This is a genomic window from Streptomyces sp. CAU 1734, from assembly GCF_039888735.1.
In the GTDB taxonomy this organism is placed as follows: domain Bacteria; phylum Actinomycetota; class Actinomycetes; order Streptomycetales; family Streptomycetaceae; genus Streptomyces.
The window spans coordinates 432,947-488,278 of record NZ_JBDQQP010000004.1; the positions used below are offsets into that span (position 1 = coordinate 432,947).

General features: G+C 69.9%; 53 protein-coding genes, 4 tRNA genes and 1 pseudogene. 26 read left to right on the plus strand and 32 right to left on the minus strand.

Translation table 11 applies throughout. The features are described from left to right. Positions 1 to 49: 49 nt before the first annotated feature. On the minus strand, positions 50 to 382 hold the full coding sequence (locus AAFN69_RS10300) for a hypothetical protein (protein ID WP_347728034.1): 333 nt from the start codon (positions 380 to 382) through the stop codon (positions 50 to 52). 310 nt (positions 383 to 692) lie between these two features. Here AAFN69_RS10300 and AAFN69_RS10305 point away from each other — a divergent pair, with 310 nt between their 5' ends. From AAFN69_RS10305 to AAFN69_RS10370, 14 genes are all read left to right on the plus strand, one after another. Beyond that, positions 693 to 1,100 (plus strand): hypothetical protein, encoded by a 408-nt coding sequence (locus AAFN69_RS10305; RefSeq protein ID WP_347728035.1) that lies wholly within the window; start codon positions 693 to 695, stop codon positions 1,098 to 1,100. Between the two features lie 143 nt (positions 1,101 to 1,243). Beyond that, positions 1,244 to 1,843 (plus strand): phage tail protein, encoded by a 600-nt coding sequence (locus tag AAFN69_RS10310; RefSeq protein WP_347728036.1) that lies wholly within the window; start codon positions 1,244 to 1,246, stop codon positions 1,841 to 1,843. A gap of 92 nt (positions 1,844 to 1,935) precedes the next feature. Further along, positions 1,936 to 2,226, plus strand: a complete 291-nt coding sequence (locus AAFN69_RS10315; protein ID WP_347728037.1) for a hypothetical protein — start codon at positions 1,936 to 1,938, stop codon at positions 2,224 to 2,226. A 47-nt stretch (positions 2,227 to 2,273) separates the two neighbouring features. After that, complete coding sequence (locus AAFN69_RS10320; RefSeq protein ID WP_347728119.1) at positions 2,274 to 2,621, plus strand: hypothetical protein; 348 nt, start codon at positions 2,274 to 2,276, stop codon at positions 2,619 to 2,621. 60 nt (positions 2,622 to 2,681) lie between these two features. After that, positions 2,682 to 3,665, plus strand: coding sequence for a hypothetical protein (locus AAFN69_RS10325; protein WP_347728038.1), 984 nt, complete (start codon positions 2,682 to 2,684; stop codon positions 3,663 to 3,665). A 9-nt stretch (positions 3,666 to 3,674) separates the two neighbouring features. Then, positions 3,675 to 4,865 carry a phage tail protein gene (locus AAFN69_RS10330; protein ID WP_347728039.1) on the plus strand — a complete coding sequence of 397 codons (1,191 nt, stop codon included), beginning with the start codon at positions 3,675 to 3,677 and terminating at the stop codon, positions 4,863 to 4,865. Further along, positions 4,862 to 6,133, plus strand: a complete 1,272-nt coding sequence (locus tag AAFN69_RS10335) for a tape-measure protein (protein WP_347728040.1) — start codon at positions 4,862 to 4,864, stop codon at positions 6,131 to 6,133. Before AAFN69_RS10330 ends, AAFN69_RS10335 begins: the two co-directional genes overlap by 4 nt. Before the next feature lie 43 nt (positions 6,134 to 6,176). Beyond that, positions 6,177 to 7,094, plus strand: coding sequence for a phage tail protein (locus AAFN69_RS10340; protein WP_347728041.1), 918 nt, complete (start codon positions 6,177 to 6,179; stop codon positions 7,092 to 7,094). An 85-nt stretch (positions 7,095 to 7,179) separates the two neighbouring features. Next, the gene (locus AAFN69_RS10345) at positions 7,180 to 8,235 is read left to right on the plus strand and encodes a hypothetical protein (protein ID WP_347728042.1); all 1,056 of its coding nucleotides are present in this window, start codon (positions 7,180 to 7,182) and stop codon (positions 8,233 to 8,235) included. Then, positions 8,232 to 9,341 (plus strand): hypothetical protein, encoded by a 1,110-nt coding sequence (locus AAFN69_RS10350; protein ID WP_347728043.1) that lies wholly within the window; start codon positions 8,232 to 8,234, stop codon positions 9,339 to 9,341. The genes AAFN69_RS10345 and AAFN69_RS10350 overlap by 4 nt, the downstream gene beginning before the upstream one ends. Further along, a complete protein-coding gene (locus tag AAFN69_RS10355) occupies positions 9,341 to 9,571 on the plus strand; it encodes a hypothetical protein (protein WP_347728044.1) in 231 nt (76 codons plus the stop codon). Before AAFN69_RS10350 ends, AAFN69_RS10355 begins: the two co-directional genes overlap by 1 nt. A gap of 179 nt (positions 9,572 to 9,750) precedes the next feature. Further along, positions 9,751 to 10,644: a peptidoglycan-binding protein gene (locus tag AAFN69_RS10360; RefSeq protein WP_347728045.1), complete on the plus strand. Its 894-nt coding sequence runs from the start codon at positions 9,751 to 9,753 to the stop codon at positions 10,642 to 10,644. Positions 10,645 to 10,826: 182 nt separating this feature from the next. Further along, complete coding sequence (locus AAFN69_RS10365) at positions 10,827 to 11,039, plus strand: hypothetical protein (RefSeq protein ID WP_347728120.1); 213 nt, start codon at positions 10,827 to 10,829, stop codon at positions 11,037 to 11,039. Beyond that, positions 11,026 to 11,295: a hypothetical protein gene (locus AAFN69_RS10370; RefSeq protein WP_347728046.1), complete on the plus strand. Its 270-nt coding sequence runs from the start codon at positions 11,026 to 11,028 to the stop codon at positions 11,293 to 11,295. Before AAFN69_RS10365 ends, AAFN69_RS10370 begins: the two co-directional genes overlap by 14 nt. An 80-nt stretch (positions 11,296 to 11,375) precedes the next feature. Here AAFN69_RS10370 and AAFN69_RS10375 read toward each other — a convergent pair whose 3' ends face one another. From AAFN69_RS10375 to AAFN69_RS10420, 10 genes are all read right to left on the minus strand, one after another. Continuing rightward, positions 11,376 to 15,287 carry a DNA-directed RNA polymerase subunit beta' gene (locus tag AAFN69_RS10375; protein WP_347728047.1) on the minus strand — a complete coding sequence of 1,304 codons (3,912 nt, stop codon included), beginning with the start codon at positions 15,285 to 15,287 and terminating at the stop codon, positions 11,376 to 11,378. A gap of 97 nt (positions 15,288 to 15,384) precedes the next feature. Beyond that, positions 15,385 to 18,867, minus strand: a complete 3,483-nt coding sequence (gene rpoB / locus AAFN69_RS10380) for a DNA-directed RNA polymerase subunit beta (protein WP_347728048.1) — start codon at positions 18,865 to 18,867, stop codon at positions 15,385 to 15,387. A gap of 599 nt (positions 18,868 to 19,466) precedes the next feature. Beyond that, on the minus strand, positions 19,467 to 19,847 hold the full coding sequence (rplL, locus tag AAFN69_RS10385; protein WP_347728049.1) for a 50S ribosomal protein L7/L12: 381 nt from the start codon (positions 19,845 to 19,847) through the stop codon (positions 19,467 to 19,469). Positions 19,848 to 19,983: 136 nt separating this feature from the next. Next, positions 19,984 to 20,514: a 50S ribosomal protein L10 gene (gene rplJ, locus AAFN69_RS10390; protein WP_347728050.1), complete on the minus strand. Its 531-nt coding sequence runs from the start codon at positions 20,512 to 20,514 to the stop codon at positions 19,984 to 19,986. 428 nt (positions 20,515 to 20,942) lie between these two features. Further along, positions 20,943 to 21,887 (minus strand): hypothetical protein, encoded by a 945-nt coding sequence (locus AAFN69_RS10395; RefSeq protein ID WP_347728051.1) that lies wholly within the window; start codon positions 21,885 to 21,887, stop codon positions 20,943 to 20,945. Between the two features lie 132 nt (positions 21,888 to 22,019). Beyond that, positions 22,020 to 22,742, minus strand: coding sequence for a 50S ribosomal protein L1 (gene rplA, locus AAFN69_RS10400; RefSeq protein WP_347728052.1), 723 nt, complete (start codon positions 22,740 to 22,742; stop codon positions 22,020 to 22,022). Positions 22,743 to 22,846: 104 nt separating this feature from the next. After that, a complete protein-coding gene (gene rplK / locus AAFN69_RS10405) occupies positions 22,847 to 23,281 on the minus strand; it encodes a 50S ribosomal protein L11 (RefSeq protein ID WP_347728053.1) in 435 nt (144 codons plus the stop codon). A 185-nt stretch (positions 23,282 to 23,466) separates the two neighbouring features. Then, on the minus strand, positions 23,467 to 24,375 hold the full coding sequence (gene nusG, locus AAFN69_RS10410) for a transcription termination/antitermination protein NusG (protein ID WP_347728054.1): 909 nt from the start codon (positions 24,373 to 24,375) through the stop codon (positions 23,467 to 23,469). 74 nt (positions 24,376 to 24,449) lie between these two features. Continuing rightward, the gene (gene secE, locus AAFN69_RS10415) at positions 24,450 to 24,731 is read right to left on the minus strand and encodes a preprotein translocase subunit SecE (RefSeq protein ID WP_347728055.1); all 282 of its coding nucleotides are present in this window, start codon (positions 24,729 to 24,731) and stop codon (positions 24,450 to 24,452) included. Positions 24,732 to 24,838: 107 nt separating this feature from the next. Then, positions 24,839 to 24,911: transfer RNA gene (locus AAFN69_RS10420), tRNA-Trp, on the minus strand. A 307-nt stretch (positions 24,912 to 25,218) separates the two neighbouring features. Between AAFN69_RS10420 and AAFN69_RS10425 the strand changes: the two genes are divergently transcribed. Both AAFN69_RS10425 and AAFN69_RS10430 read left to right on the plus strand, forming a co-directional pair. Continuing rightward, positions 25,219 to 26,445, plus strand: a complete 1,227-nt coding sequence (locus AAFN69_RS10425) for a pyridoxal phosphate-dependent aminotransferase (RefSeq protein WP_347728056.1) — start codon at positions 25,219 to 25,221, stop codon at positions 26,443 to 26,445. 244 nt (positions 26,446 to 26,689) lie between these two features. Further along, a complete protein-coding gene (locus AAFN69_RS10430; RefSeq protein WP_347728057.1) occupies positions 26,690 to 27,715 on the plus strand; it encodes an adenosine deaminase in 1,026 nt (341 codons plus the stop codon). A gap of 16 nt (positions 27,716 to 27,731) precedes the next feature. Here the strand turns inward: AAFN69_RS10430 and AAFN69_RS10435 are convergent, their stop codons facing one another. The 8 genes from AAFN69_RS10435 to AAFN69_RS10470 all read right to left on the minus strand — a co-directional run bounded on the left by AAFN69_RS10435 (position 27,732) and on the right by AAFN69_RS10470 (position 32,864). Beyond that, positions 27,732 to 28,787, minus strand: a complete 1,056-nt coding sequence (locus AAFN69_RS10435; RefSeq protein ID WP_347728058.1) for a UDP-N-acetylmuramate dehydrogenase — start codon at positions 28,785 to 28,787, stop codon at positions 27,732 to 27,734. Between the two features lie 91 nt (positions 28,788 to 28,878). Beyond that, the gene (locus AAFN69_RS10440; protein WP_347728059.1) at positions 28,879 to 30,354 is read right to left on the minus strand and encodes an MFS transporter; all 1,476 of its coding nucleotides are present in this window, start codon (positions 30,352 to 30,354) and stop codon (positions 28,879 to 28,881) included. 140 nt (positions 30,355 to 30,494) lie between these two features. Next, positions 30,495 to 31,091, minus strand: a complete 597-nt coding sequence (locus AAFN69_RS10445; protein WP_347728060.1) for a helix-turn-helix domain-containing protein — start codon at positions 31,089 to 31,091, stop codon at positions 30,495 to 30,497. Positions 31,092 to 31,267: 176 nt separating this feature from the next. After that, positions 31,268 to 31,696 (minus strand): MaoC family dehydratase, encoded by a 429-nt coding sequence (locus AAFN69_RS10450; RefSeq protein WP_347728061.1) that lies wholly within the window; start codon positions 31,694 to 31,696, stop codon positions 31,268 to 31,270. Next, complete coding sequence (locus AAFN69_RS10455) at positions 31,696 to 32,148, minus strand: MaoC family dehydratase N-terminal domain-containing protein (protein ID WP_347728062.1); 453 nt, start codon at positions 32,146 to 32,148, stop codon at positions 31,696 to 31,698. The genes AAFN69_RS10450 and AAFN69_RS10455 overlap by 1 nt, the downstream gene beginning before the upstream one ends. A 263-nt stretch (positions 32,149 to 32,411) precedes the next feature. Further along, positions 32,412 to 32,576, minus strand: a complete 165-nt coding sequence (gene rpmG, locus AAFN69_RS10460; RefSeq protein ID WP_018834916.1) for a 50S ribosomal protein L33 — start codon at positions 32,574 to 32,576, stop codon at positions 32,412 to 32,414. 96 nt (positions 32,577 to 32,672) lie between these two features. Further along, positions 32,673 to 32,745, minus strand: a tRNA-Met gene (locus AAFN69_RS10465). Between the two features lie 46 nt (positions 32,746 to 32,791). Next, positions 32,792 to 32,864, minus strand: a tRNA-Thr gene (locus AAFN69_RS10470). Positions 32,865 to 33,124: 260 nt separating this feature from the next. On the opposite strand from AAFN69_RS10470, the gene AAFN69_RS10475 reads away from it, so the two are divergent. The 3 genes from AAFN69_RS10475 to AAFN69_RS10485 all read left to right on the plus strand — a co-directional run bounded on the left by AAFN69_RS10475 (position 33,125) and on the right by AAFN69_RS10485 (position 35,743). After that, positions 33,125 to 34,345 (plus strand): amidohydrolase family protein, encoded by a 1,221-nt coding sequence (locus tag AAFN69_RS10475; protein ID WP_347728063.1) that lies wholly within the window; start codon positions 33,125 to 33,127, stop codon positions 34,343 to 34,345. Positions 34,346 to 34,516: 171 nt separating this feature from the next. Continuing rightward, on the plus strand, positions 34,517 to 35,173 hold the full coding sequence (locus AAFN69_RS10480) for an SDR family oxidoreductase (RefSeq protein ID WP_347728064.1): 657 nt from the start codon (positions 34,517 to 34,519) through the stop codon (positions 35,171 to 35,173). A gap of 72 nt (positions 35,174 to 35,245) precedes the next feature. Further along, the gene (locus AAFN69_RS10485; RefSeq protein ID WP_347728065.1) at positions 35,246 to 35,743 is read left to right on the plus strand and encodes a GyrI-like domain-containing protein; all 498 of its coding nucleotides are present in this window, start codon (positions 35,246 to 35,248) and stop codon (positions 35,741 to 35,743) included. A 289-nt stretch (positions 35,744 to 36,032) separates the two neighbouring features. On the opposite strand, the gene AAFN69_RS10490 is transcribed toward AAFN69_RS10485, so the two are convergent. Beyond that, a tRNA-Tyr gene (locus AAFN69_RS10490) sits at positions 36,033 to 36,114 on the minus strand. Between the two features lie 192 nt (positions 36,115 to 36,306). On the opposite strand from AAFN69_RS10490, the gene AAFN69_RS10495 reads away from it, so the two are divergent. From AAFN69_RS10495 to AAFN69_RS10505, 3 genes are all read left to right on the plus strand, one after another. Beyond that, complete coding sequence (locus AAFN69_RS10495; RefSeq protein WP_347728066.1) at positions 36,307 to 36,795, plus strand: YajQ family cyclic di-GMP-binding protein; 489 nt, start codon at positions 36,307 to 36,309, stop codon at positions 36,793 to 36,795. 278 nt (positions 36,796 to 37,073) lie between these two features. Continuing rightward, entirely contained in the window at positions 37,074 to 37,595 is a 522-nt protein-coding gene (locus AAFN69_RS10500; protein ID WP_347728067.1) for a methylated-DNA--[protein]-cysteine S-methyltransferase, read from the plus strand. 128 nt (positions 37,596 to 37,723) lie between these two features. Continuing rightward, positions 37,724 to 38,368, plus strand: coding sequence for an alpha-ketoglutarate-dependent dioxygenase AlkB (locus tag AAFN69_RS10505; RefSeq protein ID WP_347728068.1), 645 nt, complete (start codon positions 37,724 to 37,726; stop codon positions 38,366 to 38,368). Positions 38,369 to 38,413: 45 nt separating this feature from the next. On the opposite strand, the gene AAFN69_RS10510 is transcribed toward AAFN69_RS10505, so the two are convergent. From AAFN69_RS10510 to AAFN69_RS10565, 12 genes and pseudogenes are all read right to left on the minus strand, one after another. Beyond that, the gene (locus tag AAFN69_RS10510) at positions 38,414 to 38,806 is read right to left on the minus strand and encodes a YccF domain-containing protein (protein WP_347728069.1); all 393 of its coding nucleotides are present in this window, start codon (positions 38,804 to 38,806) and stop codon (positions 38,414 to 38,416) included. Beyond that, positions 38,803 to 39,663 carry a zinc metalloprotease HtpX gene (htpX, locus tag AAFN69_RS10515; RefSeq protein ID WP_347728070.1) on the minus strand — a complete coding sequence of 287 codons (861 nt, stop codon included), beginning with the start codon at positions 39,661 to 39,663 and terminating at the stop codon, positions 38,803 to 38,805. Before htpX ends, AAFN69_RS10510 begins: the two co-directional genes overlap by 4 nt. A gap of 163 nt (positions 39,664 to 39,826) precedes the next feature. Beyond that, complete coding sequence (locus tag AAFN69_RS10520) at positions 39,827 to 41,398, minus strand: NADH-quinone oxidoreductase subunit N (protein WP_347728071.1); 1,572 nt, start codon at positions 41,396 to 41,398, stop codon at positions 39,827 to 39,829. Beyond that, the gene (locus AAFN69_RS10525) at positions 41,395 to 43,098 is read right to left on the minus strand and encodes an NADH-quinone oxidoreductase subunit M (protein ID WP_347728121.1); all 1,704 of its coding nucleotides are present in this window, start codon (positions 43,096 to 43,098) and stop codon (positions 41,395 to 41,397) included. Before AAFN69_RS10525 ends, AAFN69_RS10520 begins: the two co-directional genes overlap by 4 nt. Before the next feature lie 27 nt (positions 43,099 to 43,125). After that, positions 43,126 to 45,138, minus strand: coding sequence for an NADH-quinone oxidoreductase subunit L (locus tag AAFN69_RS10530; protein ID WP_347728072.1), 2,013 nt, complete (start codon positions 45,136 to 45,138; stop codon positions 43,126 to 43,128). Next, a complete protein-coding gene (gene nuoK, locus AAFN69_RS10535; RefSeq protein WP_347728073.1) occupies positions 45,135 to 45,515 on the minus strand; it encodes an NADH-quinone oxidoreductase subunit NuoK in 381 nt (126 codons plus the stop codon). Before nuoK ends, AAFN69_RS10530 begins: the two co-directional genes overlap by 4 nt. Beyond that, complete coding sequence (locus AAFN69_RS10540) at positions 45,515 to 46,135, minus strand: NADH-quinone oxidoreductase subunit J (RefSeq protein WP_347728074.1); 621 nt, start codon at positions 46,133 to 46,135, stop codon at positions 45,515 to 45,517. The genes nuoK and AAFN69_RS10540 overlap by 1 nt, the downstream gene beginning before the upstream one ends. 512 nt (positions 46,136 to 46,647) lie before the next feature. After that, positions 46,648 to 47,178 (minus strand): annotated as a pseudogene (locus AAFN69_RS10545) (NADH-quinone oxidoreductase subunit I); the annotation flags it as partial. A gap of 2 nt (positions 47,179 to 47,180) precedes the next feature. Further along, positions 47,181 to 48,146 carry a complex I subunit 1 family protein gene (locus tag AAFN69_RS10550; protein ID WP_347728075.1) on the minus strand — a complete coding sequence of 322 codons (966 nt, stop codon included), beginning with the start codon at positions 48,144 to 48,146 and terminating at the stop codon, positions 47,181 to 47,183. Beyond that, entirely contained in the window at positions 48,143 to 49,429 is a 1,287-nt protein-coding gene (locus AAFN69_RS10555; protein WP_347728076.1) for an NADH-quinone oxidoreductase subunit C, read from the minus strand. Before AAFN69_RS10555 ends, AAFN69_RS10550 begins: the two co-directional genes overlap by 4 nt. Continuing rightward, positions 49,426 to 50,079 (minus strand): NADH-quinone oxidoreductase subunit B family protein, encoded by a 654-nt coding sequence (locus AAFN69_RS10560; RefSeq protein ID WP_347728077.1) that lies wholly within the window; start codon positions 50,077 to 50,079, stop codon positions 49,426 to 49,428. The genes AAFN69_RS10555 and AAFN69_RS10560 overlap by 4 nt, the downstream gene beginning before the upstream one ends. Beyond that, positions 50,070 to 50,468 carry an NADH-quinone oxidoreductase subunit A gene (locus AAFN69_RS10565; protein ID WP_347728078.1) on the minus strand — a complete coding sequence of 133 codons (399 nt, stop codon included), beginning with the start codon at positions 50,466 to 50,468 and terminating at the stop codon, positions 50,070 to 50,072. Before AAFN69_RS10565 ends, AAFN69_RS10560 begins: the two co-directional genes overlap by 10 nt. Positions 50,469 to 50,689: 221 nt before the next feature. Between AAFN69_RS10565 and AAFN69_RS10570 the strand changes: the two genes are divergently transcribed. From AAFN69_RS10570 to AAFN69_RS10585, 4 genes are all read left to right on the plus strand, one after another. Further along, positions 50,690 to 51,895 carry a sensor domain-containing protein gene (locus AAFN69_RS10570; RefSeq protein WP_347728079.1) on the plus strand — a complete coding sequence of 402 codons (1,206 nt, stop codon included), beginning with the start codon at positions 50,690 to 50,692 and terminating at the stop codon, positions 51,893 to 51,895. A 333-nt stretch (positions 51,896 to 52,228) separates the two neighbouring features. After that, complete coding sequence (locus AAFN69_RS10575) at positions 52,229 to 53,557, plus strand: sensor domain-containing protein (protein WP_347728122.1); 1,329 nt, start codon at positions 52,229 to 52,231, stop codon at positions 53,555 to 53,557. A gap of 179 nt (positions 53,558 to 53,736) precedes the next feature. Further along, entirely contained in the window at positions 53,737 to 54,396 is a 660-nt protein-coding gene (locus AAFN69_RS10580) for a response regulator transcription factor (RefSeq protein WP_347728123.1), read from the plus strand. Positions 54,397 to 54,645: 249 nt separating this feature from the next. Further along, positions 54,646 to 55,332: 2-oxoacid:acceptor oxidoreductase family protein (locus tag AAFN69_RS10585; protein WP_347728080.1), on the plus strand; the 687-nt coding region annotated here is incomplete at its 3' end.

Below are 55,332 nucleotides of genomic sequence, written 5' to 3' on the forward strand. Positions count from 1 at the left end.
GGCCCCCCCCCGGGGGCCCCCCGCCTCTTCCGTCTGGGTGCACCCGGTCTCACGGTCCGGCCTCCCCCTCCCGCTGGGTCCGCACCGGCCGGACGGGCGGGGCGGGCACGGGCCCGCGCGGGAACCGGCCCGCCTCCGCCCCGATGCCGGTTCCCGTGCCAACGCCCGGGCCGGTCCGCGCGGCTTCCTGCCATCCGCTGCTGAAGCCCCGGATCTCCGCGTCCACGGTGATCCGGGCGCCGACCTTGCCCACCACGGCGGTGAGCGTCCGCGCCACCTCACCGGTCCAGCGCCCGGACTCCCCGGCCTCGGCGGCGACTTCCACGGCTGCCGCGACCACCTCGGCCAGCCGGTCCTGCGCACTGCCGGCACTGCCGATCATGCACACCGCCTTTCGAAAATCTGTTCGAAATCCCGAAATCCCGAGGGTAACGCCCGGGCGGGGCGGGGCGCGACCCGCCGGGGCCGAGGAAAAGTGCGAGCTCGCACGAACTGGTTGCGCGCTCGCACGATTTCAATCACAATGAGTGCAGCGGCGGAGCTGTGCCCGCATCCCTCCCGGGCCGGCTCCGCCGCCGGCGCGCCCGGGCCCCGAGGCCCCGGCCGCACCCGCATCGCCCCGGGCCGTTCCCGTGAGCGGCTCCCCGGTGCGCTTCCCCGAACAGTCCGGACGAACTGGAGTGATGTCCGTCATGAGCCAAGTCCCGAGCGCCTTCCCCGATGTGGAGGCCATCGTCGTGGAGCTCCTCACCAACCGGCCGGAGCTGACGGGCGCGACCGTGGACGAGTCACCGCCTGCCGGTTTCAACGGCACCCAGCGCGTGGTCCTGGTCAACCGCCGGGGCGGTGCCTGGATCGACGATCTCCATGTCGAGCGGCCCGTCATCGAGCTGGAGGTATACGGCCCCGACAAGACGGCGGCCCATGTGCTGGCCAACGCGGCCCGCTCCGTACTGCTCCGCTCCCGGGGCGCGGTGCACGGCACCTGGCTCGTCACCGATGTGAGCGAGGCGGACGGCCCGCGCTGGCTGCCCGACTACGTCCACCCGGCGGCCAACCGCTATGTCTGCGTACTCCATCTGACGATGCGTACGCGCTGAGCCCACCCGAGGCCCACCGCCGTACGCCCCACAGACAAGGCCCCGCCGGATCGCACCGGCGGGGCCTTCGCCGTACCCACGGCGGCCAACCCGCACCACCCCTCATGAGATCGATCCCGATCAACCCATCACAAGGAGTTCCCATGGCAGGCAACAACTCTTCCGAGATCCGCGTCGCCGGCACCGGCCGGGTCCTGGTCGGCGCGGTCGGCGCGGCGGCCCCCACCGCCTTCTCCGCCAACCCCGCGTCCGACTGGGGCGCCGCCTGGACGGACCTCGGCTACACCACCACCGACGGGGTGACCTTCGCCAAGAAGGACAAGCTCGACCCGGTGGAGACCTGGCAGGCCATCAGCCCGGCCCGGTTCGTCTACTCGGACCGCGACCTGACGCTGAAGTTCGCGATGCTCCAGTTCAACGAGGACACGCTGCCGTTCTTCATCGGCGGCTCGAAGTCGGACGTGAAGGCGGTCGGCGCCCCGGCGAGCGGGGTCTACAGCCTGGACATCCCGGACGGCCCGACCTTCGACGAGCGCGCGCTCGGCCTGGAGTTCACGGACGGCAAGGACATCACCTACCGCTTCATCATCCCGCGCGGCCAGGTGACCTCGGCCGATGACGTCAAGCTCGCCCGCAAGTCGGCGGCCTCGCTCGGCGTCACCTTCACCGCGCTCTCCCAGGGGGCGACCGCGCCGCTGGCCACCTTCCTGATGAAGGACCCGGCGTACGCCGTCACCCCGTGACACCCCGCCGGGCGGGGCGGTTCCCCGCCCCGCCCGGCGTCCCCCTCGCAGGAAATCCCCTCCCCTCACCTCACCTCATCGGAGGCACACCCATGGCGACTTTCGACGTCAACGCCGCCCGCGCCCAGCGCATGGAGGCCATCGGCCGGACCTGGTCCTTCACCCTGGACGAGGACACCTTCGAGCTCCCGACCGAGCTCACCCGCACCGTGGCCAAGGCGCTGCGGAAGCTGGACGACAACGACGTGGACGGGCTGCTGTCGCTGCTGCTGGGCGCCAAGCAGTTCACCCGCTTCGAGAAGCACGACATCACCATGCAGGACATCGCCGCGATTCTGGAGGCGTACGGCAAGGAGACCGGGCTCGGCCTGGGGGAAGACTGAGCCTCGTCGCGTTCGCCGAAGAACACGCCGAGGCCCTCGAAGCCGACCTGCTCCGCCATTACGGTGTCGACCTCCTGGACTGGCACCGCGGTGAGCTCTCCTCCCGCCGGCTCGCGATCCTGGTCAAGCACCTGCCGAGGGACAGCGCGGTCAACCGCGAACTCCACGGCGAGGAGGCGGAGTGGTCGGTGACCGACCATCTGCTTGCGGCGACGGTGGACCATCTGGCCGCCGCGAACTGGATGTTCGCCACGGTCAACTCGGAGGACGCCCCGACGGACCCGCCGGAGCCGGTCCCGAGGCCGGGCCGGGCGGTCACCGAGGACGAACTGCCCGGGGACGAGCCCTCGCGCCCCGGGCCTGACGAAATCACCCGTTTCTTCGGGCATGCCTGACCGGCATCCATTGACCGGCACCCATGACCGGAGCGACGGACCTCTCACTGCGAGGTGAACATGGCGCTTCCCCCGGACCCCGATGTCCCCAAGTCGGCCATCACCGGTGATCCACTGCCGTACAAGGAGGCCAGCGAGACCTACGCAGGGCTTTCGCGATCGATTCTCCGGGAGTCCGAGACGACGGTCGCCCTGGCGAAAACCTGGGCGGAGAAATCCGAGACACACGCCGACGTCTCCAAGACCTGGGCAAGGGAATCAGAAACACACGCGGACTTCTCGAAGACAATTGTCGGGGAGACCCACACGATCGCGAACATCTCGAAGACATTCGCCGGGGACACTCACACCGAAGCCGATATGACCACGACGCGCGTCGGGGCTGCCGGGACCCTGGCGGGTGCTCAAGGAACGGTGGTCGGCGCTTCGGGCACGGTGGCCGGAGCGAGCGGAACGGCAGCTTTCCTCACCGCAGGACTCACCGCCCTGGCTACCAGTTTCGCAGTCATGACCGTGGGAATTTCCCTCTTCAAGGTCGATGAACGCGGAATAACAATTCTCGGCGCCACCAGGAAATGGCCCTATGGCGACAGGGTTCAGAGGTTTTTCGATCGGCTCGACGAGAGGATGCAGAACTCGGCACAAAGACAAGAAAAGCAAAAGCAGGACGAGCGCAACGAACAAATATCCCACTACCAGGCCAATCGCGAAAAGCTGAACAATGGAGTGGATCACTACACGGCCAACCGACCCAGGATCTTCGAGCAGGTCAACCACTATGCGCGGCATCGCGAGAATCTCGTCGAGCAGGCGAACCACTACAGATCACAGCGCGAAAAGCTCAAGAACGAAAACGGCTGGGCTGAGCAGGTCAACAAGATCGCCAGAAGCGCACAGCAGGCGATGGCCTCGCGGGACAACACCCGTCAGCAGATCTCGAACAACAGGCCGTCCGGAAGCCAGACCCCGGATCTCACCCGGGTGACCAATGACGTGCGAGTCCTGCGCGGTGCCGTGAACCAACTCATCGCCGCTCTCGCCTAAGGGGCACTCATGTCGCTCAACACAGCCGCGGGCCGCGCGTCCGGTGCGCTTCAGCAGTTGAAGACCCGGGCCGACAGCGCCGCACAGGCCGCCCAGGGCGTCGGCCGGTCCGCCACCACCGGCGAAGGCGGCCTGAAGAAGCTCGAAACCGCCGCCAAGAACTCCGCCCGTGAGCTCAAAACCCTCCGGGACAATTCCGACCGCGCCGAGAAGGCCGTCACCAGGGCCGGTAAGTCCGGACAGGCCAGCGGAACGGCGATCGGAAAGTTCAAGGGCGGCGCCGACAACGCCAAGAAGGGCATGGACGGGCTCAACAGGTCCATGAAGGGCAATATCATCGCCCGTCTCCTTGAGCTCTTCGCCCCCCTCATCGAGAAGGTCGTCGACATGGCGACCAAATCCGAGGGCATGCAGAAGATCCTCAAGAAAGCCTTCGACGCCATCAAAAAAGTCATCGAAACGGTGATGAAGAAGGTCGGTCCGATCATCAAGGACACGGCCGCCCTCATCAAAAAGGTCTGGGACGGCATCAAGGACAAGATCTCGAAGGTCATCAAAACGGTGGCCGACGGAATCAAAAAGGGCTTCAACGGATTCAAGAAGACCATCGACGACGTCATGGGAAAGATCAAGGGCGCCGTCAAGAAGGTGTGGGACGGCATCAAGGGTGTGATCTCACCCGTCGTCAACTGGGTCAGCAAGGACATTCCCAGTGCCTTCGGCAAGGTCAAGGACAAGCTCTCCGATTCCTGGGGCAAGCTCAAGGACATCGCGTCCAAGGCGTTCGACGGCATCAAAGGCGCGGTGAGGACCCCGATCAATGGCGTGATCGATCTGATCAACTCCGCGATCGGCAAGCTCAACGGCATCAAGGTGACGATCCCCGGCTGGATCCCCGGCGTCGGCGGCAAGACCTTCGGCGTCAGTCTGCCGAGGATCCCCAAGCTGGCCGAGGGCGCTCTCGTGGCCCCCCGGCTCGGCGGTGTGCCGGCGATCATCGCGGAGGCCGGCGAGGCCGAGGCCGTACTGCCCCTGTCCAAGCTGAACCGTCTGCTGCGGGTCACCGCCATGCGGGCCCGTCGGCGGCGGATCGCCATGGCGCGCGCCGGGGTGCACATCGAGCATTACCACGCGGCCGCCGCCAGTGACATGCGCGCGACAGCGCGGGTGTTGATGGCGCTGGCGAAAGCGCGCGGATGAGTGCGATCGCCGCCCCGGCCCTGAATCCGCTCGCCGGAATCGCGGGGCCGATGAATCAGCTCCACAACAGGGTCCGCGAAGCCGTCCGGGCCGTCCGGGCGGCAGCGCGCCCGATCCGCGAGGCGGGCACCGCCGCCAATCGGATCAGGACCGGCGCGAGCAATGCCCTCAAGACCGTCCAGGACATCAAGACACGCGGGGACTCCGCCCAGGCCCCCCTCAACGCCGTCGGCCGCAACGCCGGCACCGCCGCCGACGGGCTGAACAAGGGCCGGAGCCCGACCAGTTCGTCGCGCAGGTCGGCCAAATCCCTCGCCGACAGCTCGGGCAGCGTCATCTCCATCAGCGATCTGCTCGGCAGGACGATCGGCGGCATCGCCCCGCTCCTGGGCCCCCTCGGAATCGGCCTGACCGTCGCCGCCGTCGCCGTGACCGGCATCAACACCGCCATGCGGGCCAATCCGCTCGGCTTCGTCCTGGCCCTGCTGATACCGGTCGTCGACTATCTGGTCGATCTGGCGGTCAACTCCGAGACCGGGCAGCGGTTCATGAAGCAGGTCTTCGAGAAGGTGCAGTCCACCTTCAGCGGCATCAAGAAGAACCTGATCCCGGTCATCAAGAAGTACACCGAGGCCGTCTCCAAGGCGTTCGACTCCGTGAAGAGCACCATTTCCGGTGTGGTGACGGGCATCGGCAAGTCCATCGGGGACGGATTCCGCAAGGCCCGCGACACCGTCACCACCGCCACCAACGCCCTCACCGGCATCGTCCGCAAGGCGTGGAACGGACTCAGGGACAAGGTGCGCCCGGTCATCGACTGGATCACCAAGGACATCCCGGACGCCTTCAACCGGGTGAAGAACGCCACCACCGACACCGTGGGCGGCATCGGCGGCTTCCTGACCACCGGAATGCAGACCGTCGCCGGGGTGGTCAAGGGCCCGATCGAAGGAATCATCTCCTTCGCCAACTGGGTCATCGACGGGCTCAACAGCCTCAGCATCGACATCGGTGTGAAGAAGTGGGGACTGAACCTCCCCAAAATCCCGATGCTCGCCGAGGGCGGTGTCGTCACTCCCCCGAGCGGCTCACGGCCCGGCGCGGTGATCCCGCTCGGCGCGGTCGACCAGCTGAGGGCGGCCGAGCCCGGCTACCGGGAGAGGGAGCCCAGGGCACGCGAGGTCCGGCTGGAGACCTTCCGGGAGCGCGCGGAGAACAGCCCGTACGACACCGCCGAGGATCTGTACTTCCTGGCCAGGACCGCCTGACGGCCCACCCACACCACCGCATCGAGCAGGAGGTGACGGCCGCATGGCCACACCCATCAGCCCACCCGAGACCGAGATCGCCGCGACACCCGGCTCACTGATCACCCTCGACGGGCAGATCCAGTGGGCCGGAGTGCTGTTCGGCCCCGGTACGCCCTTCGAGATCGACCGGCAGGGCCTCACCGGCTGGGAGGATCTGCCGGAGGTCGACTCCTCCGACGCCGACCGGCCCACCTCGCACGGATCCTGGCCCGGCGCCCAGTACGCCCGCCCCCGCCGGATCGGCGGCCAGCTCTGGCTGCTGCCCGCACCCGGCACCGATCCGGCCGAGACCATGCGCACCCTGCGCCGTTCACTCGCCCTCCACGACCGGGAGCAGTGGCTGGCGGTACGGATCCACGGCGAGACCCTCGCCGTGCGGGCCCGGGTCGTCCAGCGGGTCATCCCGGCCGACCGCAATCTGCTCACCCAGGGCGTCGCCCGGGTGAGCGTGCAGTGGCTGGCCACCGACCCGCGCCGGTACGCCGTCGAGGAACAGCTCGGGACCACCGGTGTGCCCAAGCCGCCGACCGGGCTCACCTGGCCGCTGACCTGGCCGCTCAACTGGGGCGACGCCACGGTCACCGGCGATGTGACGATCCTCAACGAGGGCAGCGCGCCCGCCCATCCGGTGATCGCCTTCCGGGGGCCGTGCGGCAATCCCGCCCTCAACGACACCGCGGGCGGACGGCGGCTGCGCTATCTGATCGACCTCGCCGCCGAGGACGAACTGGTCGTGGACACCGGCGCCGGCACGGTGCTGCTCAACGGCACGGCCTCCATGCGCCACACCGCCGCGCCGGACAGCAGCCCCGAGGAACTGTTCGAGCTGCCGCCCGGTACCAGCCGGCTCGCCTACCGGCCGGCGCGGTCGGAACCCGACACCACCGTCTCCGTGCGCTGGCGCAGCGCGGACTGGTGACCTCCGGACCCTCCCGACAGCCGAGGGACATCGCAGTCCCGGGGGTCCGCCCGTACTCCCCTCACTCTTCTCCAAGGAGCACCTCATGACCGTACGCAGCGCCTGGCATCTGTCGACCGGCCAGACCCCGGAGGACACCCGGGTCACCACCTCCGGCCTGCTGACCCCCACCGGAGCCCTCAGTTCACGGGGCGGGGTCGTCCCCGGCGGCCTGGAAATCCGGGGGGTCTCCGGCATGCAGTGCGAGATCGGCCCCGGCCGGGCCATCATCCAGGGCACCGACAAGCAGGGCCCGTACATGGTCGCCGTCACCGAGCCGGAGATCCTGACCATGACCGCCGGCAACCCGACCCACGCACGGATCGACCGGATCGTCCTCATGGTCGAGGACAGCCCGTACGACAACTCGGGCCGGACCCAGGCCGTGGTCCGCGTCGTCGAGGGCCAGGCGTCGGCGGCGCCGGTCGAACCCCCGATGCCGGCCACCGCGCTGCCGCTCTACAGCGTGCGGGTGCACGCCGGAGCCTCGGGAGCCAGCCCGATCAACTGGAACACGGCCGTCATGCACCGGCGCTATCCCACCACCGCGCTCGGCGGCATCGTCCCCACCCATGGCTTCGACGGCATCTACACCGGCCAGTACCGGGACAACGGCAGCCGTCTGGAGCGCTGGGACGGCACCAAGTGGGCCGCCTACCCGCCCGTGCCGACCTGGAAGAGCTGGACCCCCACCTGGGGCAGCGCGGCGGCCACTCCACCGCTGTTCGGCAACTCCACCATCGAATGCCGCTATGTGCAGACCGGCCTGATGGTGCACTTCCAATTCCGGGTGCTCTTCGGCTCCACCACCAACTTCCGGACCGGCGGCGACAACTGGCGGTTCACCCTGCCCGTGCCCGCCGCCTCGGGCAACCACTGCATCGGTTTCGTGGAGCTGCACAACAGCACCAATGAGCGCGCCGTCGCCCGGATCCGCTGCTCCACCCCCACCTACTTCGAGCTGGAGGTCAGCTCCGGCAAGCCCAGCGCCGGAGCGATCCCGGCCGCCAACACCGGCATCGTCGACGCCATCTCCCCCTGGACCTGGGCCCCGAATCACATGATCAACGGCTCCGGCACCTACGAGGCGGCCTCCGCATGACAGCGGCCGGCACCCCCTATCGCGTGCTTTTCTGCGATCTGCTCACCGACCGCCCCATCGACGTGCTCCCGCTGCGCGATGTCTCGCTGGACGACTACATCGGCCGCCCCGGATCCCTCACCGGCACCATCCCGCTCCCCGGCACCGAGCTCGCCCAGCGGGTCCGGCAGATCCGGGAGGGCAGGACCGCGGTCTATCTGGAGCGCGGCGGCGATCTGTGGTGGGGAGGCATCCTCTGGACCACCACGCTCAACTCCGACGACAAGGGGACGATGTCGCTGGCGATCCAGGCCGCGACCTTCGACTCCTACGCCGCACGGCGCCGGATCCGCCGGAACATGTCCTTCGACAACGAGGACCCGCTGGAGATCGCCCGTGCGCTCTGGCGGTACGTCCAGTCCGACGAGGGCGGCGACATCGGCGTCACCCTCGGCGGCGAGGAGTCCCCGTACCGCCGGAAGATCAACTGGCGGGACGGCGACGAGACCCCCGTCGACGAGGCGTTCAAGCAGCTGACCGAGGGCGAGGACTCCTTCGAGTACCACATCGCCGTCTTTCGCGACCCGGAGACCGGAGCGCGGGTGAAACGGCTCCGGCTCGGCGCGCCCCGGCTTCCGTCCGGCAATGACGATCTGGTCTTCGACCGGCCGGGCTCGATCCTCGGCTACTCCGTCCCCGGTGACGGGACCCGGGCCGGGACCACCTCCCGCGCACGCGGCGGCAGCCCGCCGTCCGACGCGGGGCAGGAGGCCCGCCCGGTCGTCTCCCGGGTGTACATCGCCCCGGAGCTCCTCAAGGACGGCTGGCCCCGGATCGATCTCACCTCCGAGCACTCCTCGATCACCTCGAAGCGGGCCCTGAACTGGCGGGCCCGCGCGGAGCTCCGGCAGGCGCTGGGGGTTGTCGTCATCCCCGAGATCACCGTCCGGCTCGACGAGCGCACCCCGGTCCCGCCGCTGATGCTCGGCCGCCGGGTGCGGCTGCGGATGAACGACGAGTGGTACGCGCGCGGCGTCAGCGTCCGCTACCGGGTCATCGGGGTCAAGGTCGCCCCGCCGCAGCGCGGCCGGCCGGAGACCGCCGAACTCTTCCTGGAGGCCATCTGATGCCCACGCTGCCCGAGGACTTCATCGATCTCTTCCGGGAGCTCCAGCGCAAGGTGGATCAGCTCTCGCTGGCGGTCGCGGCCCGGCCGCTGCCCGGTGCCGTCGTCGACACCGGGCCGCCCGATCCCGACCGGGCGCTCCCGGTCCACAGCGCCGGCACCGGCAAGCTCGTCGAGATCGTCTCCGTACCGGAGGAGGGCGACCCGCCCCCGGAGCCCGCCGCCGGGTGACCGGGGCGCCCGGTCCCGTACACCCCACAGGCGTACGGGACCGGGCGCCCCGGCCGGGGCTCGCGGTACGCCTGCGAGCCCCGGCCCCCGCCGTCCGGTACGTCTGATTCCCACCCCGCCGAAGCGGGTGACACGTGCCACCCCGCTTCCCGAGCAGCTCCCGCACGAAGGGAACCCCCATGGCCACCCCACTCACCGCGGACCGGCTACTCACCGCGCTCCGCGCCGAAGGCGTCGGCGTCGTCGAGTACGACGGCTGGCGCACCCACAACCGCAACCGGGCCGGAGCCTGGGGCCCCGTCCACGGCGTGATGATCCATCACACCGTCAGCAGCGGCACCATCTCCTCCGTCGCGCTCTGCCGCGACGGCTACAGCGGTCTGCCCGGACCCCTCTGCCACGGGGTGATCGCCAAGGACGGCACCGTCCATCTGATCGGCCACGGCCGCGCCAATCACGCGGGCGGCGGGGACCCCGCCGTACTGCGCCAGGTGACGGACGAGAGCTACGGCGACCGGCCCGCCGCCCCCCGCATGCATCAGGGCAGCGCGGGCGCGGCCGACGGCAACGCCCGGTTCTACGGATTCGAGTGCGTCAATCTCGGCGACGGCGCCGACCCCTGGCCCGCCGCCCAGCTCGATGCCATCGAGCGGGCCGCCACCGCGCTCTGCCGGGCCCACGGCTGGAGCGCCAAGAGCGTCATCGGACATCTGGAGTGGTCCGACTGGAAGAGCGATCCACGCGGCTTCACCATGCCGGCGCTGCGCTCCCGGATCGCCCGCCGGCTGGGCGGCGAACCGGCCGCACCGCCGGCCCGGCCCCGCTACCAGCCGTTTCCGGGGAAGTCGTTCTTCACGGCCGGTCCCAGCTCGCCCATCGTCACCGCGATGGGCCGGCGGCTGATCGCCGAGGGCTGCTCCGCGTACACCATCGGCCCGGCGCCCCGCTGGGGCGAGGCCGACCGGCGCTCGTACGCGAAATGGCAGCGCAAGCTCGGCTTCCGCGGGGCGGACGCCGACGGATGGCCGGGGCGGGCGTCGTGGAACGCCCTCAAGGTCCCGTACACGCAGTGAAGGAGCCGGACATGTCCGGAGAGGAAACAGCAGGACCGGCGGCGGGGCACCGCACACGGCCCCCCTCGGCCGAGAGCGCCGGACGCGCCCCGTCGGGCGGGCACGCCGAGTCCGTCGCCCGCACCACCGCCCCGCGCCGCGAGGCCGCCCGACGCACCGCCCGTACCGTCCTCCAGACCGCCGTGGGCATCGCCGTCGCGCTGCCCGCGATCGTCGGCGCCTCGGGGATTCCGGCCGCCCTGCCCTGGGTCGCCGGGGCACTGGCCGTGGCCGGCGGACTGGCCCGGATCATGGCGCTGGACTCCGTACAGCGGCTGCTGCCGCCCTGGCTCCGCACAGAGCCGGCAGCGCCGCGCACCGCGTCCGACACGGGGGCCGCCGATGGCCGAGCCTGAGGCACGCCCGCCGGTCGCCGTGACCGTCGCCGTGGAGCTGGAGCGGCTGCACGGCACCCTGGAGGCGGGTTTCGCCCGGGTCGACGGCTCACTCGCGCTCATGGTGCAGCGCAGCGATCAGACCGACAAACAGCTCGCCGACATGGAATCCCGGCTGGACGCTTTGGAGCGCGCCCGCTGGCCGCTGGCCAGTATCGCCGCGCTCACCGCGAGTGTCGGGCTGATGCTCGCGGTCTGGGAACTCGCCGGCCGCTGACCCGGCGCGGGCACAGCGAGTACGCCGAAGGGCGGCCACCCCTTCCGGGGTGACCGCCCTTCGTTCACTTCATCGCACCACTACTGGTTGTACGGACCGTAGTCGTAGTCCTCCAGCGGCACGGCCTGGCCGGAGCCGGAGCCGAACGGCGAGTAGTCGATGTCGTCGTAGCCGACGGCCGAGTACATCGCGGCCTTGGCCTCCTCGGTGGGCTCCACCCGGATGTTGCGGTAGCGGGCGAGGCCCGTACCGGCCGGGATGAGCTTTCCGATGATGACGTTCTCCTTGAGGCCGATCAGGGAGTCCGACTTGGCGTTGATCGCCGCGTCGGTCAGAACCCTGGTCGTCTCCTGGAAGGACGCCGCCGACAGCCACGACTCGGTGGCGAGCGAGGCCTTGGTGATACCCATCAGCTGCGGACGGCCGGAGGCGGGGTGACCGCCCTCGGTGACCACACGGCGGTTCTCCGTCTCGAACTTCGAACGCTCGACCAGCTCGCCCGGCAGCAGCTCCGCGTCGCCGGACTCGATGATCGTCACCCGGCGGAGCATCTGCCGGATGATGATCTCGATGTGCTTGTCGTGGATCGACACACCCTGCGAGTTGTAGACCTTCTGGACTTCGCCGACCAGGTGGACCTGGACCGCGCGCTGACCGAGGATCCGCAGCACGTCGTGCGGGTTGGTGGCACCGTAGGTGAGCTTCTGGCCCACCTCCACGTGGTCGCCCTCGTGGACCATGACCTTGGCACGCTTCGAGATCGGGAACGCCGTCTCGTCGCTGCCGTCGTCGGGGGTGACGACGATCTTCTTGGTCTTCTCGGTCTCCTCGATCCGGACACGTCCGGAGGCCTCGGAGATCGGGGCGACACCCTTGGGCGTACGGGCCTCGAAGAGCTCGACGACACGCGGCAGACCCTGGGTGATGTCGTCACCGGCCACACCACCGGTGTGGAAGGTACGCATCGTCAGCTGGGTACCGGGCTCACCGATGGACTGGGCGGCGATGATGCCGACCGCCTCACCGATGTCGACCAGCTTGCCGGTGGCCAGCGAGCGGCCGTAGCAGTACGCACAGGTGCCGACCGCGGACTCACAGGTCAGGACCGAACGGGTCTTGACCTCCTCGACACCGGCCGCGACGAGCGCGTCGATGAGCACATCGCCGAGGTCGACATTTGCCGGCGCGATGACCTTGCCGTCGACGACGACATCCTCGGCGAGCATCCGCGCGTACACCGAGGTCTCGACGTCCTCGGCCTTGCGGAGCACACCGTCCGCCGACTTCTCGGCGATCCGCAGCTTCAGACCGCGGTCGGTGCCGCAGTCCTCCTCGCGGATGATGACGTCCTGCGAGACGTCCACCAGACGACGGGTGAGGTAACCCGAGTCGGCGGTACGCAGGGCGGTGTCGGCCAGACCCTTTCGGGCACCGTGGGTGGAGATGAAGTACTCCAGCACGGACAGACCCTCACGGAACGACGCCTTGATGGGACGCGGAATCGTCTCGTTCTTGGCGTTGGACACCAGACCACGCATACCGGCGATCTGACGCATCTGCATCATGTTTCCACGAGCACCCGAGTCCACCATCATGAAGATGGGGTTGGTCTTCGGGAAGTTCGCGTTCATGGCCTCGGCGACTTCCTTCGTCGCCCGGGTCCACGTGTCGATCAGCTCGTTCGTGCGCTCCTGCTTGGTGATCAGGCCGCGCTCGTACTGCTTCTGGATCTTCTCGTCGATCGCCTCGTAGGACGCGACGATCGCCTTCTTCGCCTCCGGGACGACAATGTCCGAGATGGCGACGGTGACGCCGGAGCGGGTCGCCCAGAAGAAGCCGGACGCCTTCAGGTTGTCGAGCGTCGCCGCCACGATGACCTTGGGGTACCGCTCGGCGAGGTCGTTGACGATCTCGGAGAGCTGCTTCTTGCCGACGGAGTAGTCGACGAAGGGGTAGTCCTCGGGCAGCAGCTCGTTGAAGAGCGCGCGGCCCAGGGTGGTGCGCAGCCGGAAGCTGTCGCCCTGCTGCCAGTCGGCCGCGACCGAGGACTCGCCGTCCTCGTCCACCGGCGGGGTCCAGCCGCGGGGCGGGATGGTGCCCACCGGGAAGCGGATGTCGACCTTGGCCTGGAGCGAGAGCTCGCGGGCGTCGAACGCCATGATCGCTTCGGCGGTGGAGCCGAAGGACCGGCCCTCGCCCTTGACCTCGCGCTCCTCCTCGTCCGTGGTGAGGAAGAAGAGGCCGAGCACCATGTCCTGGGTGGGCATGGTGACCGGACGGCCGTCGGCCGGCTTGAGGATGTTGTTCGAGGACAGCATCAGGATGCGGGCCTCGGCCTGCGCCTCCGCGGAGAGCGGCAGGTGGACGGCCATCTGGTCACCGTCGAAGTCCGCGTTGAACGCGGTGCAGACGAGCGGGTGGATCTGGATGGCCTTGCCCTCGACGAGCTGCGGCTCGAAGGCCTGGATGCCGAGGCGGTGCAGCGTGGGCGCACGGTTCAGCAGCACCGGGTGTTCGGCGATGACCTCTTCGAGGACGTCGTACACGACGGTGCGGCCGCGCTCGACCATGCGCTTGGCCGACTTGATGTTCTGCGCGTGGTTCAGGTCGACCAGGCGCTTCATCACGAACGGCTTGAAGAGCTCCAGCGCCATGGCCTTGGGCAGACCGCACTGGTGCAGCTTGAGCTGCGGGCCGACGACGATGACGGAACGCGCCGAGTAGTCGACTCGCTTGCCGAGGAGGTTCTGGCGGAAACGGCCCTGCTTGCCCTTGAGCATGTCGCTCAGGGACTTCAGCGGACGGTTGCCGGGGCCCGTGACCGGGCGGCCGCGGCGGCCGTTGTCGAAGAGGGCGTCGACCGCCTCCTGGAGCATCCGCTTCTCGTTGTTCACGATGATCTCGGGGGCACCGAGGTCGAGCAGACGCTTCAGACGGTTGTTGCGGTTGATCACCCGGCGGTACAGGTCGTTCAGGTCGGAGGTCGCGAAGCGGCCACCGTCCAGCTGCACCATCGGACGCAGGTCCGGCGGGATGACCGGTACGCAGTCCAGCACCATGCCCTTGGGGCTGTTGCTGGTCTGCAGGAACGCGGAGACGACCTTGAGGCGCTTGAGCGCACGGGTCTTCTTCTGGCCCTTGCCGGTGCGGATGATCTCGCGGAGGCGCTCGGCCTCCTCGTCGAGGTCGAAGGACTCCAGGCGCTTCTGCAGCGCGGCGGCGCCCATCGAACCGTCGAAGTAGGTGCCGAAGCGGTCGCGCAGCTCGCGGTAGAGGAGCTCGTCGCCCTCCAGGTCCTGGACCTTGAGGTTCTTGAAGCGGTTCCACACCTCGTCGAGGCGGTCGATCTCGCGCTGCGCGCGGTCGCGGAGCTGCTTCATCTCGCGCTCGGCACCCTCGCGCACCTTGCGGCGCACATCGGCCTTGGCGCCCTCGGCCTCCAGCTCGGCCAGGTCGGTCTCGAGCTTCTTGGCACGGGCCTCGAGGTCGGCGTCGCGGCGGTTCTCGACCTGCTGGCGCTCGACGGAGACATGCGCCTCCAGCGAGGGCAGGTCGCGGGTGCGGCGCTCCTCGTCCACGAACGTGATCATGTACGCGGCGAAGTAGATGACCTTCTCGAGGTCCTTCGGCGCGAGGTCCAGCAGGTAGCCCAGGCGCGACGGGACGCCCTTGAAGTACCAGATGTGGGTGACGGGGGCGGCCAGCTCAATGTGGCCCATCCGCTCACGGCGCACCTTGGCGCGGGTGACCTCGACGCCACAGCGCTCGCAGATGATGCCCTTGAAGCGGACACGCTTGTACTTACCGCAGTAGCACTCCCAGTCCCGGGTCGGACCGAAGATCTTCTCGCAGAAGAGTCCGTCCTTCTCGGGCTTGAGCGTGCGGTAGTTGATCGTCTCGGGCTTCTTTACCTCACCGTGCGACCACTGGCGAATGTCGTCAGCGGTGGCCAGGCCGATCCGAAGCTCATCGAAGAAGTTGACGTCGAGCACTATGCGTCAATCCCTCTCAGGGTTGTGTCTCAAGGTGGTCTGTACGGGGTCCGGGGCAGCGGCCGGGATCACCTGGAGGTGATCCCGGCCGGACCCGTCAGACCTCTTCGACGCTGCTCGGCTCGCGCCGGGACAGGTCGATGCCGAGCTCTTCCGCAGCGCGGAAGACGTCCTCGTCGGTGTCGCGCATCTCGATGGACATGCCGTCCGAGGACAGCACCTCCACGTTGAGGCACAGGGACTGCATCTCCTTGATGAGCACCTTGAAGGACTCGGGGATGCCGGGCTCGGGGATGTTCTCGCCCTTGACGATGGCCTCGTAGACCTTCACACGGCCGGTGACGTCGTCGGACTTGATGGTCAGCAGCTCCTGGAGGGCGTAGGCGGCGCCATAAGCCTCCAGCGCCCACACCTCCATCTCTCCGAAGCGCTGGCCACCGAACTGGGCCTTACCACCCAGCGGCTGCTGGGTGATCATCGAGTACGGACCGGTCGAGCGCGCGTGCAGCTTGTCGTCGACCAGGTGGTGGAGCTTGAGGATGTACATGTACCCGATCGAGATCGGGTCCGGGAACGGCTCACCGGAGCGGCCGTCGAACATCCTCGCCTTGCCGGACGGGAGGACCATCCGGTCACCGTCGCGGTTGGGGATCGTGGACTCGAAGAGTCCGGCGATCTCGTCCTCGCGGGCGCCGTCGAAGACGGGGGTGGCGACATTGGTGCCGGGGCGGACGTCGTCCGCGCCGATCGCCTTCAGCCGCTCCATCCACTCCTCGTTGCCCTCGACCTTCCAGCCCTGGCTGGCGAGCCAGCCGAGGTGGATCTCCAGGACCTGTCCCGGGTTCATCCGGGACGGGACACCGAGGGGGTTGAGGATGATGTCGACCGGGGTGCCGTCCTCCAGGAACGGCATGTCCTCGATCGGCAGGATCTTGGAGATGACGCCCTTGTTGCCGTGACGGCCGGCGAGCTTGTCACCATCGGTGATCTTGCGCTTCTGGGCGACATAGACCCGGACCAGCTGGTTGACGCCGGGCGGGAGCTCGTCGCCTTCCTCGCGGTCGAAGACGCGGACGCCGATGACCTTGCCGATCTCGCCGTGGGGCACCTTCAGCGAGGTGTCACGGACCTCACGGGCCTTCTCGCCGAAGATCGCGCGGAGCAGGCGCTCCTCCGGGGTGAGCTCGGTCTCGCCCTTGGGCGTGACCTTGCCGACCAGGATGTCGCCGGCGACGACCTCGGCACCGATGCGGATGATGCCGCGCTCGTCGAGGTCGGCGAGGACCTCCTCGGAGACGTTCGGGATGTCCCGGGTGATCTCCTCGGGGCCGAGCTTGGTGTCACGGGCGTCGACCTCGTGCTCCTCGATGTGGATCGAGGAGAGGACGTCGTCCTGCACGAGGCGCTGCGACAGGATGATCGCGTCCTCGTAGTTGTGACCCTCCCACGGCATGAAGGCCACGAGCAGGTTCTTGCCGAGCGCCATCTCGCCCTGCTCGGTCGCCGGTCCGTCGGCGAGGACCTGGGACTCGATGACCCGGTCGCCCTCGGAGACGATGACCTTCTGGTTGACCGAGGTGCCCTGGTTGGAGCGGGAGAACTTGGCCACCCGGTAGGTGGTGTAGGTGCCGTCGTCGTTGGCGACGGTGATGTAGTCCGCGGAGACCTCCTGGACCACACCGTCCTTCTCCGCCTTGATGACGTCACCGGCGTCGACCGCGCAGCGGTACTCCATGCCGGTGCCGACCAGCGGCGACTCCGCCGTGATCAGCGGAACGGCCTGGCGCATCATGTTCGCGCCCATGAGGGCACGGTTGGCGTCGTCGTGCTCCAGGAAGGGGATCATCGCGGTGGCGACGGACACCATCTGGCGCGGCGAGACGTCCATGTAGTCGACCTCGGCCGGCGGCACGTAGTCGACCTCGCCACCGCGGCGGCGGACCAGCACGCGGGGCTCGGTGAAGTGCATGTCGTCGGAGATGGTCGCGTTCGCCTGGGCGATGACGAAGCGGTCTTCCTCATCGGCCGTGAGGTAGTCGACGTCGTCCGTGACCTGGCCCTCGACGACCTTGCGGTACGGGGTCTCGACGAAACCGAACGCGTTGACCCGGCCGTAGGAGGCGAGCGAGCCGATCAGACCGATGTTCGGGCCTTCGGGGGTCTCGATCGGACACATGCGGCCGTAGTGCGAGGGGTGCACGTCACGGACCTCGAAGCCGGCCCGCTCACGCGAGAGACCACCCGGGCCGAGCGCCGACAGACGGCGCTTGTGGGTGAGCCCCGAGAGGGGGTTGTTCTGGTCCATGAACTGGGACAGCTGGCTGGTGCCGAAGAACTCCTTGATGGAGGCGACGACCGGCCGGATGTTGATCAGGGTCTGCGGCGTGATCGCCTCGACGTCCTGAGTGGTCATGCGCTCGCGCACGACCCGCTCCATACGGGCGAGACCCGTACGGACCTGGTTCTGGATCAGCTCGCCGACATTGCGCAGACGGCGGTTGCCGAAGTGGTCGATGTCGTCGGTCTCGACAACGATCTGGGTGCCGGACTCGCCGACCGTCTCGGTCTCGCCGGCGTGCAGCTTGACCAGGTACTTGATGGTCGCGATGACGTCGTCGGTGGTGAGCACCCCGGCGTCCAGCGGCTCATCGGCGCCGAGCTTCTTGTTGACCTTGTAACGGCCGACCTTGGCCAGGTCGTAGCGCTTCGGGTTGAAGTAGAGGTTCTCCAGCAGCGTCTGGGCGGCCTCACGGGTCGGCGGCTCGCCGGGACGGAGCTTGCGGTAGATGTCGAGCAGCGCGTCGTCCTGGCCCTGGGTGTGGTCCTTCTCCAGGGTGGCGCGCATCGACTCGTACTCGCCGAACTCCTGAAGGATCTGTTCGGTCGTCCAGCCGAGGGCCTTCAGCAGCACGGTGACGGACTGCTTGCGCTTGCGGTCGATGCGGACACCGACCATGTCGCGCTTGTCGATCTCCATCTCCAGCCAGGCACCCCGGGACGGGATGATCTTGGCGGTGAAGATGTCCTTGTCGGACGTCTTGTCGATGGAGGAGTCGAAGTAGACGCCGGGCGAGCGCACCAGCTGGGACACCACGACACGCTCGGTGCCGTTGATGACGAAGGTGCCCTTGTTCGTCATGAGCGGGAAGTCGCCCATGAAGACCGTCTGGGACTTGATCTCGCCGGTCTCGTTATTGGTGAACTCGGCGGTGACGAAGAGCGGGGCCGCGAAGGTGAAGTCGCGCTCCTTGCACTCGTCGATGGAGTTCTTCGGAGGCTCGAAGCGGTGGTCGCGGAAGGTCAGCGACATCGACCCGCTGAAGTCCTCGATCGGGGAGATCTCCTCGAAGATCTCCTCCAGACCTGACTTGGTGGGGACGTCCTGTCCACTGTCCAGAGCCGCCTCGACCCGAGCCTTCCACGCAGCATTGCCGAGCAGCCAGTCGAAGCTCTCGGTCTGGAGCGCGAGGAGGTTCGGAACCTCAAGAGGCTCCTTGATCTTTGCAAAAGAGATGCGCAGCGGGGCGGTGCTGGCGCCGTTGTTCGTATTCGCGGTCGAGGCGTTGCGCGAGGCGGCCAAGAGGGGGTCCTTCCGAGGGCTCGGACTCACTACGCGCGTACCGGTGTCCCAAGCCGTGCACAGAGAGAGAAGTCCCAGGTCAGGGATGGATCAATCCACAGTGCTGATGCGAGGGGATGCCCCTGGTGACGGGCAGGGGGCAGCTAACAGGCAGCGCAAAGGGTCAGTGTAGCCACTTGGCACACTGATGTCCAGTGCGGGTTCTTTCGACCCTCGTTGTTCTCAACTCCGCGATACTTCGCGCCGTGCGACGCACATCGATCCTGCCCGTTCGTTCACCGATCCATGCCTCGGATCCGGATCGGTTGTGACGACGAGTCCTTAAGATTGCGCGCTGCGTGCGGTTCGTCAAGGCCCCCCATCCCGGTCTGGCTGTTGAGATCGTCACTGACCAGGGGCTGACCTGGGCGGGGTGCGGACGGCGATGATCACCATACTCGTCGCACGGAGAAGTGCAACGCGGCCCCCGCGCACGCCGAAGGGCGACCACCCGGATGGGTGATCGCCCTTCGATCGAGCCGGCTGACGGCTCAGTGGGGCCTCAGCGAGTCACTGGTGAGCCGCTGACGGCCCGGGAGAGTCAACGAGGACTCGGAAGGTCACTTGACCTCGACGGAGGCGCCGGCGCCCTTGAGGGACTCGGCAGCCTTCTCGGCGGCCTCCTTGGCGACCTTCTCGAGGACGGGCTTCGGGGCGCCGTCGACGAGGTCCTTGGCCTCCTTCAGGCCGAGCGAGGTGAGCTCGCGCACGACCTTGATGACCTGGATCTTCTTCTCGCCGGCACCGGTGAGGATGACGTCGAACTCGTCCTGCTCCTCGACGGCCTCGACGGCGGCAGCGCCACCGGCGGCGGCGACGGCGACCGGGGCAGCGGCGGTGACGTCGAACTTCTCCTCGAAGGCGGAGACGAATCCGGCCAGCTCCAGGAGGGTCATTTCCTCGAACTGAGCGAGCAGGTCTTCCTGGCTGAGCTTCGCCATGATGGGCGATCCTTCCACTAAATCGGCGTGTGCCGGGTGTATGTGACGGCGGGCGTCTGCCTCAACGGCAGTTCTTCCGAAGACGGCCCGCTGCGATCAGCGCTGCGGAGCGGCGCCGATCAATGCGCGAGCCGAATTACTCGGCACCGCCCTGCTCGGCCTTCTTGGCACGAAGCGCCTCCGCGGTGCGGACGAACTTCGAGGGAAGCGCCTGGAAGAGCGCGGCAGCCTGGGACTGCTTGCCCTTCATGGCGCCCGCCAGCTTGGCGAGCAGAACCTCGCGGGACTCGAGGTCCGCGAGCTTCTTGATCTCATCGGCGGACATCGCCTTGCCATCAAGGACACCGCCCTTGATGATCAGGTTGGGGTTGTCCTTGGCGAAGTCACGGAGACCCTTCGCCGACTCCACCGGGTCACCGGTGACGAAGGCAACAGCCGTCGGACCGTTGAACAGGTCGTCGAGCGTGTTGATCCCGGCCTCGTTGGCCGCAATCTTGGTCAGCGTGTTCTTCACCACGGCGTACTGGGCGTTCTCACCGAGCGAACGGCGCAGCTGCTTGAGCTGTGCCACGGTGAGACCCCGGTACTCGGTCAGCACGGCGGCGTTCGAGCTGCGGAACTGGTCCGCGAGCTCGGCTACCGCGGCAGCCTTGTCGGGCCTTGCCATGAGCGTCGGCCTCCTTCCGGGTGATGAGGACCGCGCGGACCCGAAGGAGGACGAACAAACGAAAACGCCCCGGCGCAGGCGCACGGGGCGTAGCTCGACCGGAATGAATCCCGGGAGCTCTCCAGTGTCACCTGCGCAGGCCGTCCGCAGCTGAGCGGATCCTTCGGTGCCGCACTCTCTGACGAGCACGCGGCAACGACCAGCGGTCTTTGGCTTCCGGGGAAGCGTACGTGACCGGGTCGCATGGACGCAAATCCATGGTTTCGCCCCCGGGCCGGGCGGGCATGCGACGGTCCTCCCGCCTCCGGGAGGACGCCTCCGGGAGGCGGCGACAGGAACGGCCCCGGCGGGAAGCCGGGGCCGTGCACCGCGCTCGGCGGGAGGGGCGGGCGGAGCCGTGTGCCCCACCCCGCCGCGGGAGCCGCTGGTCAGCCGAGGCCGGACGCCTTCATCTCGTCGCCCATGCCCTGGAGCTCCTTGAGCATCTCCATGAGGTCGAAGGTCTCGCCCGCCGGCGGAGCCTTGACCGCGGCCTTCACGCCGTAGTCCGTGTACGTCATGACCATCGTCATCTTGCCGTCAGGCGAGTCGATGTCGACGTCCATCTTCACCGGGTAGTCGTCCTCATTGACCCAGACCTCGGTGTCGAAGCCGTTGATCCCGGACTTCTTGATGCCGTCCAGCAGCTTGGCCCGGTCCTCCTTGGAGAAGGTGTCCAGCGACTTGTTGGAGGAGATCATCTCCTTGACGCTGATCTTGCCCGTGTAGTGCTGCGTCCTGACGCCGCCGATCGTCTCCTCGCCGACGTGCTTGACGCCCGGCGATTCGAGCAGCATGGCCAGCTGCGAGGCCGGGTCCTGGTTCATGGACTCCAGGCTGCCGGTCATCTGCTTCTGCAGCGCCTTGTCCCCGGACATCTCGGCCATGCCGGCGATGTCCATCTTCATCCAGCGCTTGCCGTCCATGTCCTTGGCCGACTTGGCGCCCATGTCCATGTACATGACGTTGTCCAGCCAGACCATGCGGCTCTGCTCCGGACCGCCCTGGGACTTCAGCGCGCCACCGGTGATGGTCATGTCCATCACCGTGGGATCCCAGCCCATGACACCGGACATCTTCATGTCGCTGCCGCCGGCCTCGGTCGCCATCTTGCCGGACATCTTCATGTCCATCTCCACCTTGGCCGTCCTGGCCTCGGAGGTCTTCTTGTACGCCGAGGTGAGGACCTGCGTCACCGAGCGGTCCTCGCCCTTGCCGGCGCCCTTGTCGGCGGCCTTCTTGTCGGCGGCCTCACCGCCGCAGCCCGCGATGCCGGCCACAACGGCCACCGCCGTCAGACAGACTCCGGCACGCTTCCATGCGGACTTGCTCATTTCCACCCCTTGTACGTCATACGAACTCATGCACGGTATCTCACCCGTCTGACAGCAGGACAACAGAAAACCGGCCCCCGCAGCCGTGATAGCTGCGGGGGCCGGCTTTTCGCTGTGCCCGGTGCGTCTGGATCAGACGGAGGCCGGGTCCTCCTCGACGAGGAGGTTGCGGGTGCGGTTGGAGTCCAGCGGGATGCCGGGGCCCATCGTCGTCGCGAGGGTCGCCTTCTTGATGTAGCGGCCCTTGGCGGCGGACGGCTTCAGACGGAGGATCTCCTCCAGCGCCGCGCCGTAGTTCTCGACCAGCTTCGTCTCATCGAAGGAAACCTTGCCGATGATGAAGTGCAGGTTCGAGTGCTTGTCGACACGGAACTCGATCTTGCCGCCCTTGATGTCGTTCACAGCCTTGGCGACATCGGGGGTGACGGTGCCGGTCTTCGGGTTCGGCATCAGACCACGCGGACCGAGCACACGGCCGAGGCGACCGACCTTGCCCATGAGGTCCGGGGTGGCGACGACGGCGTCGAAGTCCAGGAAGCCCTTCGACACCTGGTCGATGAGCTCGTCGGCGCCGACGATGTCGGCGCCCGCGGCACGCGCGGCCTCGGCACGGTCACCGGTCGCGAAGACCAGGACCCGGGCGGTCTTGCCGGTGCCGTGCGGAAGGATCACGGTGCCGCGGACCATCTGGTCGGCCTTGCGCGGGTCAACACCCAGACGCAGGGCGACCTCGACGGTGCCGTCGAACTTGGCGGAGGCGGTGTCCTTGGCGAGACGGACGGCCTCGAGCGGGGCGTAGTTGCGCTCCCGGTCGATCTTGGCGTCCGCAGCGCGGAGTGCCTTGCTGCGCTTCACTTCTGCTCCTGTTGCAGTATCGCCAGGCGGTTTCCCGCATGGCAGGTGTGGAGTTGTGGTGCGGGCCGGCGCACGGCCCTGCCACAGAGGTCAGACGGGGACGATCAGCCCTCGACCGTGATGCCCATGGAACGGGCGGTGCCGGCGATGATCTTCTCGGCGGCGTCCAGGTCGTTGGCGTTCAGGTCGGGCATCTTGGTGGTGGCGATGTCGCGGACCTGGTCGCGCGTGAGCTTGGCGACCTTGGTCTTGTGCGGCTCGCCGGAGCCCTTCTCCACACCCGCGGCCTTGAGGATCAGCTTGGCGGCCGGCGGAGTCTTGGTGATGAAGGTGAAGGAGCGGTCCTCGTAGACCGTGATCTCCACCGGCACGACCATGCCACGCTGCGACTCGGTCGCGGCGTTGTAGGCCTTGCAGAACTCCATGATGTTGACGCCGTGCTGACCGAGCGCGGGGCCGACCGGCGGTGCCGGGTTGGCCGCGCCGGCCTTGATCTGGAGCTTGATAAGCCCCGTGACCTTCTTCTTCTTGGGAGGCATTGCTCTCTCCGGGTCCTAGTGAGAGTTTTGAGCACCCCACCCGGTCATCCGGATGGAGGCATACCGCACAACGATAACGGGTATAGCTGTCCGGTTAAAAACCGACAGGTCAGGACTGCCGTGAAGGCGGTCCTGACCTGGTCGGAAGCGTGTGCTTCGGAAGATCCGCTGGATCCTCGGATCCGCTAGTTCTTCTGGATCTGGTCGAAGCTGAGCTCGACCGGGGTCTCGCGGCCGAAGATCTCGACCAGGCCCTTGACCTTCTTCGAGTCGGCGTTGATCTCGTTGATCGTCGCCTGGAGGGTGGCGAAGGGGCCGTCGGTGACGGTGACCGAGTCGCCGACCTCGAAGTCGAGCACCTGAACCTCGACCTTGCGGGCCGGGGCGGGCTCGCCCTTGGCCTCGGCGGCGGCGCGGGCGGCCTTCTCCTCGGCCTCCGGGGCGAGCATCTTGACGATCTCGTCCAGGGTCAGCGGGTACGGGTCGTAGGCGTTGCCGACGAAGCCGGTGACGCCGGGGGTGTTGCGGACAACGCCCCAGGACTCGTTGGTGAGGTCCATCCGGACCAGGACGTAACCGGGAAGCTTGTTCTGGCGGACGTTCTTGCGCTCGCCGTTCTTGATCTGGACGATCTCTTCCTCGGGCACTTCGGCCTGGTAGATGAACTCCTCGACGTTGAGCGAGACGGCACGCTGCTCCAGGTTGGCCTTGACGCGCTTCTCGTACCCGGCATAGGTGTGGATGACGTACCACTCACCGGGGAGAAGGCGCAGCTCGTCGCGGAGCGCGGCGATGGGGTCGACCGGGGCCTCGGGCTCCTCGTCGGCCTCGTCGGCCGCTTCGAGGTCGCCCTCGGCGTCCTCGTCATCGGATTCGTCGGCGTCCGCGTCGGCGGCGGAGTCATCGGACTCGTCCGTGTCGTCCTCGACGTGGAGGGCGGCGGCCTCGGCGGGCTCCCCGGCCTCGGCGTCAGCAGCTTCCGCCTGGTCTTCGTCGGCCGCCTCAACGATGTCGAGCTCGTCCTCGGCGGACTCGGCGGACTCGAAGATCTCGTCGCCGGGCTCAACGGCCTCGTTCAGGTTCGGGTCAGACACGGTGGCTGCTTCTTTCTGGATACAGATGGGTGGAACAAGCGAAAGGCTGCCGCCATGCCGACGCCTCCGCGGGATCAGCCGAAGACGTATTTGACGGCTTCCTGGAATCCATAGTCCATCACGGTCACCAGACCGATCATGATGACGACGAAGACAATCACCACTGTGGTGTACGTCGTGAGCTGATTGCGCGTCGGCCAGACGACCTTGCGCAGCTCGGCGACGATCTGCCGGTAGAAGAGCGCGAGACGGCCGAAGGGGCCCTTCTTCCCGCGCTTGCCGCCCTTGCGGGACTTCTTCTGGGGCGCCTCGTCCTCGGCATCAGGCGTGTCGATGGAGCCCACGGCGTCCGTCACGTTCTTTCACCTGATTCCGGGTCGTGGCCGTGCCGCGCCCGGTGGAGCCGCACGGCGGTTCATTGAATGTACGTACATGCGCACGCACCTGGCGAAGATGCGTGTAGCAGGGCCGGAGGGACTTGAACCCCCAACCGCTGGTTTTGGAGACCAGTGCTCTACCAATTGAGCTACGACCCTTTGTTGCGTCCCCCAACCTACCCCATCCGGAGATGTGGTTGGTGTGGGCCAACGACGAGTGAGTGTACGTGGTCACAGGCCCGGCGTCGAACAGACAACTCCGGCGCGGTTCCCGGGCGCCGCCGGACGGGCCGGCCGGGACCGCCAGCTCAGCCCCTTGCGGAGCCCGTCCCGGAGCCCCGCCGGGCGCCGGGGGCGGCGGCGGGAAAGGGGTGCCCCGGCCCCGGGGAGGCGCCCCCGGGACGCCCCTGTCCGGGGTGCGGAACGTGTGTGCCGTACGCCATGGCCGTCTGGGACGATGGACCGTATGAGCGCTGCAACCCCTCCCACCGAACGCCGGGTCTCCGCCCGTGTCGGTGCGATCTCCGAGTCCGCGACCCTCGCCGTCGACGCCAAGGCCAAGGCCCTCAAGGCCGCCGGGCGGCCGGTGATCGGCTTCGGCGCGGGTGAGCCCGACTTCCCGACGCCGGACTACATCGTCGAGGCGGCCGTCGAGGCGTGCCGCACCCCGAAGTACCACCGCTACACCCCCGCGGGCGGGCTGCCCGAGCTGAAGAAGGCCATCGCCGCCAAGACGCTGCGGGACTCCGGCTACGAGGTCGACCCGGCGCAGGTGCTGGTCACCAATGGCGGGAAGCAGGCCATCTACGAGGCGTTCGCGGCGATCCTGGACCCGGGTGACGAGGTCATCGTGCCCGCCCCGTACTGGACCACCTACCCGGAGTCGATCCGGCTCGGCGGCGGCGTCCCGGTCGAGGTGGTGGCCGATGAGACCACGGGTTACCGGGTCTCGGTGGAGCAGCTGGAGGCCGCTCGCACGGAGCGTACGCGGGCGGTCGTCTTCGTCTCCCCGTCCAACCCGACCGGTGCCGTGTACAGCAGGGAGGACACCGAGGCCATCGGCCGCTGGGCCGTCGAGCACGGCCTGTGGGTGCTGACCGACGAGATCTACGAGCACCTGGTCTACGGCGACGCCGTCTTCACCTCGCTGCCGGCCGTGGTGCCCGAGATCCGCGACCGCTGCCTCGTGGTCAACGGTGTGGCGAAGACCTACGCCATGACCGGCTGGCGCGTGGGGTGGATCGTCGGCCCGAAGGACGTGGTGAAGGCCGCGGCCAACCTCCAGTCGCACGCCACCTCCAATGTCTCCAATGTCGCGCAGGTCGCGGCCCTGGAGGCGGTGTCCGGGAATCTGGACGCGGTGGCCGAGATGCGGGAGGCGTTCGACCGCCGCCGCCGCACGATCGTGCGGATGCTCAATGAGATCGACGGCGTCCTCTGCCCGGAGCCGGAGGGCGCCTTCTACGCCTACCCGTCGGTGAAGGAGCTCCTGGGCAAGGAGATCCGGGGCCGGCGTCCGGCGTCGTCGGTGGAGCTGGCGGCGCTGATCCTGGAGGAGGTCGAGGTCGCGGTGGTTCCGGGTGAGGCCTTCGGCACCCCGGGGTATCTGCGGCTGTCGTACGCGCTGGGGGACGAGGACCTGGTGGAGGGTGTCTCGCGGATCCAGAAGCTGCTGGCCGAGGCGGAGGACTGATCGTTCCGGGCCGGTCCGTCCGGGCGGGGGCCTTCGGGCCGGTCCGTGCGGGCTGATCGTTTCGGCGGACGCCCCCCATCCCGTGAACGTTCGCGGGGCGGGGGGCGTTTCCGTGTTCGCGGGGTTGCGGGGTTGCGGGCGGCCCGGGCGACCGCCGGGGCCGGGTTCGTGTCTTCGTTCGAGCGGGGGCCCGATCGGAGAATCGGGTTACCGCTACGGCGCGGGCGTACGGCAAGATCCTCGGATGGAGCATGTACGCGCCGTGAGCCGGCTACCCAAAGCGCATCTGCATCTGCACTTCACCGGGTCGATGCGCCCGGCCACCCTGCTGGAACTGGCCGACAAATACGGTGTCCATCTCCCCGACGCGCTGACCGGGGGCGAGCCGCCCAGGCTGCGCGCCACCGATGAGCGCGGATGGTTCCGGTTCCAGCGGCTCTATGACATCGCCCGGTCCTGCCTGCGCTCCCCCGAGGACATTCAGCGGCTGGTCAGGGAGGCCGCCGAGGAGGATGTCCGGGACGGCTCCGGCTGGCTGGAGATCCAGGTCGACCCGACCTCGTACGCCCCGCTGCTCGGCGGGCTGATCCCCGCGCTGGAGATCATCCTGGACGCGGTGGACAGCGCCTCCCGGGAGACCGGGCTCGGCATCCGGGTCCTGGTCGCCGCGAACCGGATGAAGCACCCGCTGGACGCACGGACCCTCGCCCGCCTCGCCGTCCGTTACGCCGACCGCGGGATCGTCGGCTTCGGCCTCTCCAATGACGAGCGCCGCGGCCTGGCGAGGGACTTCGACCGCGCCTTCGCCATCGCCCGGGAGGGCGGGCTGCTGGCCGCCCCGCACGGCGGCGAGCTGAGCGGCCCCGCCTCGGTGCGGGACTGCATGGACGATCTGCACGCCTCCCGGATCGGGCACGGCGTCCGGGCCGCCGAGGATCCCCGGCTGCTGCGCAAGCTCGCCGAGCGCGGGGTGACCTGCGAGGTGTGCCCGGCGTCGAACATCGCCCTCGGGGTGTACGAGAAGCCGGAGGACGTGCCCCTGCGGACGCTGTTCGACGCCGGGGTGCCGATGGCGCTGGGCGCGGACGACCCGCTGCTCTTCGGGTCCCGGCTGGCCGCGCAGTACGAGTTCGCGCGCCGGCACCACGCCTTCACCGACACCGAGCTGGCCGAGCTGGCGCGTCAGTCCGTGCGCGGCTCCGCCGCCCCGCCGGATGTCAGGGCCGGACTGCTGGCCGGAATCGACTCCTGGCTCGCGGCCCCGGCCTGACCTCTCCGCGCGGGCTTCAGAGGCTGACGCCGACCGTCACCGGCTCATTGACCAGGGTGACGCCGAAGGCGTCGTGCACCCCGGCCACCACCTCACGGGCGAGTGCGAGCAGATCCTCGGTGGTGGCCCCGCCCCGGTTGGTGAGGGCGAGGGTGTGCTTGGTGGAGATGCGGGCAGGGCCGTTCCCGTACCCCTTGGCGAAGCCCGCCCGGTCGATCAGCCAGGCCGCGGAGGTCTTGGTGCGCCCGTCACCGGCCGGGTAGGCGGGCGGCACCGCGTCGTCGCCGAGGCGGTCGCGGACCCGGCCGAGGAAGCCCGCGTACTCCTCCGCGTCCAGGATCGGGTTGGTGAAGAACGACCCGGCCGACCAGGTGTCGTGGTCGGCGGGGTCCAGGACCATGCCCTTCCCGGCCCGCAGCCGGAGCACGGCGGAGCGCACGGCGGCCAGCTCCCGGCGGTCCCCCGGCTCGGCGCCCAGTGCCCGGGCGGCCTCCGCGTATTTGATCGGGGCGGAGAGCCCGCCCGCGTCCTCCAGCTCGAAGCGGACCCGGAGCACCACATACCGGTCGGGCCGGTCCTTGAAGCGGCTGTGGCGGTACGAGAACTCGCACTCGGCGTTGGAGAGGGTGACGGTCTCCCCGGTGTGCCGGTCGAGCGCGACGACCTCGGTGATCCGGGACGAGACCTCCTGGCCGTACGCGCCGACGTTCTGGATCGGGGTCGCACCGGCGGATCCGGGGATTCCGGCGAGACATTCCAGGCCCGCGAGCCCCGCTTCCACGGTGCGGGCGACGGCGTCCGTCCAGACCTCGCCGGCGGCCAGCTCCAGCCGGTTCCCGTCCAGCCGGAACCCCCGGGTGGCGATGCGCAGCGCGGTGCCGTCGAAGCCCTTGTCGCCGATGACCAGATTGGAGCCGCCGCCGATGATCAGCAGCGGGGTGCCGGCGGCGTCCGCCTCGCGGACGGCGGCGATCACCTCGTCGTCGGTGCCGGCGGTGATCAGCCGGCCGGCGGGGCCGCCGAGCCGGAAGGTGGTCAGGGGGGCGAGGGGGGCATCGTGAAGTTCCTGCACGGGGACAAGGGTACGGTCGGGCCCCGGACGGAGCTCCGGGGCAGTGCCCGCCGGGTGAGCGGTGGGGCCGCGGGCCCGCCCCGTACGGCGGTCACGCGCTCGCCTTCACCGGCGCCTCGGGGATGCCCACCGGCTCGTCCCGTGCCGGGGTCCGGCCGGCGGGCGGCGCGGTCCGGCGGCGGGAGGGGATGAGCAGGGCGGCGACCGCGCCGGCGGCCACGGCGGCCGCTCCCGCCCAGAGCGCCGGGGTGGTTCCGTCGGTGAAGATCCGGGGGGACTCGAAGCCGCCCCGGGCCGCGAAGACCGCGCTCAGGACCGAGACCCCGAGGGCCCCGCCGACCTCGCGCAGCGCGCCGTTGGCGCCGGAGGCCATGCCCCGCTCCTCCGGCCGGACGGAGGCCATCAGCACGCTCGCCGCCGGGGCGAAGAAGAGGGCCATCCCGATCCCGGTGGTGATCAGCGCGGGGAGCTGGGCGGCGTAGGAGACGCCCGGTTCGAGGGTGAGGGCGAAGAGCGCGAGCCCGAGTGCCTGGAGCGCGAGGCCGCCGGCGACGACGGGCCGGCCGCCGATCCGGTCGGCGAGATGGCCGGCGACGGGCGCGACGACGAGTGACATCGCGGTCCAGGGCAGCATCCGCAGGCCCGCCTCGGTGGGCGAGTAGCCGAGAACCCCCTGCATGAACTGGCTGAGCAGGAAGATCGACCCGAACATGCCGAGATACATCAGCAGGCTCGCCGCGTTGATCCCGGCGAAGGCGCGGTTCCGGAAGAGCCGCATGGGGAGCATGGGATTCGGGGCGGTGACGCCGTGGCGGACGAAGCCCAGCAGGAGCAGGGTGCCCGCGGCCAGCCCGCCCAGGACGGCGGGGCTGGCCCAGCCGTCGGCGTGCCCGTTGATCAGGGCGTGGACGATGCCGAGGAGGCCGCCGCTGACGAGCAGGGTGCCGCGGATGTCGAGCCGGGCGCCGGGGGCGCGTGACTCGTCGAGGCGGAGGCGGGCGAGCGGCAGCAGGAGCAGGCCGATGGGCACATTGAGCCAGAAGATCCACTGCCAGGAGATGTGCTCGGTGAGGCTGCCGCCGATCAGCGGTCCGGCGGCGACGGCGACCCCGCTCACGGCACCGAGGACGCCGAGGGCGGCGCCCCGGCGGGCGGCGGGGACCGCAGCGGTGAGCAGGGTCAGGCTCAGCGGCATCATGATCGCGGCGCCGAGGCCCTGGACGGCGCGGGCGGCGATCAGCGCGCCGATGCCGGGGGCGAGCGCGGCGGCGGCGGAGGCGGCCGTGAAAATCGCCAGACCGATGAGGAAGAGCCTGCGGCGGCCGAACCGGTCCCCGAGGGCGGCGCCGAGCATGAGCAGGACGGCGAAGGTGAGGGTGTAGGCACTCACCGTCCATTCGAGATCGGCGAGCGCGCCGCCGAGATCGTCGCGGATGGCGGGGAGGGCGGTGGTGACGACGAGGTTGTCGAGGGCCGCCATGAATCCGGCGACGCTGGTGATCACGGTCGCCCAGACGGCCCCGCCCCGGCGGCCGGCCGGCCGGTCCGGTGTTCTCCCCTGTTTCATTACTCCCCCATGAGTAGTTATCGATCACTAACTTTCCCGGGCGGCAAGCGGCGCCGAACACTCCCGGCGAGGGAGAGGGGGTGCCGAGAGCCCGGGCCCGGAAATCCGCCCGTGTGAGCGAGATCCCCGCAAGAGACGGCCTAGGACTCGTCCGGTGCTTCCGGCGGACCATCGGAGTGCGGAGCGGAGCCGGTGCCGAAGCGGGGGTCGATACCGGCCCACGCCCGGTGGTCCGGCGGGAATCCGAGCGCCAGCAGGCAATTGATCATCATTCCGCGCCCCAGGAAGTGGGTGGTCGCGTCGACATCGCCGCCGAGGGCGATATGCGCACGGTCCCAGATCTCCAGCCAGGCCGAGCGGATCTCGGCACCGAATTCGCGGTCGCCCATGGCTTCGGCGGAGGCCACCGCCGCATAGATCTGCAACTGCATCAGCAGCAGCTCGCGATCGTCGATCAGCCGCATGTACGCCGTCGCCATCGCCGCCACCGGCGATGCGTCCGGTTCCTTCTCCAGGGCCGCGGCGAACGCCTTGGGAGTCTCCTCGAGGCAGCGCGTCGCGGCGGCCAGGAAGAGCTCCCGCTTGTTCTTGAACAGCCGGAAGAGATACGGCTGGGAGACACCGACCCGCCTGGCGATCGCCTCGGTGGAGGTGCCGGCATAGCCTCCGTGGGCGAACTCACCGATCGCCGCGCGAATCACGCTCTCGCGCCGTTCCGCCGCACTCATTCTGACCATGACCGGTAAGTTAGTGACCAATTACTAAGCAGTCAAGGGACGTTGGCGCCCGGCGATACGGGTCCCGATGACACGGGTAAGGGGCGCCCCCGGGGAGGGGCGCCCCTTACGGGAGCTCACGGCCGCCGGGACGGCGGCGCCTCGGCATCGGGCCGGGCCGAGGCGGCCCTGCGGCCTCAGGCCAGCTGGACGACGGCACGGGCCATGCCCAGCACCTTCTCGCCCTCACTGGTCGCGGTCAGATCGACCCGCACCCGGTTGTCCTCCAGCAGTGCCGCGACCTTGCCGCCGACCTCGACGACCGCGCCCTTGTCGTCATTGGGCACCACGACCGGCTTGATGAACTTCACGCCGTACTCGACCACCGCGCCGGGGTCGCCGGTCCAGTCGGTGACCACACGGACCGCCTCCGCCATGGTGAACATGCCGTGCGCGATCACATCCGGGAGTCCGACCTCGACGGCGAACTTCTCGTTCCAGTGGATCGGGTTGAAGTCCCCCGAGGCTCCGGCGTACCGCACCAGTGTGGCGCGGGTCACGGAGAAACTCTGCTGCGGCAGCTCGGTGCCGACCTCGACGTCCGCGTAAGAGATCTTCGCCGTCATCACGCCTCCTCGGCGGCGCGCGCCACCAGCTTGGTCCACGCCGTCACGACATGCTCACCGGTCTCGTCGTGCACATCGCCGCGAATGGCCACCACATCGTTACCGGCGAGAGATTTGATGCTCTCGATGGTGGAGACGACCGTCAGCCGGTCGCCCGCCCGTACCGGCCGGGTGTAGGCGAACTTCTGCTCCCGGTGCACCACGCGGTCGTAGTCCAGCCCGAGCCGCGGGTCGGAGATGACGGTTCCGGCCGCGCGGAAGGTGATGGCGAAGACGAAAGTCGGCGGGGCGATCACGTCGGGGTGGCCGAGCGCCTTCGCGGCCTCCGGGTCGGTGCATGCGGGACTGGTCTCCCCCACCGCCTCGGCGAATTCGCGGATCTTCTCCCGGCCGACCTCATAGGGCGAGGTGGGCGGATAGGTCCGCCCCACGAAGGACTGGTCGAGCGCCATGAACTAGCTCCCTCCTGACAGATTGATCTGCTTCTCACCGGCCGTGGCGCCGGTGTGGACCATGAGCGCTGTGTGCGGCATCACAGGATCCCGGTCCGGGCCGGCCGCGGTTCCGCGTCCGCACAGCTCCGCACACCGGCCTTGCGGGGACCTTGGGCGGGCCCCGGGCGGGGCGGCGGCGGGCCGCCGGTCTCCCGGGGGCCGGCCGCGCAAACGACGCGAGGCCGCCCCCTGACGGGGACGGCCTCGTGTACGAGCCTGTATCAGCGCGTTTCGCGGTGCGCAGTGTGCGCGTTGCAGCGCGGGCAGTGCTTCTTCATCTCCATACGATCCGGGTTGTTGCGCCGGTTCTTCTTGGTGATGTAGTTCCGCTCCTTGCACTCCACGCAGGCCAGCGTGATCTTCGGGCGGACGTCGGTGGCAGCCACGTGAGTGCTCCTTGGACGGACAGATTGAACGAAATATGACAACGCACAAAAAGAGTAGCCGACCGGAGGACCGACCCCACAATCGGCTACTTTCTGTAGCGGTGACCGGACTTGAACCGGTGACACAGCGATTATGAGCCGCTTGCTCTACCGACTGAGCTACACCGCTGCGATACCGGATCCCCTCACCCGAAGGTGAGGTTCACCGACATCAGAGCCCCAATACGGAATCGAACCGTAGACCTTCTCCTTACCATGGAGACGCTCTACCGACTGAGCTATTGGGGCGAGCGATGAAGACATTACACGGTCGGTCGCCGATCGCCCAAATCCGTTTCGCGGGCCCTGTCAGGCGCCGGACCAGCAAGGGTCTCCCCCGCGCCGGAGGGCCGCCACTTCCCTCCCGCGCGCACCTCGCGGCCACACCGGTACGACTATTTCGCTCTTCCTCGAAGCGTGCCCGCGGCGCCCCTAGGCTCGACACGCTGCGTGATCTTCCTCCTCCCTCGTCGCGCGGCCCGAGCCCCGACCTCCCCCGCAGGAGCGCGATGCCCGACAGCCGGCCGAGGCCACCCGGCGGCACCACCGCCGACACCACCGGACTACTGCTGTGCGGTGCGCGGCTGACCGACGGCCGCACCGTCGACGTACGGCTGAGCGACGGGCGGATCGAGGCCGTCGGCACGGCCGGCAGCCTCGCACCGCACCCCGCCCGGGTCGACCTCCACGGCTATCTGCTGCTCCCCGCGCCCGCGGAGCCCCATGGCCACGCGGACACGGCGCTCACCGCGGACTCGCCCGGCCCGGTCTCGTACGCCGCGGAGCCGGTCCAGCGGCGGGCCACCGAGGCCGCGCTGCTCCAGCTCGGGCACGGCGCCACGGCGCTGCGGTCCCATGTGCGGATCGGGGCCGTCCAGGGGCTCGGGCCGCTCAAGGCGGTGCTCCGGGCGCGGCGGTCGCTGCGCGGGCTCGCCGATCTGACCGCGGTGGCCGTGCCGAGGCTGCTCACCGGTCTGGCGGGGGCGGACGGCCTGGCGATGCTGCGCGACGCGGTGAAGATGGGCGCGGCGGTGGTGGGCGGCTGTCCGGACGCCGACCCCGATCCGGCCGGGTACGCGGAGGCGGTGCTGGGGGTGGCGGCCGAGCACGGCTGCCCCGTCGATCTGCACACCCATGGTGACGATCCGGGCCGGCTGGCCGGGCTGGCGGCGATGGCGGGCGGGCTGCGGCCCGGGGTGTCCGTCGGGCCGTGCGCGGGGCTGGCCCGGCTGCCGCACGAGGTGGCGGCACGGACCGCCGAACGGCTGGCGGCGGCGGGAATCACCGTGATCTGCCTCCCGCAGGGCGGCTGCGGCGCCATGGAGCAGCGCGGCGGGGCCCCCGTACGGCTGCTGCGGGCGGCCGGGGTACGGGTCGCCGCGGGCAGCGGCGCGCTGCGGGATGTGTCCAACCCGGTCGGCCGGGGCGATCCGCTGGAGGCGGCGTATCTGCTCGCGTCACAGAGCGGGCTGCGGGCGCAGGAGGCGTACGCGGCGGTCTCCGCGGCGGCCAGGGAGGCGATGGGCCTGCCGGAGGTGCGGGTGGAGGCCGGGTTCCCGGCGGAGCTGCTGGCGGTGCGCGGGGAGCGGCTCGCGGGGGTGCTGTCGCTGGCGTACAGCAGGATCGTCATCCACCGGGGCCGGGTGGTGGCGCGGACCAGCGCGGTGCGGGAGTACTGCGACTCGGCGGCGGCGGTGGCGCTCGAACTGCCGCGCCAGGGCCGTCCCTGAGTCTTCGCCGGGTCGTCCCTGAACCGTCCGCGAGTCCTCCCCCGGGCCCTTCCCGGGCCGTCGCGGGCCGCAGGCGCGCTCCGGGCCTCCGCGGGGCATTCCCCCGGGCGGGCGGCGTGTTTCGGGCGTGCGGCCGGGCGGCGGGCGGGCTCCGGACGTACGGTCGGGGGCATGCGCATTGTCATCGCTGGTGGACATGGTCAGATCGCCCTCCGACTGGAGCGGCTGCTCACGGCGGGCGGACACGAGGCGGTGGGCCTCATCCGCGACCCCGATCAGAGCGGCGACCTGCGGGACGCGGGCGCCGAACCGGTCGTCCTGGACCTGGAGTCGGCGTCGGTGGAGGAGGTCGCCGAGGTGCTCCGGGGCGCGGACGCGGTCGTCTTCGCGGCGGGCGCGGGGCCGGGCAGCGGCGCCGCCCGCAAGGAGACGGTGGACCGGGGCGCCGCGGTGCTCTTCGCGGACGCCGCCGAACGCGCCGGGGTGCGCCGCTATCTGATGGTCTCCTCCACGGGGGCCGACTCGGCGCGCGAGGGCGACGAGGTGTTCGACGTCTATCTGCGGGCCAAGGGCGCGGCGGACGACGATGTACGGGCCCGTCCCGGCCTGGACTGGACGATTCTGCGGCCGGGTTCGCTGACGAACGACGCCGGCACCGGTCTGGTGCTGCTGCAGGCGTCGACGGGCCGGGGCCCGGTGCCGCGCGACGATGTGGCCGCGGTGCTGGCGGAGTTGCTGGAGACCCCCGCCACGGCGGGGCTGACGCTGGAGCTGATCAGCGGTTCGGTCCCGGTGATGGTGGCGGTGCGGGACGTGGCCGGCAACTGACCGGCCGCGGGTTCCGCCGGCGGCGATGACTTCCCGCCTCCCGTCCGGTCAGCACAGATCATGAGGAACGAGATGAACGAGAACGAACCCGTTGTCGTGGTGCGCGCCGAGCAGCCGTACGCGTACATCCGGGGCAATGTGCGGATGGACTCCTTCCATCTGCTCGCGGACCGGCTCGGTGAGCTGATCGGCTGGCTGGCGGGGCATGGTGTGGAGCTCGCCGGGGCGCCGTTCTTCCGCTTCAACACCATCGACATGGAAGGGGAGTCGGAGGTCGAGGCGGGAGTGCCGGTGACCTCGGTGCCGGAGCCGGAGGGCGATGTCCGGGTCGGCAATCTGCCCGCCGGCCGCTATGCCGCGGTCACGCACACGGGCCATCCGGATCAGCTCTTCGGCGTGGCCGCGCGGCTGCGGGCGTGGGCGGACGGTCAGGGGCTGGAGTGGGATCTGTCGGAGGACGGCGGGGTGGAGCGGTGGGGGTGCCGGACCGAGTCGTATCTGACCGATCCCCGGGTGGAGCCGGATCCGGACAAGTGGGAGATCGAACTGGCATTCCGCCTGGCGGACTGAGGACTTGCGCCCGGTCCGCCCGTACCGTCCGTCCGCCGCTCCCTCCGCAGGAGACGGCGGGCGGGCGGTGCGCGGCTCTCTCCGGGCCGTACGGCGCCGTCTGCCCCCACGGACCGCCACGGCCCGCGGTTCTCGCCGCTGAAGAGGCGGCGGCGCGGGCCACCGGCGCTTCCGGTCGTTTTCAGCCACAACGGGAGCGGAGATTCCTGGGGGTCCGGCACGGCCGGCAGCGCCCATGACAATGGCCCCCGACCAGCGTCTCCGCTGTTCGGGGGCCATCATCATCACGTGGCGGCGCCAGGATTCGAACCTGGGTAGGCTAAGCCGACGGATTTACAGTCCGCTCCCATTGGCCACTCGGGCACACCGCCATGGGATATCGCCGGGGAAGATCCGCTTTTCTGCGGTGCTCCCTGGCAACGACGTAAACGATACCTGATGCCCAGGGGTGGTCCGCCACTCGGTTGATCAGGCGTCGGAGCCGGTCCGGGTGGCTAGGCTTGCCGGAGCGGTTCGGGGACTCCGGCCGCCCTCCACGCACCCGATACAAGGAGCCACAGGACATGGCCGACTCCAGTTTCGACATCGTCTCGAAGGTCGAGCGGCAGGAGGTCGACAACGCCCTCAACCAGGCAGTGAAGGAGATCGCCCAGCGCTACGACTTCAAGAACGTCGGGGCGTCGATCGCCTGGTCGGGCGAGAAGATCCTCATGCAGGCGAACTCCGAGGAGCGCGTCAACGCGATCCTCGATGTGTTCCAGTCCAAGCTGATCAAGCGGGGCATCTCGCTGAAGGCGCTGGACGCCGGCGAGCCGCAGCTGTCCGGCAAGGAGTACAAGATCTTCGCCTCGATCGAGGAGGGAATCTCGCAGGAGAACGCCAAGAAGGTGGCGAAGATCATTCGCGATGAGGGCCCGAAGGGTGTCAAGGCCCAGGTCCAGGGCGACGAGCTGCGGGTCAGCTCGAAGAGCCGGGACGACCTCCAGGCCGTGCAGGCGCTGCTGAAGGGTCAGGACTTCGAGTTCGCCCTCCAGTTCGTGAACTACCGCTGACACCGGCCGGGCGACCGGCCGCGAACCGTCCGCCATGGGGCGCGGGGCTGCTTGCCCCGCGCCCCGCGGGCGTGTGAGGGGCGTGCCGTCGGCGAGGAACGGCAGGGGTGTCCGCCGGATGTGATGTCCCGGGTGTGATGCCCCGGGCGTGGTGCCCTCGGGCGTGGTGTCCGAATTCCGCCGGCGCGGGCGGGGCGGGCGGCGCAGACTCGTGAGTACGGGGCGCGGGGGCGCCCAGGACCACGGGGACGCGCAGAGACACAGAGAAGGAGCCGGCCATGACCGCCACGATCCTCCACACGACGGTGCCGAGCCCGCTGGGCGAGGTGCTGCTGGTCGGCGAGGAGTCGGCCACGGCGCCGGGCGGTGTCGCGCTCGCCTCGCTCTCCCTGGCCGGGCAGAAGGGCGCCGCCGGGGTGCCCGAGGGCCGGCCGGACGATCCGGACGCCTTCGCGGAGATCACCGGACAGCTCGCCGCGTATTTCCGGGGCGAGCTCACCCGCTTCTCGGTCGAGTACGCGGGGGCCGGCCGGACCGGCACCGAGTTCCAGCGGCGCGTGTGGGCGGCGCTGGAGGAGATTCCGTACGGCGAGACCACGACCTACGGGGAGATCGCCCGGCTGGTGGGCACGTCGAAGGCCGGGGTACGGGCCGTGGGCACCGCGATCGGGCGGAATCCGCTGCTGGTGGTGCGGCCGTGCCACCGGGTGATCGGGGCGAACGGCGCCCTGCGCGGCTACGCGGGCGGGGTGGACCGGCAGGAACGCCTCCTCGGGATCGAGGGCGTACTGGTGTCATGACGGGCGGCGCGCGGGATTCCGCCGATGGCCGGCACGGGTCCGGGGCGGGTGGCTTTCAGGAGAGCCTGTTCGGGGAGGGTCTCCCCGGGCGGCTCCCCGGGCGGACACTTCCGGCCGGGGAGCCGATCGTGATCGCGCCCGGTGCCGTACACGTACCCGGGTGGCTGCCGGCCTCCCGGCAGCGGGAACTGGTCGGGGCGTGCCGGGGCTGGGCGCGCGGCCCGGTGCCGCTGCGGCACACGGTGCTGCCGGGCGGCGGGGTGATGTCCACCCGGACGGTCTGCCTCGGGTGGCACTGGCTGCCGTACCGCTACAGCCGTACGGCGGACGATGTGAACGGGGCCCGGCCCGCGCCGCTCCCCGGGTGGCTGGCCGAGCTGGGGCGGGCGGCGCTGGCCGCCGCGTACGGGCCGGACGGGACGGCCGGGGGCTGTTCCCCGGCCCGCTGGTCCCCCGACACCGCCCTGATCAATTTCTACGACGGCGCGGCGCGGATGGGGATGCACCAGGACCGGGAGGAGCGCTCATCGGCGCCGGTGGTGTCGCTGAGCATCGGGGACAGCTGTGTCTTCCGCTTCGGCAACACCCGGACCCGGGGCCGGCCGTACACGGATGTGGAGCTGGCCTCGGGGGACCTCTTCGTCTTCGGCGGTCCCTCGCGGTTCGCCCATCACGGGGTGCCGAAGATCCATCCGGGGACGGCCGACCCGGAGTCGGGGATGAGCGGCGGACGGCTGAACATCACCCTGCGGGAGACCGGCCTGGCGGGGTGAGGCGCCGCGGCGGGCTTCCGCCGGGGACGCGCGGGCCGCGGGGTGTCACCGGGCGGCGAACGGCTGGTCCGAGGGGACGATCTCCTTGCCCAGGGGCAGCAGGGAGACGGGGATCAGCTTGAAGTTGGCGATGCCCAGCGGGATGCCGATGATCGTGACGCACAACACGATTCCGGTGACGACATGGCCGAGCGCCAGCCACCAGCCGGCGAGGACCAGCCAGAGCACATTGCCGACGCAGGACGGCGCGCCCGCGTCATGGCGGTCGACCACGGTGTAGCCGAAGGGCCACAGGGCGTAGATGCCGATCCGGAAGGCGGCGACACCGAAGGGTATGCCGATGATGGTGATACAGAGCAGCGCGCCGGCGAACATGTAGCCCAGGAACATCCAGAAGCCGCACAGAATCAGCCATATAACGTTCAAAATTGTCTTCATGAGCGACGACCTGCCATCTGTTCGAGTCGGGCGATCCGTTCCGCCATGGGCGGATGGGTGGAGAACATCTTGGTCAGGCTCTTACCCGGTCGGAACGGGTTTGCGATCATCATGTGGCTCGCGGTTTCCAGCCGTGGCTCGGGCGGCAGCGGAAGCTGCTTCGTGCCGGCGTCGAGCTTGCGCAGCGCACTCGCGAGGGCCAGCGGATCGCCGGTGAGCTGGGCTCCCGAGGCGTCCGCCTCGTACTCCCGGGAGCGGCTGACGGCGAGCTGGATGATCGCGGCGGCCACCGGCCCCAGGATCATGATCAGCAGCATTCCGGCGATGCCGGGGCCGTCGTCGTCGGACCGGCCCACCGGGATCAGCCAGGCGAAATTGACCAGGAACATGACGACGGAGGCGAGTGCGCCGGCGACCGAGGAGATCAGGATGTCCCGGTTGTACACATGGCTCAGCTCATGGCCGATGACCCCGCGCAGCTCGCGTTCGTCGAGCAGCCGGAGAATGCCCTCGGTGCAGCAGACCGCCGCATTGCGGGGATTGCGGCCGGTGGCGAAGGCATTGGGCGCCTGGGTGGGTGAGATGTACAGCCGCGGCATGGGCTGCCGGGACGCGGTCGACAGCTCGCGGACCATCCGGTAGAGCGCGGGCGCCTCGAACTCGCTCACGGGCCGGGCGCGCATGGCGCGCAGGGCCAGTTTGTCGCTGTTCCAGTAGGCGTACGCATTGGTACCGATCGCCACGACGAGCGCGACGATGAGCCCCGTACGGCCGAAGAAGCTGCCGATGACGAGGATGAGTGCGGACAGTCCGCCGAGGAGTACGGCGGTCTTCAGCCCGTTGTGCCGGCGGTGCACTAGGCCCTCCATGTGGTGCGGCAGGGGAACCCTTGGCGTGGTGCTCCACTCTCCAGTGGACCCTTCTGTACTGGTCAACGCCAGGCGAAGGGGGCTAGTTCCCTTGTGCCCCGGGCCGGGGGGCGGTCCGTTCGGGTGAGGGGCCGGGTGAGGGCCGTACGGGTCAGAAGAGCGCGGTGGCCGCGAAGCGGAGCACCAGCTGCGGGTAGCCGGACAGGACCACACCGATCGCGGCCGTGAGGGCGACGGCCGCGGTGACGGCGGCGGGCACCGCACGGCGGGCCGGGGCGGCGACGGCGCCCGGCTGGGGGGATCCGGCCGGATCGGGAGCCGCGGCGGTCGCGGGGGCCCGGAAGAGGACGGCCGTCCACTTCAGGTAGTAGTACAGGCCGATCGCGACATTGACGCCCATGACGACCGCGAGCCAGCCGAGGCCGGCGTCGACGGCCGAGGAGAAGACGGTCACCTTGGCGAAGAGGCCGATGATCCCGGGCGGCAGGCCGGCCAGACAGAGCAGGAAGAAGCCCAGGGCGAGCGCGGCGAGCGGGCGCTCGGCGTACAGGCCCCGGTAGTCCGCGATCCGGTTGCCCGGATGCGTACGGGCGACGACGGCGACCACCGCGAAGGCGCCGAGGTTGACGACGGCGTACATCAGGGCGTACGAGACGGTCGCGCCGATCTGGTCGGCGCCGGAGTACGCGGCAGCGGCGATCGGCACCAGGATGTATCCGGCCTGGGCGACGGAGGACCAGGCCAGCAGGCGTACGGCGCTCAGGGCGCGGGTGGTGGACTGGCGCAGCGCCGCCACATTGCCGGCCGTCATGGTGAGGGCGGCGAGCACCGCGATGGCCGGGCCCCAGACCTCGGAGTGGCCGGGGAAGGCGATCACGGTCACCAGGATGAGGCCGGAGAAGCCGACCGCCTTCCCGACGACGGAGAGGAACGCGGCGATCGGCAGCGGTGCGCCGACATAGGTGTCGGGCACCCAGAAGTGGAAGGGGACGGCCGCCGTCTTGAAGACGAAGCCGATGAGGGTGAGCGCGACGCCCGTCTTGGCGAGGGTCTCCAGGGCGGTGGGGACCTTGTCCAGGTTGGCGGCGATCTCGGTGAGGTGGAGGGTGCCGGTCGAGGCGTACACGAAGCTGACGCCGAGCAGGGCCACCGCGGTCGCCGTGACCGAGGAGAGGAAGAACTTCAGCGCCGCCTCGCTGGAGAGGCGGTCGCCGCGCCGCAGGCCGACGAGGGCGAAGGCGGGCAGCGAGGCGACTTCGAGCGCCACGATCAGGGTGGCCAGGTCGCGCGAGGCGGGGAGCAGCGCGGCGCCGGCGGCGGAGGCCAGCAGCAGGAACCAGAACTCGCCCGCGGGCAGGTCGCGGCGGGTTTCGTGGAGCGAGAGCAGCGCGGTCAGCAGGGCGCCGCCGAGCACCAGGAGCTGAATCGCGAGGGTGAAGTGGTCCGCGGTGTAGCTGCAGGTGCCGGGGTCGGTGGTGAGGCAGAAGGTCTGGCGGTCGCCGTCCGTCAGGGGCAGGAGCATGAGGAGCGCGGCGGAGAGGCCGGCGATGGCGCCCCAGCCCAGGAAGCGCTTGTTCCGCTCGCTGGTGAAGAGGTCGGCGACCAGGATCAGCAGACCGGTCACCGCGGTGATCGTCGGCGGGGCGATGGTGAGCCAGTCGACGTTCTGGACGAGCTGGGTGACGCCGGAGGCGAGCGGGGTGTCGGCGAGTGCCGCGGTCACGACTGGCCTCCTGCGAGGAGCTTCTGTACGGCGGGGTCGGTGAGGCCCAGGAGGACCGCGGGCCACAGTCCGGCGACGACGGTCAGCACCACCAGGGGGCTCCAGGTGGCGATCTCATAGGTGCGGATGTCGGCGAGCGGGCCGCCGGGTTCCGTCCCGTGCGCCGGGTTCCGTCCCGTGCGCCCGGTCCCGGTCGTGGTCTCGGTCTCGGCCCCGGTCGTGGTCCCGGTCCCGGTCGTGGTCTCGGTCCCGGTCGTGGTCCCGGTCCCGGCGGGCTCGGTCGTGGCGGGCTTCGTGGTGGCGTACTCGGGGACGCCCATGCAGACCCGGCGCACCACGATGAGCATGTACGCGGCGGTGAGCAGAGTGCCGAATCCGCCGATGGCCATGAAGGTGAGGAAGGCCGGGCGGTTCAGGCCCTCGGCGGGGTCGAAGGCGCCGAACAGGGTGAGCATCTCGCCCCAGAATCCGGCGAGTCCGGGCAGGCCGAGGGAGGCCACCGCGGCGAAGGCGAGCAGGCCGCCGAGGCGGGGCGCCCGGCCGTAGAGCGCGGCGCCGGTGGCTCCGGCGAGGGTGTCGAGGTCGGCGGTGCCGTACCGGTCCTTGAGGGCTCCGACCAGGAAGAAGAGCAGACCGGTGATGAGCCCGTGGGCGATGTTGGCGAAGAGCGCGCCGTTCACGCCGGTGGGGGTCATGGTGGCGATGCCGAGCAGCACGAAGCCCATGTGGCCGACGGAGGAGTAGGCGATCAGACGCTTGAGGTCGCCGCCCGCGCCCTGCCGGGCGAGGGCGAGACAGGCCAGCGATCCGTAGATGATGCCGATGACGGCGAGCGCGGCCAGATAGGGCGCGAAGGTCCGCATCCCGTCGGGTGCGACGGGCAGGACGATCCGGACGAAGCCGTAGGTGCCCATCTTGAGCATGACACCCGCCAGCAGGACGGATCCCACGGTCGGGGCGGCGGTGTGGGCGTCCGGCAGCCAGCTGTGCAGCGGCCACATCGGGGTCTTCACCGCGAGGCCGATCCCGATCGCCAGTACGGCGATGACCTGCGTGGACGCGGTGAGGCCGCGGCCGTTGTCAGTGGCGAGTGCCACCATGTCGAATGTGCCGCTCTGCAGGCCGATCAGCAGCAGGCCGAGCAGCATGATCACGGAACCGAGCAGTGTGTAGAGGATGAACTTCCAGGCGGCGGCCTGCCGCCCCTCGCCGCCCCAGCGGGCGACGAGGAAGTACATCGGGATGAGCACCATCTCGAAGGCCAGGAAGAACAGCACCAGATCGAGGACGGCGAAGGTCGCCAGCGTCCCCGATTCGAGGACGAGCAGCAGGGCGACGAATGCCCTCGGGGACGGGCCCGCGGGCATCTTGTAGTAGCTGTAGAGCGCGCAGAGGAAGGTCAGCAGCGCGGTCAGGACGATCAGGGGGAGCGAGATGCCGTCGATGCCGAGGTGGATGCGCACATCGAGTGCGGGGATCCAGCTGATGTCCGTGGTGGCCTGCATCCTCGACGGGCTGTCGTGGTCGAAGCCGATCGTCAGGGCGATGGCGGCGGCCAGGATCACCCCGGTCACGGTCACTCCGTGGCGCAGGACCGCCTGGTCCGGGCTCTTTCCGCGCAGTCCGGGCGGTGCGGGCGGCAGAGCGGCGGCGGCGCCGATGAGCGGGCCGACGACGATGAACGCGAGAAGGAACTGCATCACTGACTCGCTGATATCGATCACGGCTCACGATCCCGCGTTGGCGTTGGACAGGACGACGGCGGCGATCGCCAGGACGATGGACCCGGCGAGCAGTGCGCTGAGGTAGGTCTGCACATTGCCGGTCTGGGCGCGGCGGACGAGGATGCCGAGCCAGTTGCTGCCGGTGCCGGCGCCGCGGACATAGGTGTCGACGACTTCGCGGTCGAGGAAGCGGACGAGTTCGGCCGCGGCCTGGACGGGCCGTACGAAGAGCACGTGGTAAACGGCGTCCAGATGGAAACCGGATGCCGCGTGGGAGTGCAGCGGGCCGAGGAGTTTCCGTCCCGGGTCGGCCGGGTCGGGGGCGGTGGTGATGCTCCCGTAGAAGGCGGTGTGGCTCGCCACGGTCTCCGCCTCGATCAGGGAGGGCGCGGCTTCGGGGTGTTCGGCGGCCGGGTCGGGCGGGGTGAGCGCCCGCGCTCCCTCCCGGCGGGTGCGCAGCGAGCGCCAGGCTCCGTAGGTGAGGAGTCCGCCGATGAGGGAGAGGCCGGTGCCGAGTACGGCGGTGGTGAGGGTGGCGGCGAGGCTGTGGCCGTCGAACCAGTCCTTCAGATAGCCGTAGGTGAGTCCGAAACCGAGTGAGGGGACGGCGAGCAGCCAGAGCGGGAGGGTCATGGCACGGGGCTCGCGGCCGTGGTCGGGTGCCTCGGCGCCGCTGCCGCGGAAGGCGAGCAGCCACAGACGGGCCGCGTAGGCGGCGGTGAGGAGGGCGGTGAGCAGTCCGGCGATCAGGACGGTCCAGCCGGCCGCGCCGGGCGCGGTGTCCGAATCCCCGAGCGCGGTGTGCTCGGCGGCCACCAGCACGGCTTCCTTGGAGAAGAAACCGGCGAAGGGGGGAATGGCGGCGAGCGCCAGCAGGGCGACGGTCATCGTCCAGTAGGCGTCGGGGATCCGCTTGGACAGCCCGTTCATCCGGCTCATGGCGGCCAGGGAGTTGGTGCCGGCGGCGTGGATGACCACACCGGCCGCGAGGAAGAGGAGCGCCTTGAACGCGCCGTGCGAGAGGAGGTGGAAGACGGCGGCGCCCCGGTCGGCGACGGCGAGGGCGCCCGCCATGTAGCCGAGCTGGCCGATGGTCGAGTAGGCGAGGACGCGCTTGATGTCGTCCTGGGCGAGGGCGGCGAGGCCGGAGCCGATCATCGTGATCGCCGCCATCACGGCGAGGACGGTGAGCGCCGCCGCGGAGGCGGCGAAGACGGGGAGGAGCCGGGCCACGAAGTAGATACCGGCGGCGACCATCGTCGCCGCGTGGATCAGCGCGGAGACGGGGGTGGGGCCGGCCATGGCGTCGGGCAGCCAGGTGTGGAGCGGGAACTGCGCCGACTTGCCGGCCACACCGGCGATGAGGAGCAGGGCGATCACGGTGGGGTGGTCGATCCCGCCGTCGGCGACCGCGTCCAGGATCCCGGTGATCCGGAAGGTTCCGGCGTCGGTGGCCAGGGCGAAGAGACCGATCAGGAAGGGGACGTCGCCGAGCTTGGTGACGAGGAACGCCTTGAGGGACGCGGCGCGCGCCTCGGGCGTCTCCCAGTAGTGGCCGACGAGGAAGTACGAGCAGATGCCCATGATCTCCCAGCCGACCAGGAGCACCATCAGATCGCCGGAGTAGACGACGAGGAGCATCGCGGCGGTGAAGAGGGAGACGAGGGCGGCGTAGGAGGGGTAGCGGGGGTCGTCCCGGAGATAGGCCGTGGAGTAGATCTGCACACACGAGGCGACGATCACGACCAGGACGGAGACCAGGGCCGCGAAGCCGTCGATGTGCAGGGCCAGGTCGATGGGGACGGACCCGGTCGGCGTGAGCCGGGTGGCGGCGTTGACGGGCGCTTCGCCGCCCTGGCGGACGGCGACGGTGACCGCGAGCACGGCGGAGGCCAGGACCGGGAGGACCGCGAGGGGCCGGACGAATCCGGGGGCGGTCCGGCCGATGAGCAGTCCGGCCACCGAGCCGAGGAAGGGAAGGAGGGGGACGAGAACGGCGAGGGTCGTGGTGGTCACGCGGTGGCCTCGGCCTTCTGCGTCTGCTGCGCCGGGGAGGTCGCGCCGGTGTCGTCCGGGGTGCCGTCGGGCGCCTCGGCGGTGTCGCGGAGGCGGTCCACGTCCGAGCTGCCGCGGTTGCGGTAGACCATCAGGACGATCGCGAGACCGATGCCGATCTCGGCGGCGGCGATGGCGATGATGAAGAGGGTGAACGCCTGGCCGGCGTGGAGTGCGTCGCGGAGCCAGACGTCGAAGGCGACGAGGTTGAGATTGACCGAGTTGAGCATCAGCTCGACGGACATCAGGACCAGGATCGCGTTGCGCCGGGCGAGCACGCCGTACAGGCCGACGCTGAAGAGGAGGACGCTGAGGACTGCGGGATAGGCGAGATGCATCAGCTCTTCCCCTCGGGGTCCGTCGCGGAGCCGGTGCCGGGTGCGGCGGCCGGGCCCGGGGTGCCGGGGGCGGTGTCGCCCTCGGCGCGCTTGCGGGAGAGGACGATCGCACCGACCAGCGCGCCGAGGAGCAGGACGGAGAGCGCCTCGAAGGGCAGCACCCAGTGCCGGAAGAGGATCGCTCCGATCACATCGGTGGAGCCCTGAGCGGGTCCGTCCAGATTGATCCAGGTGGTGCGGAAGGCGTCGACGACCACCCAGACGAGGGTGACGGCGGCGGCGCCCGCGACGGCGAGGGCGACGGGGCGGTTACCGGAGTCGGCGTCCGGGGAGCGGCCGATGGGGGCCCTGGTGAGCATCAGTCCGAAGAGGAGCAGGACGATCACCGAGCCGAGGTAGATCAGGACCTGGACCCAGGCGATGAATTCGGCGGTGAGCAGCAGGTACTCGACGGCGAGTCCGCCGAGCGCCACCACCAGCCAGAGGGCGGCGTGCACCAGCTGCTTGGTGGTGACGGTCATGATCGCGGCGCCGAGGGTGACGACACCGACGAGGAGGAAGACGATCTCGACACCGGTCGGGGAGAGAAAGCTCTGGGTTTCGGCGGCGGCGAGGATCATGCCTGGCCTCCTTCTCCGGCGGGCGGGTTCTCGGCACCCGGTCCGGCGGGCGGATCGGAGGATTCGTCGGACTCGGCGGGCTTGGCGGACGGGGCGGGCGCGTCGCTCGCGGCGGGCTCGGCAGGCGCGTCCGACGGTGTCGGCTTGGCGGTCGGGGCGGGCTTGGCGGACGGGGCCGGCTTGGCGGTCCCGGACTGCTTGTCGGCCTCGGGCGCGGCGGTGCCGGTCGGCTCGGCTGACCCTGACGGCTGGGCGGGCGCGGACAGCTTGTCCGCCTCGGGCGCGGGCGGCTGCTGCCGGCCGGGCTCGGGGGTGGCGGGCTTCGCGGGTCCTGCGGGCTCGGACGCGGGCTTCGGCTCGGGTGCGGGCGCGGGCTTCGGTTCCGGGGTCACCGGGGTCGCTTCCGGTACGCCGCCGGCCGCCGGCCTCGGCTCACGGGCCGGACGCGCAGGGCGGGCCGGACGCGCGGGGGCGGAGGCCGCCGGAGCGTCGGGCGCGTCGCTCGCGGCGGGCGCGGCCTGGGCGGCGGCGAGCTTCTCCGCGGCCTTGCGGGCCGTGGCGATCTCCTTGGGCTCCTCGGCCGCCGGGTCGAGGGCGGGCGGGGCCGGCACCGTCCACATCCACTCGCGGAGCTTGTCCCGCTCGTGGGTCAGCTCGTGGATGTCCGTCTCCGCGTACTCGAACTCCGGCGACCAGAAGAGCGCGTCGAAGGGGCACACCTCGATGCAGATACCGCAGTACATGCAGAGGGAGAAGTCGATGGCGAACCGGTCGAGCACATTGCGGCTGCGGTCACGGCCGCCGGGGGTGGCGGCCGGGATCGTCTCCTTGTGGGAGTCGATGTAGATGCACCAGTCGGGGCACTCACGGGCGCAGAGCATGCAGACCGTGCAGTTCTCCTCGAACAGGCCGATCACACCGCGGGTGCGGGGCGGCAGTTCGGGCTGGACCTCCGGGTACTGCGCGGTGACGGTCTTCCGCGTCATCGTGCGGAGGGTGACGGCAAGGCCCTTGGCCAGGCCGGATCCGGGGATCGGCGCCATGGCTAGATCACCACCTTCACAACGCCGGTGAGGGCGATCTGGGCGAGAGCGAGGGGAACGAGTACGGTCCAGGCGAGCTTCTGGAGCTGGTCCTCACGCATCCGGGGGTAGCTCACCCGCAGCCAGATGATGATGAAGGCCAGTACGGAGACCTTGAGCAGGGTCCAGACCCAGCCGAGGCCGTCCTCCCCCATCGGGCCGTGCCAGCCACCGAGGAAGAGGACGGTGGTCAGACCGCAGAGGACGACGATGCCCGCGTACTCGGCGAGCAGGAAGAGGGCGAACCGCAGGCCGGTGTACTCGGTGTACGCGCCGAAGATGATCTCGGAGTCGGCGACCGGCATGTCGAAGGGCGGGCGCTGGAGTTCGGCGAGGCCCGCGACGAAGAAGACGACGGCGCCCACGATCTGCCAGGGCAGCCACCACCATTCCCAGGCGTTGAGGATGCCGGGCAGCGAGACCGTGCCCGCCGCCATCGCGACGGAGGCGGCGGCCAGCAGCATCGGCAGTTCGTACGCCAGCAGCTGGGCGGCGGTCCGCAGGCCGCCGAGGAGGGAGAACTTGTTGGCCGACGCCCAGCCCGCCATCAGCGAGCCCAGCACGCTGACACCCATGATGGCGAGGACGAAGAAGATGCCCGCGTCGACGACCTGGCCGACCGCGCCCTCGCTCGGGCCGATCGGGATCGCCACCAGGACGAGGAGATAGGGGAGCAGGGCGACGGCGGGCGCGAGCTGGAAGATGCGGCGGTCGGCACCGGCCGGAACCACGTCTTCCTTCTGGGCGAACTTCACACCGTCCGCGACCAGCTGGGCCCAGCCGTGGAAGCCGCCCGCGTACATGGGGCCGAGCCGTCCCTGCATATGGGCCATGACCTTGTGCTCGGCCTGCCCGATCACCAGCGGCAGGACGAGGAAGACGGCGAAGACGACGATGAGCCGGAGGGCGACGTCGAGAGCGTCGTTCACGCGGGGTCGCCTCCGGCGTTGTCGGTCGGCCCGTCCTGGCCGGGTCCGTCTGCGGACTCCGGGCCGGGCCGTTCGGCGGTTTCGGCCGGTTCGCCCGGCTCCTTCGCCTCGTTCGGTGAGTTCGGTGTGCTCGGCTTGGTCGGTTCGTTCGGTTCTTCGGCGGGGCTCGCGGCCGGGGGTTCCGGGGCGGCGGCCTCTTCCGGGCCGTCGAACGCCGGGCGGGCATGGTGCCAGGGGGCGTCCGAGGAGCGCGTGCGCGCCCCGGCCGGCTGCTCACCGGCGGGTCCGCCCGGCGGCGGAGCCGGCGGAGCCGGTGCGCTCGCGGCCTCGCCGGCCGCCTGGCTCGCCGAGCCCTCGCTCACACTCCGGTTGCGGCGCGGACCGGCGGGAGCGGACGGAGCTGCCGACGCATCCGGAGCCGACGGAGCCGACGGGGCTGCCGGAGCTGCCGGAGCTGCCGGAGCTGCCGAAACGGAATCGGAAGCGGAAGCCGAATCGGGCGCCGGCGCGGGCGGCTGGGTCGCGGACCCCTCCGCCGCCGTACGGGCACGGCGGACCGGCCGGTCGGCGGCAGCGGCACCCCCCGCGGCACGGGCGGCGCCCGCCGCACCGGCGGCTCGCGGAGTACGGGCCGGGCGGTCGGCCCCCGCCGCGCCCGCCGCCCGCGGGGTGCGGGCGGGCCGGGCCGGAGCCGGGGGAAGCTGCCCCTTCAGAGGACCCCAGTCGTTCGGATCCGGAACACCGGGCGGCAGCATCTGGCGGCGCTTGGGCCCGCCGTGCTCGCCCTCGCCCGGCTCCTTCGCCCCGGGCCATGCCTTGGCGACCCGCGCGGCCAGGACGAAGTCCTTGCGCAGCGGATACCCCTCGAAGCCCTCGGGAAGCAGAAGCGGAACCAGATGCGGATGCCCGGTGAAGGAGATCCCGAACATCTCGTGGGTCTCGCGCTCATGCCAGTCCGCACCGGCGAAGACGCCCACGGCGGTCGGCAGGACCGCGGCCTCGTGCGGGACGGTGGTGCGCAGCAGCAGCCGGCGCACCACACCGTCCGCGCCGTGCGCGAGCGAGACGACATGGGCGCAGACCCGGAAGCCGGTCCCCGGCTCGTCCACCGCGCTCAGCCAGTCGAAGAAGGTGCAGCCCAGCTCGGAGCGGGCGGTTTCCAGGGCGGCGATCCAGGACCCGGCCGGGACATCGACCGTGAGGAGGTCGTACGCGTGCTCGGCGGTGGCCTCGTCGCCGAAGATCTCGGTGACGGCGTCCGGAAGGCGGTCGTACGCGCTCACTTCTCCTCCGTGCCCGCGTCGGCAGGACCAGCCGCGGCCGGACCGGCCGGAGCCGGGGGCGGGGTGACCAGGCCGCTGCGGAGTTCGCTCACGGACGGGCGATCGGTCCCGTACCGCTCGCTCATCGACTCGCGGGCGATCTTCTCCTGAAGCTTGAGGATCCCCTGGAGCAGGGCCTCGGGGCGGGGCGGGCAGCCGGGCACGTACACATCGACCGGAATGATCTGGTCGACGCCCTTGGTGACCGCGTACGAGTCCCAGTACGGTCCGCCGCAGTTGGAGCAGGCGCCGAAGGAGATGACGTACTTCGGCTCGGGCATCTGCTCGTAGAGCCGCTTGACGGCCGGGGCCATCTTGTCGGTCACCGTGCCCGAGACGATCATGAGATCCGCCTGGCGCGGGCCGGGGGCGAAGGGGATCACACCGAGCCGGATGAAGTCGTGGCGCGCCATGGAGGCGGCGATGAACTCGATCGCGCAGCAGGCGAGCCCGAAGTTGAAGACCCAGAGGCTGTAGCGGCGGCCCCAGTTCAGGACCACCTTCATCGGCTCGGGCGCGAGCCGGGAGAGGACACCCAGCCGCTTCGGCTCCGGCAGCGATACCGGTGCCGGAGCGACCGGGACCGGATTCGGGGTCGGGGTCACGTCCATGCCAGGACGCCCTTCTTCCATGCGTAGAGCAGGCCCACGGCCAGGAAGCCGAGGAAGATGAACATCTCCACGAGCGTCGTCGCCCCGTATCCCGCGGCGGCGAAGACCGTGGCCCAGGGGAAGAGGAAGATCGAGTCCACCGCGAAGATCACATACAGAAACGCGTACACGTAGTAGCGGACCTGGGTGTGCGCCCAGCCCTCGCCGACGGGATCCACTCCGCACTCATAGGTGAGCAGCTTCTCCGGTGTGGGCACCATCGGCCGCAGCAGCCGTCCCGCTCCGAAGGCCACGGCCACGAAGAGCACGCCGATCGCGGCGAGCACTCCGACGACCGCATAGCCGGAGTGGTAGTCCGCCGCGAGCACGGCAACGGTCGGTTCCGGCACGTCCGCCCCTCGCTCCCTGACCTCGCAGACGCCGTTGGCGTTCTGTCCGACGATCTGTGTTCCGTACGCACGGGAGTCTAGGCCCTGCTTAGGGGAGGGTAAGCAGCCGCGTCCGGGAAGAGGTGGGGTTACCCCCATGTCGCACCCCCCGGCCGGCCCGACATCACCCCGCCGAGCCACCCCATGGCGCGCCGGGGGCCCGGCGGGGCAGGCTGGCGGGTATGACCGTGAGCAGAACCGTCCCCGGCACCACGTCGCGCGCGTCCGCCGACGAGGACCCGTTGCCCCCCTCGAGCTTCGCGCTGGACCGCCGGACCTGGAAGGAGATCGCCCATCTCCTGATCAATCTGCCGGTGGCGTTGATCGGTTTTGTTTACGTGGCGTTCACAATTTCGGTGGGCGCCGGCCTGTCGGTGACCGTGATCGGACTGCCCCTGCTGGCGTTCGGGCTGGCCGGGGTACGCATGCTCGGGCGCTGGGAGCGTGCCCGGGCGCGGGCGATGCTGGGCGTACGGATCGATGAACCGAGCCCGCCGCTGGGTTCGCGCCCGCTGCGGAAGGGGTTCCTCCACTGGGTGCGCCGGAGTCTGCTGGACCCGGTCGCCTGGCGGACCGCGCTGTACTGCTTCATCCGGCTGCCCTGGGGGGTGCTGACCTTCGGTGTGATCATGGTCGGTCTCTTCGTGCTCTGGCCCGTGCTCCCCTTCATCACCCGGGCGCTGACCGCCGCCGACCGGGTGATGGTCCGGGGGCTGCTGTCCCCCTCCGACGAGCTGGAACGGCGGATCGCCGAGCTGGAGTCGGACCGGGGTGTGGTGGTCGACACCGCGGCCGCCGATCTGCGCCGCATCGAACGCGACCTCCACGACGGCGCCCAGGCCCGCCTCGTCGCCCTCGCCATGGGCCTCGGCCTGGCCAAGGAGAAACTCCTCGAAGACCCCGAAGCCGCCGCCGCCATGGTCGACGAAGCCCACGGCGAAGTGAAAATCGCCCTCCAGGAACTCCGCGACCTCGCCCGCGGCATCCACCCCGCCGTCCTCACCGACCGCGGACTCGGCGCCGCGCTCTCCTCCATCTCCGCCCGCTGCACCGCCCCGGTGCGGGTCTCCGTCGAGCTCACCGAACGGCCGGCCCAGGCCATCGAGGGCATCGCCTACTTCACCGTCTCCGAGCTGCTCCAGAACATCAGCAAGCACGCACGGGCGACCAGCGCGACGGTCGAGGTGTGGCGGTCGGCCGACCGGCTGCTGATCCAGGTCAGCGATGACGGCAGGGGCGGGGCACGGCTGGACGCCGGCACCGGGATGTCCGGGCTGGCCGAGCGGCTCCAGGCCGTCGACGGGCTCTTCGTCCTGGACTCCTCGGAGGGGAAGGGGACGACCGTCACGGTGGAGGTACCGTGGCGGGAGCGGGTCGCACAGCCCTGAACCAGAGGTTCGCACAGCCCTGACCCACGGGTTCGTTCAGTCCCGGCCCGCGGATTCACATGAGTCCCGGTGTGCGGATGCGCACGGGTCCCGGCGTACGGATGCGCACAGCCCCGGCCGGCGCGTCCACCGGGTGAGCGGCGGTACGGGAGTCTCCCGTACCGCCGCTCGCACTGCCCGCACCGCACCGGCACCCGTGCCCGTACGGAGACGGCGGCACCCATGGTGGGGAAAACCCCCGTATCAACACGGCTACCGGCCTCATGGTGCGGCGGCGGCGCTCGCCGCACCCTTGTTGTCATGACAGCCCGCAGCCCAGAACGGACGACGCAGATGACCACGGACATCCCGCAGCAGCGCCCCGGTCACGGTCATCGGCAGACGCTGGTGCCCTCGGCACTGCGTGCGCCGTTCGAGAGCCGTACCTGGCGGGAGTTCGGGTATCTGATGCTGAGCCTGCCCGTCTCGATCATTCTCTTCACCTTCGCGATCGTCACCATCTCGCTCAGCGCGGGGCTGCTGGTCACCTTCCTCGGAGTGCCCGTACTGGCCGCCGGGCTCGCCGGCTGCCGGGGCTTCGGCGCGCTGGAGCGGAGCCGGGCGCGGGCGCTGCTCCACCACCATGTGGACAACCCCGAGCCGGTGCGCCCCCGGTCCAACGGCCTGATGTCCTGGGTCGGCGCGATCCTGAAGAGCGGCACCTCCTGGCGCCATCTGCTCTACGCGCTGCTGCACTTCCCCTGGGCGACAGCCGCCTTCGTGGTCACCCTCACCCTTCAGACCGTCGGCTGGGCACTGCTCTCGTACCCGCTGTGGCGGTGGGTCTTCCCGGCCTACACCTCGCAGTCCGGGATCCAGCTCTACGGCGACAGCAACGGCGACGCCTTCTATGTCGACACCCCCTTCGAGATCGCGGCCACCTCGGCGACCGGTCTGGGTGTCGTCTTCGTCTCCGCCTGGCTGATCCGGGGCTTCGCCCATGTGGACCGGGTGATGGTGACCGGGTTCCTCGGACCGTCGTCGCTGGCGACCCGGGTGGTGGAGCTGGAGTCGGACCGGGGTGTGGTGGTCGACACCGCGGCCGCCGATCTGCGCCGCATCGAACGCGACCTCCACGACGGCGCCCAGGCCCGCCTCGTCGCCCTCGCCATGGATCTGGGGCTGGCCAAGGAGAAACTCCTCGAAGACCCCGAAGCCGCCGCCGCCATGGTCGACGAAGCCCACGGCGAAGTGAAAATCGCCCTCCAGGAACTCCGCGACCTCGCCCGCGGCATCCACCCCGCCGTCCTCACCGACCGCGGACTCAGCGCCGCACTCTCCTCCATCTCCGCCCGCTGCACGGTGCCGGTGAGTGTGGAGGTGGATCTGTCGGAGCGGCCCGCTCCGGCCATTGAGGGGATCGCCTACTTCACGGTGGCGGAGCTGCTCCAGAACATCAGCAAGCACGCACGGGCCCGCAAGGCGTCGGTGGATGTCTGGCGGTCCCAGGGACGGCTGATGCTCCAGGTCCGCGATGACGGCAGGGGCGGGGCCGATGTGACGGCCGGCAGCGGGCTGGCCGGGCTCGCGGAGCGGCTGGACGCGGTGGACGGCATCCTCGCCATCGACTCCCCCGCCGGGGGTCCGACCACGATCACGGCGGAGCTGCCCTGGCGCGGCTGACCGCCCCCACCCCGCCGTGATGAGCGGGGTGGAATCGCAGGACAAAACCCACCCGGTGCCATCGAAACGCCCCCAATCACTCCTGCGCCCGCCACGGTCCGGTCCCGATACTGGGATGCTGGTTCCGACAGAGGCGGGACTTGGATCGACATGGGGGCGTCAGGGCTGTGGAAGACAGAGTGCGGGTGGTCATCGCCGAGGATTCGGTGCTGCTCCGGGAGGGCCTGACCCGCCTGCTGACCGACCGGGGGCACGAGGTGGTGGCCGGCGTCGGGGACGCCGAGCAGCTGATCAGGACGGTCGGGGAGCTCGCGGAGAAGGACTCGCTGCCGGATGTGGTGGTGGCGGATGTACGGATGCCTCCCACCCACACCGACGAGGGCGTCCGCGCCGCGGTGCGGCTGCGGAAGGACCACCCGGGGGTCGGCGTGCTCGTCCTCTCCCAGTACGTGGAGGAGCAGTACGCCACCGAGCTGCTCGCGGGCAGCAGCCGGGGTGTGGGATACCTGCTGAAGGACCGGGTGGCCGAGGTCCGCGAGTTCGTGGACGCCGTGGTGCGGGTGGCCCGGGGCGGCACGGCCCTGGACCCGGAGGTGGTGGCCCAGCTGCTGGGGCGGAGCCGCAAGCAGGACGTACTGGCCAACCTCACACCGCGCGAGCGGGAGGTCCTCGGCCTGATGGCCGAGGGACGGACGAACTCGGCGGTGGCCAGGCAGCTCGTCGTGAGCGACGGCGCGGTCGAGAAGCATGTGAGCAATATCTTCCTGAAGCTCGGCCTCTCCCCCAGCGAAGGGGATCACCGCCGTGTGCTGGCGGTGCTGACCTACCTCAACTCCTGATCAACTGACTCTCTGTCAGTTATCGCGGCGAAGGCTGGTCCTAGAACCAAAGGATGACACGGAGACCACCCCGATCAGGCCGATTGAGGGTGGACAAACATGGACACATTGGGGCATATAAATGTCTCAAGAGGGCGTCCATTATATGGGAGATCCCAGGGAAGGCCGCCCTCACAGACGTAGGGTGGCACCGGGGCCGACCAGCGAGACGGTCGGACCGAACAGCCGCCTCAAGGGAGGTCCAGTTCAGTGACGAGCCAGGTCAGCAGCCCAGCCGAACGCGCCGACGAGGCAGACGAGGCAAGCGACGCGCTTGTCGGGCAACGGCAGCCCGGAACGGATACCGAAACTGAAGCCGAAGCCGAAGCCGGAGCCAAGGAGGTTCGGCGGTTGGATCGGGTGGTGATCCGGTTCGCGGGTGATTCGGGTGACGGGATGCAGCTCACGGGGGACCGGTTCACGTCGGAGACGGCGTCGTTCGGGAATGATCTGTCGACGCTGCCGAACTTTCCGGCGGAGATCAGGGCGCCCGCGGGGACGCTGCCGGGGGTGTCGTCGTTCCAGCTGCATTTCGCGGATCATGACATTCTGACGCCGGGTGACGCGCCGAATGTGCTGGTGGCGATGAATCCGGCGGCGCTGAAGGCGAATGTGGCCGATGTCCCGCGGGGCGGGGAGATCATCGTGAACACGGACGAGTTCGCGAAGCGGGCGATGGCGAAGGTCGGTTACGACACCTCGCCGCTGGAGGACGGCTCGCTGGACGCCTACCGGGTCCACCGGGTCCCGCTGACCACGTTGACGGTGGAGGCTCTGAAGGAGTTCGGGCTGACCCGCAAGGAGGCGGAGCGGTCGAAGAACATGTTCGCGCTGGGCCTGCTCTCGTGGATGTATCACCGTCCCACGGAGGGCACGGAGGCGTTCCTGCGGTCGAAG

What these genes read in the sequence shown, in the direction of transcription:
- AAFN69_RS10450 (WP_347728061.1), bottom strand. Translation starts at nt 31,696, where the DNA reads ATGACGGCGAAGATCTCTTACGCGGACGTCGAGGTCGGCACCGAGCTG.
- AAFN69_RS10310 (WP_347728036.1), top strand. Translation starts at nt 1,244, where the DNA reads ATGGCAGGCAACAACTCTTCCGAGATCCGCGTCGCCGGCACCGGCCGG.
- AAFN69_RS10370 (WP_347728046.1), top strand. Translation starts at nt 11,026, where the DNA reads ATGGCCGAGCCTGAGGCACGCCCGCCGGTCGCCGTGACCGTCGCCGTG.
- AAFN69_RS10540 (WP_347728074.1), bottom strand. Translation starts at nt 46,135, where the DNA reads ATGATCCTCGCCGCCGCCGAAACCCAGAGCTTTCTCTCCCCGACCGGT.
- AAFN69_RS10445 (WP_347728060.1), bottom strand. Translation starts at nt 31,091, where the DNA reads ATGGTCAGAATGAGTGCGGCGGAACGGCGCGAGAGCGTGATTCGCGCG.
- AAFN69_RS10510 (WP_347728069.1), bottom strand. Translation starts at nt 38,806, where the DNA reads ATGAAGACAATTTTGAACGTTATATGGCTGATTCTGTGCGGCTTCTGG.
- AAFN69_RS10570 (WP_347728079.1), top strand. Translation starts at nt 50,690, where the DNA reads ATGACCGTGAGCAGAACCGTCCCCGGCACCACGTCGCGCGCGTCCGCC.
- AAFN69_RS10430 (WP_347728057.1), top strand. Translation starts at nt 26,690, where the DNA reads ATGGAGCATGTACGCGCCGTGAGCCGGCTACCCAAAGCGCATCTGCAT.
- AAFN69_RS10395 (WP_347728051.1), bottom strand. Translation starts at nt 21,887, where the DNA reads ATGAGCAAGTCCGCATGGAAGCGTGCCGGAGTCTGTCTGACGGCGGTG.
- AAFN69_RS10495 (WP_347728066.1), top strand. Translation starts at nt 36,307, where the DNA reads ATGGCCGACTCCAGTTTCGACATCGTCTCGAAGGTCGAGCGGCAGGAG.
- AAFN69_RS10305 (WP_347728035.1), top strand. Translation starts at nt 693, where the DNA reads ATGAGCCAAGTCCCGAGCGCCTTCCCCGATGTGGAGGCCATCGTCGTG.
- AAFN69_RS10330 (WP_347728039.1), top strand. Translation starts at nt 3,675, where the DNA reads ATGTCGCTCAACACAGCCGCGGGCCGCGCGTCCGGTGCGCTTCAGCAG.
- AAFN69_RS10360 (WP_347728045.1), top strand. Translation starts at nt 9,751, where the DNA reads ATGGCCACCCCACTCACCGCGGACCGGCTACTCACCGCGCTCCGCGCC.
- AAFN69_RS10560 (WP_347728077.1), bottom strand. Translation starts at nt 50,079, where the DNA reads ATGGACGTGACCCCGACCCCGAATCCGGTCCCGGTCGCTCCGGCACCG.
- AAFN69_RS10475 (WP_347728063.1), top strand. Translation starts at nt 33,125, where the DNA reads ATGCCCGACAGCCGGCCGAGGCCACCCGGCGGCACCACCGCCGACACC.
- AAFN69_RS10335 (WP_347728040.1), top strand. Translation starts at nt 4,862, where the DNA reads ATGAGTGCGATCGCCGCCCCGGCCCTGAATCCGCTCGCCGGAATCGCG.
- AAFN69_RS10345 (WP_347728042.1), top strand. Translation starts at nt 7,180, where the DNA reads ATGACCGTACGCAGCGCCTGGCATCTGTCGACCGGCCAGACCCCGGAG.
- AAFN69_RS10315 (WP_347728037.1), top strand. Translation starts at nt 1,936, where the DNA reads ATGGCGACTTTCGACGTCAACGCCGCCCGCGCCCAGCGCATGGAGGCC.
- rplL (WP_347728049.1), bottom strand. Translation starts at nt 19,847, where the DNA reads ATGGCGAAGCTCAGCCAGGAAGACCTGCTCGCTCAGTTCGAGGAAATG.
- AAFN69_RS10485 (WP_347728065.1), top strand. Translation starts at nt 35,246, where the DNA reads ATGAACGAGAACGAACCCGTTGTCGTGGTGCGCGCCGAGCAGCCGTAC.
- AAFN69_RS10525 (WP_347728121.1), bottom strand. Translation starts at nt 43,098, where the DNA reads ATGCAGTTCCTTCTCGCGTTCATCGTCGTCGGCCCGCTCATCGGCGCC.
- nuoK (WP_347728073.1), bottom strand. Translation starts at nt 45,515, where the DNA reads ATGCATCTCGCCTATCCCGCAGTCCTCAGCGTCCTCCTCTTCAGCGTC.
- AAFN69_RS10440 (WP_347728059.1), bottom strand. Translation starts at nt 30,354, where the DNA reads ATGAAACAGGGGAGAACACCGGACCGGCCGGCCGGCCGCCGGGGCGGG.
- AAFN69_RS10575 (WP_347728122.1), top strand. Translation starts at nt 52,229, where the DNA reads ATGACCACGGACATCCCGCAGCAGCGCCCCGGTCACGGTCATCGGCAG.
- rplK (WP_347728053.1), bottom strand. Translation starts at nt 23,281, where the DNA reads ATGCCTCCCAAGAAGAAGAAGGTCACGGGGCTTATCAAGCTCCAGATC.
- AAFN69_RS10300 (WP_347728034.1), bottom strand. Translation starts at nt 382, where the DNA reads ATGATCGGCAGTGCCGGCAGTGCGCAGGACCGGCTGGCCGAGGTGGTC.
- AAFN69_RS10350 (WP_347728043.1), top strand. Translation starts at nt 8,232, where the DNA reads ATGACAGCGGCCGGCACCCCCTATCGCGTGCTTTTCTGCGATCTGCTC.
- AAFN69_RS10480 (WP_347728064.1), top strand. Translation starts at nt 34,517, where the DNA reads ATGCGCATTGTCATCGCTGGTGGACATGGTCAGATCGCCCTCCGACTG.
- AAFN69_RS10500 (WP_347728067.1), top strand. Translation starts at nt 37,074, where the DNA reads ATGACCGCCACGATCCTCCACACGACGGTGCCGAGCCCGCTGGGCGAG.
- AAFN69_RS10340 (WP_347728041.1), top strand. Translation starts at nt 6,177, where the DNA reads ATGGCCACACCCATCAGCCCACCCGAGACCGAGATCGCCGCGACACCC.
- AAFN69_RS10425 (WP_347728056.1), top strand. Translation starts at nt 25,219, where the DNA reads ATGAGCGCTGCAACCCCTCCCACCGAACGCCGGGTCTCCGCCCGTGTC.
- AAFN69_RS10355 (WP_347728044.1), top strand. Translation starts at nt 9,341, where the DNA reads ATGCCCACGCTGCCCGAGGACTTCATCGATCTCTTCCGGGAGCTCCAG.
- AAFN69_RS10455 (WP_347728062.1), bottom strand. Translation starts at nt 32,148, where the DNA reads ATGGCGCTCGACCAGTCCTTCGTGGGGCGGACCTATCCGCCCACCTCG.
- AAFN69_RS10325 (WP_347728038.1), top strand. Translation starts at nt 2,682, where the DNA reads ATGGCGCTTCCCCCGGACCCCGATGTCCCCAAGTCGGCCATCACCGGT.
- rplJ (WP_347728050.1), bottom strand. Translation starts at nt 20,514, where the DNA reads ATGGCAAGGCCCGACAAGGCTGCCGCGGTAGCCGAGCTCGCGGACCAG.